The following is a 54,560-nucleotide window of genomic DNA, read 5'->3' as shown; positions in this document are numbered from 1 at the left end:
GGATTTCGGGACGCCCGGAGAGTCGGGAAGGCCCAGAGTTGCGACGCCGGAACCGGCTTTTACCAAGAACATATCGGCGTGCCCGTGATAGCAGCCTTCAAATTTAATCAGTTTATCGCGTCCGGTGAAAGCTCGCATCAGCCGCAAAACGGCCATACAGGCTTCGGTGCCAGAGTTGACAAATCGCACCATTTCAATGCTGGGAACGGCATCGATGACCATTTCGGCCAGTACGTTTTCCAACACCGATGGTGCGCCGAAACTCGTACCTTTTTCTAAAGATTCGTGCAGGGCTTTGATGACTTCCGGGTGGGCGTGGCCGCAGATGGCTGGGCCCCAAGTGCCTACATAGTCAATGTATTGGTTTTCGTCAACATCCCAAATGTAGGCTCCTTTTACCCTGTCAAAGACAATGGGCTGTCCGCCTACGGATTTGAAGGCGCGCACGGGGGAACTGACGCCACCTGGCATCAACTTCTGGGCGGCGGCGAAAATTTCTTCTGATTTGGTCGTTTTCAAGGTTGTGGAAACCAATGTTTTCTCCTTAGTGAACGTCTGTTGTTGGTAGAATAATTTTATAGCCAGTTCAACATAAAGGTTAGGTCGATTCAAGGAAACTATTCTAGTAGATTTTAGGGTACAAACCAATGAGTAGCAATACTAGCTTGGGTTTTTCAGGCTTTGTAGCACCCGCATCGATCGCCCTAAAGTGTAATTTTTTGTAAAAGAGTTCTTGACAATTTACCCCTCCCTTGCTCCATCTTCTCTCTTCCTTTGCGTCCTCTGCGTTCTCTGCGGTTAATTAAAAAAAATCTCCGACAGGAAAGCGTTAATCTATCTTACCAAGTTGAAATAAAATTATGTCTACTACTGATTTATCAAGTTTGAGCCGATCGATCCCAATTGAAAAGATTCGTTACGACGATCGCGGTTTAGTACCTGCGATCGTCCAAGATTATTTGGACGGTACGGTGTTAATGATGGCCTGGATGAATCGGGAGTCGCTGCAAAAAACGCTCTCTACCGGGCAAACTTGGTTCTGGAGTCGTTCTCGTTGCGAATTGTGGCCAAAAGGCGCGACTTCGGGACACATTCAAAATGTCAAAGGGCTGCGTTACGACTGCGATAGCGATGCTTTGCTGGTGACTGTCGAACAAGTCGGAGATATTGCTTGTCACACGGGAGAAAGAAGTTGTTTTCACCAAGTTGATGGGGAAATTTCACCGCCGCCAGGGGATATGTTATCTCAATTATTTGCGGTAATTTGCGATCGCCGGGACAATCCTAACGAAAGTTCTTATACTTGCAAATTGTTCGAGGGCGGCGACAACAAGATTCTCAAGAAAATTGGCGAAGAGTCGGCGGAAGTTGTGATGGCTTGCAAAGATGACGACAAAGAGGGGATTGCTGGGGAAGTTGCGGATTTATTTTATCACGCTTTGGTTGCTTTGGCTCACCATCAAGTTGATTTAAGAGCAGTTTACCGCAAATTGGGCGATCGACGAAAATAAATTAGTTAGTTGACGGTTAACTGTTGACTGTTGACTGTTGACTGTTGACTGTTGACTGTTGACTGTTGACTGTTAATCCTAACAACTACAGTCTTGGACGCACGCGGGGTCACAAACCCGGTTTCTCGGAAAAATCGTGGTATCGAACCGAGAGATATTGACGCAGAAACCGGGTTTTTTTGGTCTTAGTCCTAAACGAACAACTGAATATTAGATTCTACTTTTCAACATTCGATCGAGCTTTTGCAAAATAACCACAGCCGCAATCACACTAAGAGCCAAACCCAACCAAAAATTATCCGCCGCCCATTTACCTCTATCCAAAGCCAAACCGCCCAGCGGCGGCCCGATTAAATAGCCGATCGCCCAACACTGAGAATTAACCGCCAAATACACGCCGCGTAAAGACTCTGGCGCTAAATCCACCACCAAAGCAGAAGCAAAAGGCGTATAAGCAACAGTCGCAACCGACAAAAAACTCAAGCCTAAAACAGCTAACAATAGATTGCCAGTTGCAGCCATTCCCGTCAAGCCGATCGCAATAAATCCCATTCCCCACAGCAGCGCAGAAATCATCAAAGCTTTTGGATGGGAAAATGGCCTCAAAGCTTTAACAACTGGCAGTTGCAAAGCCACAGTTAAAAACGTACTAAAAGCAAACAAAACGGTAATTGTACCTGTTGAAAAACCTTTTTCCGTCCCCACCGCGACAAACTTGCTAAAGTAGAGCGGCATTGTGGTTTGGATTTGGGAAATATATAATGTGAACAGGGTATTTACTAAAGCATAAACTAGAAGACTGCGATCGCTCAGCGCCACCATCCAACCATTTTCCCGATTTTTTTTGCCTCTATCCCCTGGATTAGCTGGTTTGTAGGTTTCGGCGATCGCGATCGCCACCACCGCAAACAGCACTAAAAACGAGATACCATCAATAATAAAGAGCGATCGATAGTTTCCCGTTAACTCAATCAACAAACCGCCCAAAATAATCCCAACTTGCAAACCCAAATTATCAGCAAGTCGCGTCAAAGCAAAAGCCTCCTGTCGCTGTTCACCCTCCGTTAAATCCGCCACCATCGTCTCGGTTGGAGGCCAATACAAACCCACCCCAAAACCCATCAGTAAATTGCCCGCAATTAAGCCAACGAAATCATTAGTCGCCGCCAGTACAAAAGAAGCCACAGCACAAATAACTGCCGCCAGCAATAAAGTTCGCCGCCTTCCCCAAAATTTTGAATCGCAAAAAGAACCGCCCAAAATTCTGCCGAATATTCCCGAAACTGAACCGCTACCCAAACCAATCCCAACAGCAGTAGCAGATAAACCCACGCGATCGACAAAAAATATCGGCGCGTAAAATAAAGTAAAACCGGTGCCACTTTGGGAGAGGAATCTGCCGGCAGCAAGAATCCAGACTTGAGGGGGGAGACGGGGCAACCAAGAGGATAATTGAAATTTAGGCATATACAGTTGAATTAGGAGTTATTTCTGGACGCAGAAACCGGGTTTTTTATAAAAAAAATACGTTACGGTGTTTAATCAGGGTCAACAAGAGATGTCTTTGGCCGCAGTGCATAAGTCCTGTGAGTAATTATTAATTTATTCCGTACTTTTTCCGAATTAGTATTAGTTAACCGAAGTGATGACAAATATAAGTGAGCTTAACAATTCTTCAGGGTATGTTACACAAAAGTTACCATTAATTTAAAAATACTTAACAGAATTTTAGAAAAAAGTTAGTTAAACTCTAGAAAAGGCAGAAGAAAATTTTAGAGGGTCCAATTATATGACAGCTATTACAACATCAAGAGTGGAATCAATCAAACCGCGCTGGCAAGCAATTGTCATGGTGGCCCTAATTTTTTGGCTCAGCGTTAGCCTGATTTTGGATCTAGTCATTATGCCCAGTCTCTACGTATCTGGCATGATGACATCTCCCGAGTTTACAACGGCTGGGAATTTAATGTTCTGGGGATTCAACCGGGTTGAGTTAATCTGTTCGGGCCTGGTGGCAACGGGTTTGATGGTTTTGAGCAATTTAGTCGGTGACTTCGGCAAGCGCAGCCGCACAGCAATCTTATTATCATTGGTACTTCTGGCGATCGCCCTGATTGACACCTACGGCCTGACACCCCAAATGAGTGCCCTAGGAATCCAGCTAAATCTGTTCGGTGAGGCAGCAGAAGTGCCCGCCGGGATGAATCTACTGCACCAAGGCTATTTTGCATTGGAAGCGCTGAAGTTGGGTGTCGCCGGTACGCTGCTGGGCTGGTGCTACCAAAACCAAGTTTAATCGACACAATGCTGAGATGTTGAGTGCAGAAAAAAAACTCAACCAGCAGCGGGGGGCGTGAATTCACGCCCCCCGCTAATTTTTTAAATTTTAACGCGATCGTAAACTAGGCTTGAAATGCACCTGCGTTGCATCTGCGGTTTCCCTATCAATCAAACATTTATCCAATAATATGAAATCTGTTAGCATCGTCAGGCGTAAAATCCCGTCAACAGTCAAAAATCACTGACGGTGCAACCGGAATTGATAGAAGTCATCTGCGTTAATCTGTGTAAATCTGTCCTCATCGGCGGTTAAAAAAAGAGAATGTATTAACCGCAGATGACAATGGATTGACGCTAATTCACGCAGAGGTCGAGAAGAGAGATAGGAATCATTCCGATGCTAACAGATTTGATATAACTATACTGTCAAGCTTCCTGACCCGCCCAAAAACGGATACTTGCGAACGACTCCTGTTGTGGAGAACTCAAAATTTTAGACTCTTGTTCAAACTCCCAGATTCATCTGTGGAGTAAATCTAAAATCTAAAATCTAAAATCTAAAATCGACTGACGCCCCGCCCTACTCGGATGCTTCCGGTAAATCTGCTTTTGGCCACAGTAAGCGCAAGCCCATCACCGCAAATCCGATCGCTGCGAGCCCCTTTACCAGTCGTTCCGGCAACACCTCTGCAGTGCTGAAGCCGATCGCCACGCCGATTAAACTCGCCAGCAGCAGCGCCGACGCCGTACCGAAAAATACAGCCCGCGGCGAGTTACAACTGCTGCCCAGGGCGATAACAGCTAATTGACTTTTGTCTCCCAATTCTGACAAAAACACTGTAATAAAACTGATTCCCAAAAGTTGCCAGTCCATGTTTTTTTAGTTCTTAGTTAGCTATTGTAGAAATCTACGACTTACCGACAGGCAGACAATTAACCCAGCACTTCCCACAGCAGAATCGCCGAAATCCCCAGCAAAATCACTCCGGCTGCTCTCTCCAAAGTTCTCGGAGCAATCCGACTAGCCAGCCACCTTCCCAGCAACACCCCCAGCAAACTGGTTGCTATCAAAGCCGAACCCGCACCCGCAAAAACGATCCAAGGATTTCGAGATTCAGCCGTCATTAGCAAAATCGCAAGCTGAGTTTTGTCTCCTATTTCAGCTAAAAAAATAGTTGCAAAAGTCGAAGCAAAAACTGCCCAGTGCTTCGACTTCAGTTTCTTTTGTTCCTGACAAATATCGGGATTTACAGTCCCTGAGAGTTCAGCGGGCTCCGGGGTTAAAGCAGCACAAATATCAGTAACCTCTTTTATTTGTAGTTGTACCTGTTGTGGCAAATCATAATTGAGGTTTACTGAGTCAGAAGCAGACAAGCTTGGCGGAACAGAATCAAGTTTCACGGGCAATGAGTGCTAAAAGCTATTTATTTTTGACTTGTACTTTTGATTCTAACTCTCTCTGTGCCTGCTTTTACCAAACCAGGGTCATCTTTTTCCCCCGAGCTTTCAGCAACTGATTCCTGGAACCACTCACCGCACCCACAAAGGGATACAAGCCCCCAGATTTATCTGTCGAGTCAATCTAAAATCTAAAATCTAAAATCTAAAATTGACTGACTGACTTGTTCATGTGCCGTAAGTTCGATCGCCCGCATCTCCCAAACCAGGTACAATAAAGCCTTGTTCGTTGACTATTTCGTCGATCGTTGCCGTGTAAATCATCAAACTCGGGTACTCTGCACTCAGCCTCTTCAAAGCCGGAGGAGCAGCCACCACAGAGATAATCCGAATCAAGCTCGGGTCAATTCCCCGCTTCGTCAATTCCTGCATTGTCGCTATAATCGTGCCGCCAGTCGCCAGCATCGGCTCGCTAATTATCACCCGCGTTTCCGGGTTAAACTGTGCCGGCAATTTGTTCAAATAACAAGTCGGTTGTAGCGTCTCCTCATTTCTTGCCATGCCGAGGTGGTAAACCGAAGCCAGCGGCACAACCGTCTGAATTCCTTCGAGCAGTGCCAAACCCGCCCGCAAAATCGGTACCACAACTAACGGAGCTTCCGGGTTGATAAAAGTCGCCGGACATTCGCCCACAGGGGTCTGCACCGTCGTTTCCACTGTCGGCAGCCATTCTCGAATTGCCTCGTAAGCCAGCCACCTTCCCAATTCTGTCATTGCAGAACGAAAAAGTACCGAGGGGGTGGCGGCGTCGCGGGCGACAGCCAGCCAGTGTTTAATTAACGGATGCGGGGGAACGTAAACGCGCAGTTGCAGGGACATTAGAAAATTGGGGAGATTGCTAGGTTGGAGAAATTTTATGCGGTGCGGTCGATCTTCTTCGAGGGCTTCGCCAACGGGCGATCGATCGCTCTGTGCAACTTATCACATCCTTGAGGGCGCATACAAGCCAGAGATTGAGTTAGAACCCATTCGCCGATCGACCTCCATCAGCTTATTGAAATATTTTTCCAATAGTATTGACATTAATTAGCAACAAGGCTATAGTGATTTTTAGTGTTCTCCTCTCAAAGGATCGGCAGACGGGGGCAGTCGGCAATGGTAGACTGTTCCCGCATTTTTTTTGAGGAAAGAAGAAGGAAGAAGTCCGATGCAAGTCGGAAGAAGTCAAGGGTGAAGAGGGGAGAGGGAAAAAGGCAGAAGGCTAGATATGCAAAGGGAAAATAGCAGAGGCAACAGTTCAGGGAGGGCGATCGACTGTAAAATCATAGAAATATTAAGATTTTTAACCTAATGTCAGCTCCTACCCAATCCCAGTTATTTTCTCCCAACTCCCGCCCTATACAGCAAGAGTTTGATGTAATTGTCATCGGTTCCGGCATTGGCGGACTCGTGACAGCCACCCAGCTAGCCGCTAAGAAAGCCAAAGTTTTAGTGCTTGAAAGCTATACAATTCCCGGGGGTAGCGCTGGATATTTCGATCGAGAAGGCTACAGATTCGATGTCGGCGCCTCCATGATTTTTGGTTTCGGACAGCGGGGCACCACCAACCTCCTCACCCGCGCCCTGAAAGCAGTCAACGTCACCTTAGAAACGATTCCCGACCCCGTACAGCTTCACTATCACTTACCCAGCGGCTTGGAACTTGAAGTTCCCCAGGCTTATGATAAATACTTGCAAGAATTAACAGACAGGTTCCCTCACGAACGCGAAGGAATCCACAAATTTTACGGCGAATGCTGGAACGTCTTCAACTGCCTCAACGGGATGGAATTGCTATCCCTAGAAGAACCCGGCTATCTGGTTCGAGTCTTTTTTCAGAATCCTTTAGCCTGTTTGGGATTAGTAAAATATCTGCCTCAAAATACTGGCGACATTGCGCGGCGCTACATAAAAGACCCTACTTTGCTGAAATTTATCGACATGGAATGCTACTACTGGTCTGTAGTACCCGCCGACTTGACGCCAATGATCAATGCCGGAATGGTATTTTCCGACAGACATTACGGTGGCATAAATTATCCCAAAGGCGGAGTCGGTCAAATCGCCCAGAAATTAGTCGAAGGATTAGAAAAATGCGGCGGGAAAATTCAATACAAAGCTAAGGCGAAAAAAATTATTACACAAAAGGGTCGCGCTGTCGGAGTCGAGCTAGCAACCGGCGAAGTTTACCGGGCAAAGCGGATAGTTTCTAACGCCACGCGATGGGATACTTTCGAGAAATTGCTGCCTGCAGAAGAGATGCCCGCTAGCGAGAAGAAATGGCAGCAGCGCTATCAAAAAGCCCCCAGTTTCTTGAGTTTGCATTTGGGAGTGGAAGCAAGCGTAATCCCTGCGGGTAGCGCCTGCCACCACATTTTGTTAGAAGATTGGGACAAAATGGAAGCGCCGGAGGGAACTGTTTTGGTGTCTATTCCGACGGTGCTCGACCCGGATTTAGCTCCCGCAGGATATCACATCGTTCACGCTTTTACTTCGAGTTGGATGGAAGAGTGGGAAGGACTTTCGCAGCAGGAATACGAGGATAAAAAGGAAGAGGCGGCAGGGAGAATTATTGAAAGATTAGAAAAAATTTTTCCCGGTTTAGATGCCGGTTTGGATTATATGGAAGTTGGGACAGCGCGCTCTCACCGCCGCTTTTTGGGACGCGAAGACGGAACTTACGGGCCGATTCCGCGACAGAAGCTAATGGGTTTGCTGGGAATGCCGTTTAACCGAACTTCTATGCCTGGTTTGTATTGTGTCGGTGACAGTACGTTTCCCGGACAGGGTTTAAATGCGGTGGCATTTTCTGGGTTTGCTTGCGCGCACCGAATTGCGGTTGATTTGGGTTTTTAGCGGTAGTAGTAGGGTGCGTCAGATTGTCCGCTTGAAATACGACCTAAAAGGTGAGGCTCCGGGGCAGCCTACAAAAAGACTAAAAACCCGGTTTCTGGAGAGAAACCGGGTTTTAACCTCAAAATTGGTGTTTTCCATTCTTTTAATGAGTTTACTGGTCGTAGCTGCCGCCGACGCCGATTTGGGTATTGTAGATTTTGGCCTCAGTGATGGTCATATCTTCCATTGATGCGCCGGATACGTCAGTGGTGTTAATGATGGCGGCGGTCAGATTTGCCCGATCGAGGTCTGCGTCATTTAAACTGGCATTAGTCAGGAAAACTTGGGTTAAGTTAGCACTCGTCAAGTTAGCACCCGTCAAGTCAGCACCTTCGAGGTTGGCACTAGATAGGTTTGCTCCTCGTAAATTTGCTTCTCTCAAATCAGCACCAATTAAATGAGCTCCCGTTAAATCAGCTCCTGACAAGTCGCACTTAAAACATTCCCCGGTTGACAATAACTGTTTGACGTGAGCGGGATTTTCAGCGCGAGCCGGACCGGCCAACAGTAGGGGAGTAATTAAAAAAGTAGCGGCTAATAGATTGCGTTTCATAATCCCTTTTCCTCACCTGACTCTGTATTTAACTTCTTGTCTTGATATCTACAATCTTACCACGGTTGTTTTCGGAAGCTGCGATCTAATTCACAGATGGGCTGTGATATCGATTCCCCTCAACAACGCATAGATGGTCTCGACAAGCTCGCAAAACATAATTTCGCAAAACTTAACACTGCCGAACTTAATACAGTGCCTTTTTGTAGTAACCTTTTCTAGGTTACCTAGGATAGGCAACAGATGCGTCTTTCTGAAGATGGAGATGATTCGCAATACGAGGGATGATTTTAGGGATGATCCTATCGCAAAAACTTTACATAAAATACTTTGTTTTTAATAAAAGTGTCACGAGACTGAAAAATTAATTTAAAATAAAGATAAGCTTATACCTTTATAGGTAGAGGAAAAGCAGTCACTGGCTTGATCCCCAGTCCAATCTCGGCTGCATTTTTAACAATAAATTTTAATTAGGTCTCAGCAGCGCCGTAAAAATCCACCTAGTGCTTGGAAAGCAGCACTTTTTTGGAATGTCGCAGAGTCCACGCGATCGCAAAACTCAATTAAATATGCTCAAAAACGATTCATCCAAGTATCTGCCAACCTTAGCTCAAGTAATTGACCGCTACCCCTTGACAGTTGCACCCGATACCCCACTAGCCGAAGTAATTACCCTGATGGGTCAACGGCGCGGAACTTGCTCTCTAAACCCAGACATTCCACCAACCGATATCTATCAGCCACTAACAGAAATAGCAAATCCCCCCACCTCAAGCGCATTTAGAGACGCGACAGGTATCTGCGTCTTTGTCGTGGAAGAATCCCTAGAAAAATTATCCTCGCACTCTGCTTCACATTCTCAATTGCAAGGAATCTTCACAGAAAGGGATCTTGTCGATTTGATTGCCTCGGGCAAAAACTTAAAAGGTATCACCATTGCAGAAGTAATGAGGCAGCCTGCTGCAACTCTGACAAAATCCGAGACTCAAGACATTTTCAGCGCCCTAATTCTGCTGGGGCAACGAAGAACTAAGCATTTACCAATATTGGATAGTGAGGGTCAACTCTTAGGAGTAATTACCCCGGAAAGCATTCGCCAAGCCATGCTGAAACCGGCAAATATTTTAAAAATGCGTCGCGTGAAAGAAGTAATGACCGCACAAGTCATTCAAGCACCTCGCTTTGCGTCAGTTAGGAGTTTAGCCGAGTTGATGGCGCAGCACCGCGTTAGCTGCGTAGTAATTACCGAATCAACAGAATTATCGAGAAATTTACCGTTCCCCATTCCAGTAGGTATAGTCACAGAACGGGATATTGTCGAATTTCAAGCTTTAGATATAGATTTGTCGAAAACGATCGCCCAAACTGTGATGAGTACCCCTTTATTTAGCCTCAAGCAAGAAGACTCGCTGTGGGTAGCTCATCAGGAAATGCACCAGCGTTTAGTCCGCAGGTTAGTAGTAACGGGGGAACAGGGAGAACTCCGGGGAATAGTTACTCAAACCAACATACTTCGCGTACTTGACCCGATGGAAATGTCCGGGGCGATCGATGTTCTGCACGATGCAGTGGCAGAAAGGACTAGGGAATTGCAAAAAGCGATCGCATCCCTCAGCTTGACTAACGCCAGACTAGAAAGGGAAATTACTACCCGCGTGCGGGCTGAGGCCAGGCTCCACCTTTTAGAATCTGCTGTAGTGAACGCTAACGACGCAATCGTGATTATGGATGCGGGAGACAGCGATATCTCCGACCCCACAATCATCTATGCCAACGAAGCTTTTACCCAAATGACGGGCTACCTACCCGAAGAAATCATCGGGAAAACCCCCAGTTGCTTGCGCGGCCCAGAAAGCGACCCAACCCAAGTCGCTAAAATTCGCCGTACTTTCTCTCGCCGAGAACCCCTACGCTTGGAATTGATTAACTACCGCAAAGACGGTTCAACTTATTGGGTGGAACTCAACAGCGTACCCATTGCCGACACCTCCGGGAACGTTACCCACTGGGTGTCGGTGCAGCGAGATATTACCGATCGCAAGCGCATGGAACAAGCATTTTTTGAAGAAAAAGAACTTGCTCAGGTTACTCTACAATCGATCGGCGATGGCGTCATCACTACTGACGCCGACGGCTGCATTTCCACCCTGAATCCAGTTGCCGAAACACTCACGGGTTGGTCTACATTGGAAGCTAAAGGTTTGCCCCTCGCCAGCGTGCTGAGAATAGTTGACGAAACTACCAGGCGCCCCACCGAAAATATCGCCGAAATCGCTTTGTGCGAAGGTCGGATTGTTGACCAAGGACACAACAGCTTGCTGATTGACCGCAACAACACCGAATTTGCGATCGACCACTGCGTCGCCCCCATCCACGCCAGCAGCGGCGAAATTGTCGGGGCCGTCGTTGTGTTTCGAGATGTCACGCAAGTGCGAACTCAAGCGCGGCAACTCACCTGGCAGGCAACTCATGACCCCCTGACGCAATTAGTCAACCGCCGGGAATTTGAGTACCAGCTAGAGCACGCCCTACACGGCGCTCAAGGTTACGGGCAAGAACACGTGATGCTTTACCTGGATCTCGATCGCTTCAAAATAGTTAACGACACCTGCGGTCATGCTGCAGGGGACGAACTGCTGCGCCAAGTCAGCCAGCTATTTAAAAGCAATATCCGCAAAACCGATATTTTGGCGCGTCTGGGCGGCGATGAATTTGCTGTACTCCTGTATAGTTGTCCCGTCGAACGAGGATTGAATGTTGCTGAAACGCTGCTGCGAACCATTCAGGGATTCCGGTTTGGGTGGCAGGACAAAACTTTTTCGATCGGCGTCAGTATCGGTTTGGTAGCAATCAATCCCAAAACAGCATCAACATCTGCGATTTTGAGCGCGGCCGATATGGCGTGCTACGCTGCTAAAAATAAAGGTCGCAACCGGGTGCAGGTTTATCAAGCCGGCGATCGAGAATTAATCAAACAGCACGGCGAAACCGAGTGGGTGGTGCAAATTCATCAAGCTTTAGAAGAGAATCGCTTTTGCTTGTATTCTCAGCCGATCGTACCTTTGCTCAACTCTCCAAACACCGGAACCCACTGCGAAATCCTCCTGCGCCTCCAGCTTGAAACTGGTGAGTTGGTGTCGCCGATGGCGTTTATTCCGGCGGCCGAACGCTACAACTTGATGCACGCGATCGACCGCTGGGTAATTCGCACTTTATTTAGCAATTTATCTAAAATTTTCACGGCCAATTTATTAGTCCAAAACCCCGCGGTAGACAGCGATAAAATAGTTACCTTCCCTGCTTGCTCTCTTTTGTCTAATCCGCAATCCTCATTTGGCAAATATCCCAGCCTTTATTCAATCAACCTTTCTGGGGACAGCCTCAACGAAGAAAACTTTATCCAGTTTATTCAGGAACAGTTTTCCATCCATCAAATACCGCCGCAAATAATTTGTTTTGAAATTACAGAAACCGTGGCGATCGGTAATCTCAGTAAGGCAGCCAGCTTGATTTGGCAACTCAAGGAACTAGGATGCCAGTTTGCCTTGGACGACTTCGGCAGCGGGATGTCTTCCTTTGCTTACCTGAAAAGCTTGCCGGTTGATTATCTCAAAATAGACGGCAATTTTATTAAGCATATTGTCGATAATCCTATTGATATCGCCATGGTGGAAGCTATTACCAAAATCGCTCACGTCATGGGAATTAAAACTATTGCCGAGTATGTTGAAAATCAAACAATTATGGATAAAATCAATGAACTAGGGGTAGATTACGCTCAAGGCTATCATTTGGGAAAACCTCAGCCTTGTAACTTCACATCTCCTATTTTAGAAGAAGTTTTGGGGGAGTTTTCTGTTAATTCTTTGGCTTTTGAGGCTAAGCTGGCTTGTTGAAGAAGGAAGTTGGGCAACGAGCAAGCAATGGCATTTAACGGATTTAACGGAGGGATGTTGAGGCAAGAAGGACAAGGGAGATTTTAAGTTCTCACATCGTTTACTGTTGTTTCGGAATGATTTAACCGCAGATACCGCAGAGGGCGCTGAGTCTCCAGAAGAGAGAGATGAATAATTCTGATACCAACGAATTTGATATCAGATCAATTCCCCATTCGCCACTACCCATTACCTTCTACATTACTTTCCGCCGCTTCAATGTACTGACTGTCTAACAAAAAAGCACCTTTTTCAAAGCGAATTCCCCAATAATTGCCGGGACGCCGATCGATCACAACGCCTTCAGCGCCGATCGCAATTAAATTCGCAGGCCGCAGCATCGGCATCGGTTCGGCAGTTTTGACGTAAGGTGGCATCGCCACAACTCGGACTTTTTGACCGATTGTAAATTCTTTTTCCATGAGTTTTATTCCTTTTGGCGATCTGTTTAATCTAGTAAAACGTTCTTCTTTTAGAGCCCAGACTTCTTCAATAAGTCGCGGATGTGAGTAGGTGTTTTTTTTGAGGTAGGCTTACTTATCTTTCAAGTGTTTGACCAGCAGACAATTATCCAAGCAAAAGGATTCTTCATCTAAAAACCTGGATATTGCCATTTCTATCGCGTAGGAGAGAGAACATTCAAGTTCATTGGACTTGGACAATAGGGCAGCTTTTTCTAGTCTGGTCAATAATCGACCAACTGATGAATAGCTTCTGGAGAAAGGTGTTGCGTGGCGATAGTTTGAGTCATGATTCTCTGATTTCAAGTTCCGATTCTTTAGTTGCCTCGCCCCGGTTTGCAATCGGCAAAACCAAGTGCTTCGCTATCGAGGAAATTAGCAATTGCCATTTCCACAACAATTTCGATCGGATATTCAATTTCCGCAGCACGGGCGATGAGGGCGGCACGAATTCGTTCTGGAAGGTATTTTAGGATGGCTTCGGCATCAGCAGCAGATAGTTGTTCCAGAGTTGTTGATTGCATGAGTCTAGTTTTCCGGTGGGATTTGAACGTTGTAGGGCGGCTCAGTTGCTCTCAGAATAATTGCTTCTAGCTCTAATAATAACGCAGGGTTGCTCCACGCCGAGAGCTGGTGAATGGCGATCCGAACATCTTCCCAGTTGTATTTGTCGAGCCATGCCTAGAGAAATGCTTTGTGTCCGCCACTAAATCTACCGCGCAAGCTTTTGGTTTTACCGATGTAAAGCAGGCCATCCACACGATGTCTGACAGCATAAAGTCCAGGGCGAGAGGGGATGGTATTAAAGTTGTGGCCCAGGGGTTGGCATTGCTCGAATGGGGTGAAGGCAAGGGTGTCAAGAATTTGGCGGGCTTCTTGTTGGATAGAATCGGGCATGATGATAGGAGATCGTATTTGACGGATGATTTTATATTGAGCGATCGCAAAAGTAGCAAATTGGGCAAGTTTATGTCATTATTGGCTGCGCGCTGCAATCTCAAACCCTAATTTCCCCCCCGATCGCACATAACACCCGATACCGATCGCGCTACAATTGTCAATCGGGATGAAAATGGCTGATCTAAAAGTAGGGGATAGTTTCTATGGCTACAAATCGTCGCATTGAGCGTGTAGCTTCACTGATTAAACGGGAAGTCAGCCTGATGTTGCTGAATGGAATCAAGGACGACCGTGTAGGTGCTGGTATGGTTAGCGTTACCGACGTAATTGTTTCGGGAGACCTTCAGCATACAAAAATTTTTGTCAGCATCTACGGTACTGATGAGGCAAAGGCCGAGACTATGGAGGGCTTGAAATCTGCTACTAGCTACGTCCGCAACCAGTTGGGTCAACGGGTGCAACTGCGCCGGACGCCGGAAGTGATTTTTCTCGAAGACCATTCTTTGGAACGGGGCGATAAAATGTTGATACTGCTGAATCAGCTTTCTGCCGATCGCAAACCGGGTATGTTTGATGACGAAGAATTGGCGGATGGCAATGAAAATGATGATGATGATGATGATGATTTAGAAGCAGACGAGGATTAGTGTCTGAAGCTAGTCAACAGTCAACAGTCAACAGTCAACAGTCAACAGTCAACAGTCAACAGTCCACAATTTCCCATTACCCATGATTGACAATCTTTCCTTACCAGAACTGGTGGCCCAGATGTTCGTGGTGCGCGCTTCTGGCTGCTTGTTCGACCACCAAATTCGCTATCCCGAATGGGAACCAACTGCCAGCAAACTCCGCTATTATCTGGAAAATTTGGGCGTCGGTGGGGTGATTTTGGTCGGGGGAAGTGCTGCGGAGTTGGCGGTTCGATCGCACCAATTGCAGTCTTGGGCAAAGTTTCCGCTGCTGCTGGCGGCTGATATTGAAGAAGGTGTCGGTCAGCGGTTCGGCGGGGCGACTTGGTTCGGGCCGCCGATGGCAATTGCCGAAGTGGCGGGACACGATGCAGGTAAAGCCGATCGATATGCTGAACAAATGGGCGCTGTCACTGCGATCGAAGCTAGGGCGATCGGTCTAAATTGGATTTTCGCACCAGTGGTTGATGTTAACAACAATCCCGACAATCCTGTGATTAACGTCCGCGCTTTTGGCGAGACACCGGAAATTGTCGGGAAATTAGCCGCTGCTTTTATTCGCGGCGCAGGTCAACACCCGGTTTTGACTACAGCTAAGCATTTTCCCGGCCACGGAGACACGGCGGTTGATTCTCACTTGGAATTGCCGGTTTTGCCGCATTCGCCAGCGAGATTGGCCCAGGTTGAGTTGCCTCCTTTTGTTGAGGCGATCGCCGCTGGGGCCGATGCTGTGATGAGTGCTCACTTGCTGATTCCGGCTTGGGATGCCGAGTTTCCTGCTACTCTTTCTCGCAAGATTTTGATCGGGAAGCTGCGAGAAGAGTTGGGATTTGAAGGTTTGATCGTGACGGATGCTTTGGTGATGGGTGCGATCGCCAATAAGTACGGCACTAATGAAGCTGCTGTTTTGGCGGCTGAGGCTGGTGCTGATGTTTTGCTGATGCCGCTTGACCCGGAAGGGGCGATTCTGGCTGTCTGCGAAGCTGTCACTCAAGGGCGACTTTCTGTATCACAAATCAAGGAATCAGTCAAGCGAATTTGGAAAGCGAAAATAAAGGTGGGTATGTCGATTTCTGACCCCCCCCAACCCCCCCTTGCTAAGGGGGGGAGCAAGAATTTACAATCCCTGGAGTCGATCGACTTAAGTTTGCTGGCAAATCCACAGGCAAGGTCAACTGCTGCCGATATTTTGCGAGATTCTTTGAAATTTGGAGGTTCTCTGCCTTTAGTGGCGAAAAAGCCCTCAGAAAACCAGCTTTTGCGGAATTTGATTGTTGTAGATGATGTTTTGGGGTGCGAGTTTTTGGGCAACCACACTCCGGCGATCGCCATTCCCGCTAAGTATGGTTACGAATTGCAACTAATTGACGATCGCACAGGCGCGATCGCTGAAAATACAGATCCAGAGCATTTTTCTCCGACGCTGCTGCAAATTTTCATTCGCGGCAATTGCTTCCGAGGCAGTGCTGGTTTGACCGAAGCAGCTCAAGATTGGTTTAAGAAATTATTAAAGACGGGTGAACTGCAAGCTGTATTAATTTACGGAAGCCCCTACGTTTTAGAGCAATTTTTGCCACACTTGCCTCCGAGTATTCCTTATGTATTCTGTTTTGGGCAGATGCCGGCCGCGCAATCTCTCGCTCTAGAATTGCTGTTCGGCATTAACGAAACTGGTAATGCTTGAGTTGCCGGACTCCTGAATCTTTCCTTTGCTGCTTGCTACCTCAAGATTTAAATTCATCAACCCGGTTTCTCGCGATAAATTCTGCCTTTGGGGGGAGAAGCATCCAGAAACCGGGAATCGGGCTTTAGTGCCTAAGTCCCGAAGTGATACCAATTTCAAAAAAGAATGCAACTGTAGGCAAGCTACAAACCCATATCCAGTCATTCATTCCCAATTCTAAAATCTAAAATCGCTCGACTGAGGTCTGAAATATAGAAGGGTATGAGCTTTGCAACAGATCCACCTGTTAGCCGGAAAAATGTGCCACGTCTCTACCTCCCAAGACTGATTCGATCACTTATTCCTCATTGCTAGAATTTTTTTCACTTAACCGTAGTGAATTGTATACCTCTATACTGACAAAATTTAACTTACATATCCGGAATTTTGGATTATATTATTACAAAGGTCATAATTTTTTTTTTACTAAAACCTTGAGGGCGCATTATGATTCAGTCCACTATCAAAATCAAATACTCTTTAGATGTCATCCAGGATGAAGCCCGTCAGCTCGTGCACGAGGGCGTGCTGAGCCGCCAACAGCCTATCTACACGCTCTGCCAATTCATTCCGCCCCGGGAATGGGCTTGCGTGGAGTGCGAGCTAGAGAAATGCGACTTCTTGCTGCGCGATCGCATCGCCGACCTGATCGGTTCTGAAAACTGGGACAATGACTAAAGTTTGGTTCTTTTAAATAAGTTGGTAAATCACTTTGCAAGTAAACTCCGGCTGTATTAAAGACTCTTGATTCTTTAATGCTGGGAATTTTTGACACGCAAATTTTCCAACTCGGTCCTCAGCGCTGCCATGTGTGCAGTTAATTCTTGAATCTCTAGCTTTACGTTAGGCTGTACAACCGACTCGGGAGGAGCATCCGATTGCTTGGGCGAGACAGATTCGCTCTCTGCATTCTCCCGATCGTCCGGTTGAGAGAAAATTGTATCTACAAAATTCCGGGCTTCTCGATCGGTCATTTCTCCTTTTTCCAGCAGCTCATCGGCTAGCTGGCCCAAATCTGACTTCAGTTTGTCAAGATTTTCTTCTCGCTTCACGGGATCTTGCAATGTCTCAATTAAAAAGGAAGTTGCACCTAAAGTTAGGTGAAATCCTGTTTGCAGCATTTGAGGCAGGTTGTCGGGGTTCATCTAAAAATGCCGCTAGAACGTTTTTCTGAGTTTTTGGTTCGCTAGTTGCTCCCAAGTGAGGGCGTAAAGCCGCTTCTTAGCGGGAATATCCTTGCGTTGTGAGTCGCGCTCGCCCTGAGTCAGGAAAGATGAGCTTTTGGGGGGAGGTTTTTCCGTTGTGCCAATACTAAGTGTATCATTACTTCGTAAATTAATAAATGTCAAGTGTAAAGTTTTGTAACTAGAAATCGAGACTTTCCCACTAGAAGGCTCAGTCTATTTGAGATTTGAGATTGGAGATTGCACAGGACTTACCCACTGCGACTAAAAAAACCTGGTTGCTGGCCAACCGTGCGTAAGCCCTGTTCAAGCCCGTTAAGGATACAGCGCTTCACCGGTGGAAGGGTCAAATATAAATAGTCGATCGAAGTCAAGCTGTACCGTCAGCCGATCGCCCGATCGCAAGCGAACACTCGCAGGTATTTGTAACTGTACAGTAGTTTCAGCGCTCACCAAAGGCAAACTCGCCCGAATTAAAGTTTCTCGCCCCAGAGGTTCCACTACTTTTACCTCTACATCGAGGGGGACTTTTTCTAATGCCCAAACATCGGTTTTCAAATCATCTTCTACTGCGTTTGGTGGCGTAAACATTTCTATATTTTCAGGACGGATGCCCAAATCAAATCCTTGTCCTTCTCTCGCCTGCAATTTTTTCTGAATCGAGGGCGGACAGGCTAAATGTTGATTTCCCACTTGAAAGGATTCGTTAGTATAAATTGCCGGCAAAATGTTCATGGCGGGATTGCCTAAAAATGTGGCAACCATGCGGTTAGCTGGTTTGGCATAAATGCTTTGCGGGTCTCCAATTTGTTGAATTTTTCCCCCATTTAAGACTACAATCTTATCAGCTAAAGTCATCGCTTCCACTTGGTCGTGAGTGACGTAAACTGTGGTAATTCCCAGCCGTTGATGCAGTTGTTTGAGCTCGGCTCTAGTGTCGTCTCGCAGTTGAGCATCGAGGTTAGAAAGCGGTTCATCTAAAAGGAATACTTTCGGTTCGCGGGCGATCGCCCTTCCCAGTGCTACCCGCTGCTGCTGCCCGCCTGATAGCTGTTTGGGCTTACGCTTGAGGAGGTGGTCGATCGAGAGCGATCGGGCGACTGTTTCGACTCGTTCTTGAATTTTACTCGGGTCAACATTCCGCATCCGCAATCCAAATGCCAAGTTTTCGCCGACAGTCATGTGCGGGTAAAGCGCGTAATTTTGAAACACCATTGCTACATCCCGCTGTCTCGCCGGAATGTTGTTAACTAAATTATCTCCGATGTAAAGATTGCCGGAAGTGGCGGTTTCTAAACCTGCAATTGTCCGCATAATTGTCGATTTACCGCAGCCGGACGGGCCGACTAATACCCAAAATTCTCCGTCCGGGATTTTGAAGCTGATATTTTCGATCGCGGTGACGTTTTGGTAGCGTCGGGTAATATTTTCTAAGCGAACATTTGCCATTTTTTAATTGTAATTGGTAATTGATAATTAGTGCTTTTTACCTTCAGCCTTCAGCCTTCAGAAAACTGTTCCAGTTCTAAAACTGTGCGGTCTAATTCTTCAACTATAGGCGTTAACTCAGCTTTGCGGAAGGCTTCTACTAAAGAACGATAATACCAGAGAGAACCGTCTTTGCCCCCTTTGAAGCGTTCCCAAACCAAGTCGCCCAATTGACGGTAATCTTTCAAGATCGATCGAACATTATAAAGTTTATCAGCAGCCGAGACTAATCTTACTGAGGCAGAAGCTGTAGAAATGCGATCGATATAAGCTTGTTTTCGTTGCTGCCAAGGGGGTTTCGGCGTCGCGTCACTGTCGGTACACCCGTCTACAATCGCTGTGACGGTATCGCCAAAGCGGCGGCGGATGGCTTCGCGGGTGGTGGCGCCACCTTGATCTTCGATCGCATCGTGAAGCAAAGCTGCGATCGCCTCATCTTCATTTGCCCCATATTCTAAAGCTATACTAGCCGTGCCCAACAAATGGGCAATGTAGGGAACGCCGGAACCTTTGCGAAGTTGGGTAGCGTGCAATTCGGCGGCATAGGTGAGGGCTTCAGAAAAACGGTTTGAGAGAATCATGAAAGTCACCTTTGTCAATTGCTATGATATATAAATTGTAGGGCTAAGTTGCAAAGACAAAATCTACCCAGTTCCATAAGATCATAAAGATGCGATCGAGAGCGATCGCTTGTAAACTTATAATCGTTAAGCAGAGGTTGCGAGCATGACAGCTACTATAATTATACCAAAAAATGCCGACCAAAACTTAGACACAGAATTACCGCCCAAATTAGAAAATACAGCAGAAATTCCGCCACAATCTGAGCCTAAAAAAGTCATATCTCTCGAAGAGTTTTTAGTCAAGCCTCCTGATAGAATGGAGTGGGTTGACGGCAACTTATTGGAGAAAACAGGCATGACATTCAAGCACGGTCTCGCTCAATCTAAATTATCTACATCCTGGAGAAATTACAAAAATTCCAGCGGACAGGGAGGAGAAGTTGTTACAGAAGTCGTTTGCCGCACTAACAAGCAAGGTCGCCGTCCCGACGTTGCTTACATTACTCCTGAATTGTTGCCACAATCGGGCAATTTTACAGCATTTTCCCAAAGTTTTCCTTTGATAGCGGAAGTTGCTTCCCCCGAAGACAGTGGCGAAGAGTTATTTGCCAAAGCTCAGGAATATTTGGAATCGGGATGTTTAGAAGTTTGGTTGCTGTTTCCTGAAGCTAGATTAATATTTGTCAATGCAGGGCAACGCTGGCGGTTGTTTAATGGCGATGAAGTTGTTAACAGTCAAAGTGTGCTTGCAGGTTTTAGCGTAGCCGTCAGTGAATTGTTGGCTTGAGGAATTTGTTAAACTAATTTATTAAACTCCTAAAAAGAGAAACTCACGGTGAGAAACTTTAGCTTAAGGCTGGTTTAATGAAAATGTGGGAATGATTAAATCGAGTTTAAGATAGAGCTAAAGGTAACTTTGAAGTATTGATACAGTTAACATCTGATTAGGGGACTGCGGCGTAGACTGAAAAGGACTGACTCTAGAGGGTAAGCAGATTCATCCCACGACTAAAAGCCCAGGGCTTTCTTTGGGATTTTCTATAAGCGGTAGTCTTCGATTGGAATGGGGTTGAGAGATTGTTGGTGGAGTGCGATCGCCTTTAAATTTGAGCCAGAACGATCGCCCGATCTACTAAAAAAAACAGTCGGCTAACAGATCAAAGCTGATAACCGCCTGCCACCGACTGCACCAAGCAACGGCACATCAAGCAACTCAGCCATTGTTGCTCTCCATGAAAAAGAGAAAGCAACTCGCAACTTGCTAATGCGACTGGTCGTTGGAGGTACGACATTAATTGTTAGCGTCGGTGTCTAGCCAGGACTTGAAGCCCCTTGAAAAACTTTACCAAGGTGGATTGAACATTGAGCTAGCAATTCCTCAAAGTCTATTTTTTATAGAAGCCACTGCCATGTCTATCCCAGACTCATCCCTGATATCTAAACCTAAGCACAAACTTTCCCTGCGATCGCTCCTGATCGTTCCATTTGTCCTCCAAATCTTCGCCGCCGTTGGACTAACCGGATATATTTCCTTGCGGAATGGGCAGCAGGCAATTAATGATTTGGCAACTCGCTTACGCAGCGAAGTGAGCTTACGCATCGATCAGCATCTCGCAACTCAACTCGATACGGCTCGTAATCTTGCCCAAACAAACGCAGATGCCATTGAGCTAGGGTTACTTGACCCAAAAGACCCTGCAGAATTAGGTCAATTTTTCTGGAAACAATTAAAACTACATGACATCGGCTACATTAGCTTTGCCTACACCACAGGAGATTTTGCAGGTGCGGGGCGTTTCTTTGAAGATGGTCGGGTCACAGTGGATGAAGTTTCTCGGCAGCGCAACGGCAACTTAGACTGGTATATCTATAACACCAACACTCAGGGACAACGCACCACACTGGCGATCAATAACGGCCCCTACATCCCCAAAGAAGAAGGTTGGTACAGAGAACCCGCCCGCGCAGGACAGCCGTTATGGACGGTGTATCAATGGCAATCTCCCCCCTATACTCTGTCCATTTCTGCCAACAGTCCGGTTTATGACCAAAACAAAAAATTAATCGGAGTGGTTGGCGTTGACCAACGGTTAAGTCAAATCAGCAACTTTCTGAGAGAGTTGAAGGTGAGTCCTTCCGGGAAAACCTTCATTTTGGAACGCACCGGACTCATCATTGCTAGTTCTGCTAAAGAAAATCCTTACAAGCTTGTTAATGGCAAGGCAACACGGCTCAATGCCTCTAATAGCCAAGATGCTTTGATTCGGGCAACGACCCAAGAGCTCACTAAGCAGTTTAATAATCTCAACCAAATTCAACAAAGTCAAACCTTTGAGTATGTGCTTGACGGTCAACGTGAGTTCGTTCGAGTTGCCCCCTGGAAAGATGAGTGGGGGCTAGATTGGCTCGTAGTTGTTGTTGTTCCTGAGTCTGACTTTATGGCACAAATCAATGCCAACACGCGCACAACAATTTTGCTGTGTTTGGGTGCATTGGCTATAGCAACTGTTCTGGGATTTTTCACCTCTCGCTGGATTACCAAACCTGTTTTGAAATTGCAAAAGGCGAGTGAGGCAATTAGCTCCGGTCAACTCGATCAAACAGTTCAGGTGCGAGGCATCAAGGAATTAGAATCGCTGGCAGATTCCTTTAATCAGATGGCGGGTCAACTCAAAACCTCCTTTATCGAACTAGAAAGCCGAGTTGAGGAACGCACCGCAGAACTGAAAGAAGCGAAACGGCTAGCCGATGCCGCAAACCAAGCAAAAAGCGAGTTTCTCGCCAACATGAGCCACGAACTCCGCACTCCCCTCAACGGCATTCTGGGCTATGCTCAAATCCTTAGCCGCTCCAAAGCCTTACCAGCAAAAGAACGTCATGGGGTAGAAATCATTCACCAGTGCGGTTCTCATTTGCTGATGCTGATCAACGATGTGTTGGACTTGTCCAAAATTGAAGCCGGTAAATTAGAACTCGCACCTCAAGCGATTCACTTTCCCTCATTCCTTCAAGGTGTCGCTGAAATCTGCCGCATTCGTGCCGACCAAAAAAACATTGACTTCGTTTACGATCCCGATCCACAGTTGCCTGAAGGGATTTTTGCCGATGAAAAACGGCTGCGTCAGGTGTTACTCAACTTGCTGGGAAATGCGATTAAATTCACCGATAAAGGTTCGGTCACGCTCAAGGTTACTGTAGTTGAGAATAATGCCACTCCGTCCACTCACCGAATCAAATTTCAAGTTGAGGATACGGGCGTTGGAATTGCGCGCGATCAGTTGGATAAAATCTTCCAGGCTTTTGAACAAGTGGGCGATCGCCAACGCCAAGCCGAGGGTACGGGTTTAGGACTGGCAATCAGTCAAAAGATTGTCCAACTGATGAACGCACAAATCCAAGTTAAGAGCCAACCCGAAGTTGGGAGTGACTTCTTCTTTGAGGTGGAAATGGCTTGTGCCACCGATTGGGCGCAGCAAAACTCGATTACAACTGGCAAACAAATTATCGGTTATGAAGGACAACGACGCAGCATCCTTGTGGTAGACGATCGTTGGGAAAACCGAGCTATTATCGTCAACTTGTTAGAACCATTGGGATTTCAACTGACTGAAGCCGAAAACGGACAAGTAGGATTAGAAAAAATCCGACAATTATCCCCTGATTTAGTAATCACAGACTTAGCGATGCCAGTCATGGACGGCTTGGAACTGCTCAAACAGGTTCGCAGTGCCAATGATTTGCAACACCATAAGATCATCGTCTCTTCCGCATCAGTATCACAAGCCGATCGCCGGATGAGTTTAGATGCAGGAGGAAATGATTTCCTGGCAAAACCCGTAGAAGTCAGCGAATTATTTAATCTCTTAGCAACTTATTTAGAATTGAAGTGGAACTATGAAACGACATCAAACGATCGGCCATCCACTCTAACAACTGGATTGCAGATATCAGAGAGGATTATTCCTACCAGGGAGGAGTTAAAAACTTTATTAGCACTGGCACAGCAAGGCAACTTAAAACGGCTACGAGAACACACAGAGCATATTGCTCACTCTAACCCTCGCTACGCTGATTTTGCTTCACAAATTCTTCAGCTTGCAAAGCAATTTAAAGACGAAGAGATTGAAGACTTACTGAAACAACACCTCACAGAGGAGAAAACCGATGTATAGTCCAGGATTAATTCTGGTGGTGGATGATACCCCTGCGAACTTAGAAGTGGTTTGTGAAACCTTAAGTGATGCGGGGTACGAAGTAGCAACCGCAATCAACGGCGATCGCGCTCTTAAGCGAGTCCAAGCTTATCCTCCCGATCTGATCTTGCTCGATGTTCAAATGCCAGGAATTGACGGCTTTGAAACCTGCCAACGTCTGAAGGCAGATCCCACCACAGCCAGTATTCCCATCATTTTTATGACCGCTCTCTCCGATGCCGACAGTAAGGAGAAAGGATTTGTCCTGGGTGCTGTGGACTACATCACCAAACCCTTTCAAGAAAAGGAGATGCTAGCACGGGTGAAAACTCATTTGCAGCTACGGGAGTTAACTAAAAATCTCGAACAGCGTGTAGCTGAGCAAACGGCTGATTTAGAAGCAGCACTCACACAAGTGCAACAGTCTCAGCTTCATTTAGTCCAAACCGAAAAGATGTCTGCGTTGGGCAATTTAGTGGCGGGTGTCGCCCACGAGATTAATAACCCGCTGGGCTTTATTGCTGGCAATCTGAAACCCGCTCAAGACTATATTCAAGACCTCTTTAATTTGATTGAACTCTACCAAAAAGAACTCCCTTATCCAAGTGCCTCACTACAGGAATTTGTGGAGGAAATAGATTTGGAATATTTACAAGAGGATTTACCCAAGTTGATCGATTCGATGCAAGAAGGAGTCGATCGCATTCACACAATCAGCACCAGTTTAAGAACCTTCTCGCGTTCGGATTGCGATCGCCCCATTCCTTACAATATCCACGACGGCATTGACAGCACGATCTTGATTCTCAAGCATCGCCTCAAAGCCAACGAATGTCGCCCGGAAATTCAAGTCATCACAGACTATGGCGATCTGCCACAGGTAGAATGCTTTGCGGGACAGTTGAATCAGGTATTTATGAATCTGCTGGCCAATGCGATCGATGCCCTTGAGGAATCAAATCAAGGACGCAATTTTGCTCAGATCAAAGCTAACCCCAACCAGATTACTGTCAAGACGCAATTGTCGGAATCTCAGGCCGTGATCCGAATTCAGGATAATGGGATTGGCATTACGGATGCGGTGAAGCCAAAAATCTTTGAGCATCTGTTTACCACCAAAGGCGTGGGGCAAGGAACAGGACTAGGATTGGCGATCGCTCGTCAAATCGTAGTCCAGAAACACTCTGGAACTCTAGAAGTCAACTCAACTTTAGGTGAAGGTACAGAGTTTGTGATTTCAATTCCGGTGAAGGAGCTCGCTGTAAAAGACATTCAGGCAACGATCTGCGTTGACGCAGCATAACAAATCGTTGCAGCGGCGGCATAAAGATGATTGATATCGCCCCTTCAAACCATCCACACTATTGATATAGTAGTACGCGGTGCAAAAAACGATAAACCATGACAGCCACAAATCTCGTCAATAAATTTGAGTACAAACCCCTATACAAACCCAATCAATTAATTTGTGGAACGGGGCAAACAGCCATTGTCAGCGGCTGGACAGTAAAAAGTGCGATCGGCAAACATTTACAACCTCAAGAATATGCTGCGATCGGACAACTGTACTCTCCTACTCGCGGCATCAACTTCTTAATTAGAAACTTGCTGTGCAATCCCCACGTCCGCTTTTTAGTAATTCTCAACGCTACCAAAGAAGACCGCAATTCGGGTGCGGCAGCGTGCTTGCTCGACTTTTTTCGCAACGGCTTTGAAGCAGGCAAAAGCGATACTGGTAGAGATTGCTGGCTAATTAAATCTTCAATATTTGGCTACATTGATATTGAAATAGCAGCAGAAGCCTTAGAACTATTGCGTCATTCAATAGAATGGAAAGACGCCAAAAATATAGCAGAGACAGTGACCTTTGTCAAGTCTTATTCCCAAAAAGAATCTGTTGAACCTTGGGGAGAACCCGTAACTTTTCCGCTAGTCGAAATCGTCCCGACTGTACTCCCCGGTCAGAAATACGGACACAGAATCGAAGGCAAAACTATCGCCGAAACTTGGGTAAAAATCATCCACCGAATTAAGACCACCGGCACCTTGCGACCGACTGGTTACGACGGACAATGGCAAGAATTAATTGACTTAATGGCAGTGATTACAGATGAACCTGCCGAGTTCTATTTTCCCGAACCGAATTACTTACCAATCGACCGCGATTTCCTCGAACAGTACAAACCGCAAATGCTGGAAGATGCCCCGTATAACGAAGGCATTAAATATACCTACGCACAGCGGATGCGGTCGTGGTTTGGTCGCGATCAAATTGAAGAAGTGATTGCGAAACTAATTAAAGAAATTGATGCTGCAAGTGCTGTAATTAGTTTGTGGGATGCCGGCGGAAATATCAACAGAAGACCTGACGGTTCCTCCGACCACCAGCACAGCGGCAGTCCTTGTTTAAATCACATTTGGGTGCGAGTGGTGGATGGTGAAATATCGCTAACTGCAACTCTCCGCAGTAACGATATGTTTGCGGCTTGGCCGGCCAATGCAATGGGTTTGCGGGCTTTGCAGCAGCACATTCGAGATGAAATTGCGAGGCGTTCCGATTATAATTTGACAATGGGCCCGTTGGTAACGCTGAGTCAATCGGCTCACTTGTATGACGATACCTTTGAAAATGCCGATCGACTAATTCAAACCCAATATGCTAAAATCTGCGAAGATCGAGACTTTTTCGATGCAGCAGGCAATTTTTTAGTGGAAGTAGCCGACAATCAGATAGTAGTCACGCAAACCACCCCGGGCAGCGGCGAAGTTGTCACCTGTTATTCGGGAAAAAACCCTCTCAAGTTAGTGCGAGAAATTTGTGCGGCTTCCCCTGCCATCAAAGGCGAGCATATTGGTTATTTAGGAATAGAATTGCAGAAAGCGGCCGAGTGTCTGAAAACGAGCGAGCAATACATTCAGGATCGAAGATGAATTTAGAAGAAGAAAGACCGACCTGGGACGAATACTTTTTAATGTTAGCAAAATTGGCTGCCACTCGATCGACTTGTCTGGCTTTTCCCGTAGGCGCAGTGATAACTAAAAACAGGCAAGTTTTAGCAACGGGTTACAACGGTTCGCCGTCAGGTTCGGCACACTGTACTACTCAAGGCTTCTGCTATCCTGGTTTGAGTAGTTGCGACGCCAGTAAAACTTTGCCATCAAGGGCGGTTCACGCGGAAGCAAATGCGATCGCCAAAGCTGCCAAACACGGTATATCTACTGCTGGGGCTAGTATTTACGTCACTTTAGAACCCTGCATCTATTGTTTGAAATTAGTCATTGCCGCTGGAATTAGAGAAGTGTTTTACGAAACGAGTTTTAACAGTGGAGAAAAAGCTGCTTTGAGAGATACTTTTATCAGTGAAGGTATTGTTGAGTTAAAACAAATTCAGCTATCTGAAGATACAGCAAAAAAGGCGGCTTTGTTTTTGTTGAATCCTACATCTGTGTCCAAAAATTTAGTATAGGATAAATCCTCCCCGTGGTGGTCGCAGCCACAGGAAATAACTGTGCTGTGTTCCTATAAATGATATTTATTTGCTGGCAATTTGTAGGGATACGGCACTGCCCTATCCTAAATTCCGCGTGATACAAATGATATTTATTGTACGTCTTGTAAAGACACGGCACTGCCGTGCCTTTACAACAAATAGAGATGGCAGTTAACCAAAAAACTCCTTACAAATTGTGAATACCGTGTAGTTCAATCAATCAAACTCATTCACAGCTTGCAAATAGTCGATCGCCGCATCTATCCTCGAAGAATACCTAAAAGCAAACTGATCGAACCAATATCCCTCATCGGAATTTTTATCCAACTTTTTCAGCCAAACCTGAGCTTGCCTAACTTTCTGTCTGTGCGTTTGTACGTCCAACTGCGGCCCCGCGACTTTTTCTGCTGTTCGCGGTTGCAGTGAAGCCACTTCCTGAGCTTTATTTTGCGCTTCGTGCTCAGCCTTAAGCGGTTGCAGTGAAGCGACTTCCTGAGCTTTATTTTGCGATTCGTACTCAGCCTTAATTTGAGCTAAATCCCGATCCAAAGGACTAGCATACAAATTTATATCTGATGTTTTAAATGTTGCATTTGACGGCGCTTGTGCTTGCGCCGGCGCCTGACTTTTCAACTCAGCAATTTTTTGAGATGCTTGATACTCTGCCTTAAGTTCACCTAACAGGCGCTCGATCGATTCCATAACTTAAACCCCCTAAAAAATCCTGCTGGGTCAACTGCCCCCAATATAATCACGGGAAATTCGCCCGCCTCCTCAATCAGTTATTGCATTCAGCAATACCTCCGTCAGGGTCATTCCTTCAATATCATCCATCGTGACAGTATCAACGATATCGAATTTAGCCCCAGCGCTTTGCAGTTCGTCATCCAATATCTTGAGAAACTTAGTAGCTTCCGGCGCATTCCCTACTTGAATGAAAGAAATCGCCAGCTCTTCATCTCGATCGAGCTTCCGCGAAGCCTCTATAATCGTTTTCATCACTTCTTTGCGATCGTCCGGTTCCCCGTCGGTCACCACTAATATTGTTTCCCCATTTTGCTTGGTCTTACCGGATGCTTTGCGCTCAAAAAAACTGTTCAGAGCATCTTGCAGCACTGCACCTAAATTCGTAGTTCCCGAAGGTTCGTTTTCTTGGAAAATTTGCACGACTTTAGCGGATGTTACGTTGTCGTAGCGCTTGAAGCGACCGGAAAACAAATAAACTGTTATGCCATCAGGATCGAGTTCTTCACATTTATTCGCCAATGCGATCGTCGATTCTTGCATGAGCGCCCAGCGACTTTTACCGCCCATCTGGTCTTTCGTGTACATACTGCCGCTTTTGTCAATGATTATGGTATAATCGCGGTTCTGAAGCATAAGATTTTTCCTGTTAATTAAGTTTTTCCCAAATATATCAAAACCAGCGAGCAGAAGCTGTTGAGCTTTTGTTGCTCGCTGCGTTTTTTTAGTTGATTTGCGATCGCAAATAGCGGAATTTAAGCTGCAACTAAAGCGTCTTTAAGTGGCTTCCAGCTAAAAGCTCGATCGCCTCCCATCTCCACTGCTATTTTAACTCGCGGTTCTAACGTCGGCAAAACAGTCAAATACTCAATCTCCTGATTCGACAAAATGTGCCCTTCAATAATCCACAGCACCAGTCCTTTTGCTTTCGGCGGCAAATTGTCTAATTGAGTTTGCAAAATCGGCGGCACGAACCACGTATAACCCACGGCCGCTTCGTTGCCAGTAGTTTTCTTGCCCAAATGCGGCGGCCGCACCCCGTGAACCCCCGTCAAATACATCGCCAAATCACCCAAACCCCGCGCCGAGATCGTGTGCGCCCCGTAACCCGCAGCCCTCAGCCGCCGCAGGTAGCGCCCCTCAAATCCTCCCTCTAAAGGAACGTACAGGGCCAGCGACCCCGACTTTTCCAAATCCCGAATCACATCAGATCCCGTCGTAATCAGTCCCATAAATTTGTGTTTCCTGCTGTATCAAAATTTGGTCGATCGCTGCTTGCGAGCTGGAAATATTATAAATCCTAAAGTTGAGCCGAAAAATTCTCATCCCGGCCTTGACAAACGGCAAACACTTCATGTACTATTGTGAATTGTCGCCGTAAAGGATACTGAGTAGTTTGCTGCTCAAGTCCTGGCACAAACAAGCAAGACCGAGACAAAACTCGGAGATAGAGTCGGTAAAAAGCCGCGAATCTCAACCCTTGCAAGACTTCCACAAGCTCGCTCCCAAATTTAAAACTCAAATTTTAAACACAGAGGAAGGCTGTTGGTTGATAACAGTTAATTGCAGGAACACTGAAATAAATGTTTCTGCACAAGAGCAAGCGGATTGACGTAACTTTCGCAATCCGAAACCTCTTGCGTAAATAAAAGGAAAAAAATCCGTGTCTGTAGGCATTCTTGGCACTAAACTAGGCATGACTCAAGTGTTTGACGCCGAAGGGAGAGCAATCCCTGTCACCGTCATACAAGCAGGGCCTTGTACAGTAACTCAAATCAAAACAAAACAAACTGACGGCTACGGTGCCGTTCAAGTTGGATACAACGAAGTCAAACCAAAGGCTCTCAACAAGCCAGAACTAGGACACCTTGCCAAGTCGGGGGCGAATCCACTGCGCCACTTGCAGGAATACCGATTGGAAGACACCAGTTCATTTGAATTAGGTCAACAACTAAAAGCAGATACCTTTACACCGGGACAAATAGTAGATGTCATCGGTACAAGCATCGGTAAAGGTTTTGCAGGTTTTCAAAAGCGCCACAACTTTAAACGAGGCCCCATGTCTCACGGTTCCAAGAACCACCGCGAGCCTGGATCGATCGGACCTGGAACTACTCCGGGTCGCGTTTATCCCGGGAAAAGAATGGCGGGACGTATGGGCAACGTTCAAGTCACCGTCCGCAAACTAACAATTGTCCGGGTGGATACAGAGCAGAATTTGCTGCTAATTAAGGGAGCAGTTCCCGGCAAAGCTGGCGCCTTAGTCAATGTTGTGCCTGAGAAAAAAGTAGGACGTTAGTCAGTAGTCATTAGTCAGTAGTCAGCAGTCAGTAGATAGTGGTTGGCCATTAGTAGCAAGCAATAACTAAGAACTAAAAGCTGAAAACTAAGAGCTGAAAACTAAGACCTGAGAACAGACAACAGACGACAGACAACAGACAACAGACAACTAACAACTAACAACAGACAAAGGACAAAAGATATGGTTAATTGTGTAGTCCGAAATTGGCAAGGCGAAGAAGTTGGGGAAACAACTTTAGAACTGCGCGTAGCCAAAGAAGAAAATGCTTCTCACATCGTTCACAGAGCATTGACGCGGCAACTGAATAACGCCCGTCAAGGAAATGCTTGCACCAAAACTCGATCGGAAGTCAGAGGCGGTGGCCGCAAACCCTGGCGTCAAAAAGGCACGGGTCGAGCCAGAGCAGGTTCAATCCGTTCTCCGCTGTGGCGGGGTGGCGGTGTCATCTTCGGGCCAAAACCGAGAGACTTTGAAGTCAAAATGAACAAAAAGGAACGCCGTCTCGCTTTGCGGACAGCATTCCAAAGTCGCACCGAAGACATCATTGTGGTTGAAGAATTTGCAGAGCAATTTCCGAGACCGAAAAGCAAAGAATTGCTGAGTGCGATATCCCGCTGGGGCATCGAACCCGATACAAAAGTTCTGTTAATCTTGCCAGAACCGCAACCAAACGTCTACTTATCAGGACGCAACATCGAATTAGTAAACGTCATCTTGGCAACTTCCCTGAATGTTTACGACGTTCTCGCGGCTGACAAAATTATCGTCACATCTACAGCCATAGCTAAAATTCAGGAGATTTACGGTGAGTAAAATCGACCCCCGCGACTACGCAGATTTGATCCAGCGTCCGATTCTCACCGAGAAAGCTACCCGAATGATGGAATTAAATCAATTCACATTCGACGTAGCCCCCAAAGCGACAAAGCCTCAAATCAAAGCTGCAATCGAAGAACTATTTAAGGTTAAAGTCATCGGCGTCAACACCCAAAACCCGCCGCGCAAAAAGCGTCGAGTTGGCAAATTCGTCGGCTTTAAACCTTGTTACAAGCGAGCAACCGTAACTCTGACCGACGGAGACTCGATCCGCAAACTCCTATTCCCAGAAGTTTAGCCAATTTTGGATTTTAGATTTTAGATTTTAGATTGCGGTTAACTGGTGAAAATACCAAACCCAGAAAGTTACCAAGTTAACTGAATAATCCCAAATCTAAAATCCAAAACCGCCAAGTCCTTGCATCCCAAATCTAAAATCTAAAATCTAAAATCGATTATGGGCATCCGTTCTTACCGACCTTATACCTCCAGCACCCGAGAACAAACCGTCTCGGACTTCGCTGAAATTACCAAATCAGAACCAGAAAAGTCTCTAACCAACAACAAGCACACCAAACAAGGCCGCAACAACCGAGGCGTCATCACCTGTCGCCACCGGGGAGGCGGTCACAAACGGCTTTATAGAGACATCGACTTCCGCCGCGACAAACACAGCATTCCCGCTACCGTCAAGGCGATCGAATACGACCCCAATCGCAACGCACGCATCGCCCTCCTGTTCTACAAAGACGGCGAAAAACGGTACATCCTGCACCCGCTCAACTTAAACGTCGGTACCGTAATTGTCTCAGGCCCAGACGCGCCGATCGAGATCGGTAACGCCCTGCCCCTGAAGAACATTCCCCTCGGTACCAGCATCCACAACGTCGAGCTAGTACCCGGAAAAGGCGGACAAATCGTTCGCTCCGCCGGCTCCAGCGCTCAGCTAATGGCAAAAGAAGGTAGCTACGTTACCCTTAAACTGCCATCTGGCGAACAGCGCAAAGTCCGCGCCGACTGCTACGCCACCATCGGTCAAGTGGGCAACACAGACGCCAGAAACATCAGCCTCGGCAAAGCAGGTCGCACCCGCTGGAAAGGCCGCAGACCCACCGTTCGCGGTAGTGTCATGAACCCGGTAGACCACCCGCACGGCGGTGGCGAAGGCAGAGCTCCTATCGGACGTCCGGGGCCTGTCACTCCTTGGGGTAAACCAGCATTGGGTGCAAAAACTCGACGCAAAAACAAGCGCAGCGACGCTTTAATCGTCCGCCGCCGCCGCAAATCTTCCAAGCGCGGCAAGGGCGGTAGACAAAGCTAGTAATCAGTCAGCAGTCTTCAGTGCTTAGTTGTTAACGGCTAACTAATGGCTGAGGACTGATGACCAATGACGGCTGAAAGCTGACTAATAACTCCTGAATCACTAAAAAATCATGTCTCGATCGCTAAAAAAAGGCCCCTTTGTCGCAGATGCTCTGATGACAAAAATCGAAAAACTCAACGCCGCCGGCCAAAAACAAGTAATTAAAACTTGGTCGCGATCTTCCACAATCCTGCCCCAAATGGTAGGTCACACGATCGCCGTTCACAACGGCAGACAGCACGTACCCGTCTACCTCACAGACCAAATGGTAGGTCACAAACTCGGAGAATTTTCCCCCACTCGTACCTTTAGAGGTCACGCTAAAAGTGGTGATAGAAAGACAAGTAAAAAATAGCCTAATTAGGTGACAGGTAATACGTCGTCGGAAAAAGTTTTTCCGAATTATTAATTACCTTTTCCCCAATTACCAACTACCAATTACCCAAATCGAAATGGCTATAGATACCACATCCGAAATTAAGGCGATCGCCCGTTACATCCGGACATCCCCCTTCAAAGTGCGCCGAGTCCTTGACCAAATTCGCGGCAAAAGCTACCAAGAAGCGCTGATTTTACTCGAATTCATGCCCTACCGCGCCTGCGAACCAATCGTCAAAGTTTTGCGATCGGCAGTAGCCAACGCCGAACACAACGCAGGATTGGATAAATCCAAGCTGGTAGTTTCTCAAGCTTACGCAGACCAAGGCCCAGTCCTCAAACGCTTTAGACCCCGCGCTCAAGGTCGCGCCTACCAAATCCGCAAGCCAACCTGTCACATTACCGTAGTAGTAGCTCCCCTCGTAGAAAACTAAACCAGGGAAAAACGTAATAGGTAATAAACAGCTTAAAGTTGAAAAAAATTGGTAATCACCAATTACCAATTACCAGTTACCAATTACCAAATACCAATTAACTCATCAACTATTATGGGCCAAAAAATACATCCAATTGGTTTTCGTCTCGGCATTACCCAAGAGCACCGCTCTCGCTGGTTTGCTGACCCCAAAAACTATCCAGAACTCTTGCAAGAAGACTATAAAATTCGCAAGTACGTTCGTAAAACGCTCAACAATGCGGGCATTTCCTCGGTCAAAATTGAGCGGAAAGCCGATCAAATCGACCTAGAAGTGTTCACCGCCAGACCAGGCGTTGTCGTAGGTCGCGGCGGAGCAGGCATCGAAACCTTGCGCGTCGGTTTGCAGCAGCAACTCGGTAGCAACCGCCAAATCCGCATCAACGTCGTCGAAGTTCAGCGAGTAGACGCCGATGCCACACTGATCGCGGAATACATCGCTCAGCAACTAGAACGGCGCGTATCCTTCCGCCGAGTCGTCCGCCAAGCAATCACCCGCGCTCAAAAAGTCGGCATCCAAGGCATCAAAATACAAGTCAGCGGACGCCTCAACGGCGCAGAAATCGCTCGTACCGAATGGACGCGCGAAGGAAGAGTCCCGTTGCACACCCTGCGGGCCGACATCGACTACTCCTACTGCACTGCTCAAACCATCTACGGTATTCTCGGCATTAAAGTTTGGGTTTTCAAAGGCGAAATTATTCCCGGACAAGAACAAGAAGCTGCACCAAATGCAGCAGTGCCCCGCACCAAACAAAGGCGCCGCCGCCAGAACTTTGAAGATCGATCGAACGAAGGCTAGCTAATTGTTAACTGTTAGTTGTCATTTGTTAAGTGTGAGTTGTTCCAAACCAATTAGCAATTAGCAATCACCAATTAGCAATTACCAATTACCAATTACCCAACTCCCAAAGCCATGTTAAGCCCTAAAAGAACCAAATTCCGCAAACAACAGCGCGGGCGAATGAGCGGTATTGCCACCCGCGGCAATACAGTTAGCTTTGGCGACTTCGCGCTCCAAGCTGTCGAACCCGCCTGGATCACTTCCCGCCAAATAGAAGCCGGACGCCGCGCCATGACCCGCTATATCCGCCGGGGCGGCAAAATCTGGATTCGTATTTTTCCCGACAAACCAGTCACCCAGCGCGCCGCAGAAACCCGGATGGGTTCTGGTAAAGGTGCACCAGAGTTTTGGGTTGCCGTGGTCAAACCGGGCCGGGTAATGTTTGAAATTGGCGGTGTAAGTGAAGAAACTGCCCGCGAAGCCATGCGTTTGGCATCTTTCAAGTTACCAATTAAAACCAAGTTCATCACTCGCGAAGAAGACCAGTCATAGCGATAATCGAAGGTAGAAGTAGGTCGGCATTGGTCAAAATTTTAAACGGCTACAGCAATTTAAAATAGGTCATTCATAACTTTTCTTTCCTTCGACATTCACCATCTAGACAATTCTGTCTTCTGTCATACCGAGATCGCTAACGAGAAAGCACACAATTATGTCTTTGACCAAGATTAAAGAAGCTAGAGAATTAAGCGATGCTGAAGTAGCAGAGCAAATTTTAGCCGTCAAGCGCCAACTAATGGAATTGCGGCTCCAGCAAGCTACTGGTCGCATGGAAAAGCCTCACCTGTTCAAGCACGCCAAACACCGGCTAGCTCAATTGATGACAGTTGAACGCGAGCGCCAAATCGTTGCTGAGAAAGAAGCGACAGAAAAATTAGCCGCATCTAAACAGGTAGCACAGCCTGCTCCAACCCCAGCAGTCAGCCAAGAGTCAGAAGCAGCCGAGCCGACCATCGCACAGTAGCTAAAAAAAAGTCAATTGCACAACAAAAATAGGTAGCTATGGCAATTAAAGAACGAGTTGGCGTAGTAGTCAGCGACAAGATGGATAAAACCGTCGTGGTAGCAATCGAAAACCGCTCCTCCCACACCAAATACGGCAAAATCGTAGTCCGCACCAAGCGGTACAAAGCTCACGACGAAGAAAATCAGTGCAAATCGGGCGATCGCGTCCGCATCACTGAAACTCGCCCTTTGAGCAAAACCAAACGCTGGACGGTTGCTGAGATTTTCGGTGCAAAAAATGGCTAACAGTTAATTCTTAATTGCTTTTAAGTGTGCGATCCTCTACTCAATCGATCGACCCTGTGATTAACCATCAATTAGCAATTAGCAGTTATCAGTTAGCAAGCATCAAATTACCTTTTCCCCAATCACCATGATTCAACCCCAGACATACCTCAATGTCGCCGACAATAGCGGAGCCCGCAAACTGATGTGCATCCGCGTATTGGGAGGCGGCAACCGCCGCTACGGCGGAGTCGGCGATGTCATCATTGCCGTCGTCAAAGACGCCATCCCCAATATGGCCGTCAAAAAATCAGATGTCGTCCGGGCCGTCATTGTCAGAACCCGCAAAGGCCTGCGCCGCGACAGCGGCATGAGCATTCGTTTTGACGATAACGCCGCCGTTATTATCAACGTAGACGGCAACCCCAAAGGCACTCGCGTCTTCGGCCCCGTCGCCCGCGAACTGCGCGACAAAAACTTTACTAAAATCGTTTCCTTAGCCCCGGAGGTACTTTAAAATGTACGGAAAAAAGGGTAAACCAACTAGCGAATCGCAGCGCTACAGAATGCACGTCAAAGCAGGCGACACCGTGCAAATAATTACTGGCAAAGAGAAAGGAAAAGTCGGAGAAATCTTAAAGACATATCCTAAAGTCAGCAAAGTAATTGTTAAAGGTGTAAACATCAGAACAAAGCACGTCAAGCCCCAGCAAGAGGGAGAGTCCGGGAAAATACTCACGTTTGAGGCTCCCATTCACAGCTCAAATGTCATGCACTATTCCGAAAAAGAAAAAATAGCTAGCCGCGTTTGCTATACATTTAGCGAAGACGGCCGGAAACTGCGACAGCTCAAAAAAACTGGAGAAATCATCGATCAATAGTGATTGGTTATCAGTCCTCAGTCATTAGTCCGCCTTCTGGCAAGTGACTTCTCAACTAATAACTAACATCGGTGAGACTGACAAGCGACAAATTCCCTGACCAAGCCCAGGGACAGTTAACGAAACACAAAAACTATGCCGGACAAACTCAAGGTTGTTTATCAAGAAAAAATCGTTCCCACACTGATGGATCAGTTTAAATATACTAATATCCATCAGGTTCCCAAACTCGTCAAAGTCACAGTGAACCGCGGTTTGGGAGAAGCATCTCAAAACGCTAAGGCACTGGATTCGTCGATCAACGAAATTGGCATCATCACCGGGCAAAAACCAGTAGTGACGCGGGCGAAAAAAGCCATCGCAGGCTTCAAAATCCGCAAAGGAGTACCAGTCGGCGTTATGGTGACGCTGCGCGCCGATCGGATGTACGATTTTCTCGATCGGCTGATCAACCTCGCACTCCCCCGAATCCGCGACTTCCGCGGCATCAGCCCCAAAAGCTTCGACGGGCGCGGCAACTACAGCTTGGGTCTGAGAGAACAGCTAATTTTTCCAGAAATAGAATATGACCGCATCGATCAAATTCGAGGCATGGACATTTCAATTATCACCACAGCAAACACCGACGAAGAAGGACGCGCCTTGCTTAAAGAAATGGGAATGCCGTTCCGGGACAACTAAGCACTAGAGTAAGAAGCAAAAGATGGCAGCTAACGATACCATAGCAGATATGTTGACGCGCATTCGCAATTCTTGCATGGCGCGCCACCAAACAACGCAAATTCCAGCTACAAAAATGACCCGCAGCATCGCCCAAGTCCTCAAAAGTGAAGGCTTCATCGGCGAATTTGAAGAAGCAGAAGCAGAAGGGGTCAAGCGACATTTAGTGCTTTCTCTAAAGTACAAAGGTAAAACTCGCAAGCCCATTATCACGGCACTTAAGCGAGTCAGCAAACCAGGACTGCGCGTTTACTCGAACCGTAAAGAATTGCCCAGAGTGTTAGGCGGAATTGGCATAGCCATTATTTCCACCTCCAGCGGCATTATGACGGATAGAGAAGCTCGACGCCAAGGTTTGGGCGGTGAAGTGCTTTGTTATGTTTGGTAGTCATTAGTCATTAGTCATTAGTCGCTGGTCGTTGGCAACAGACTCCAAAATCAATCACTAAGGACTAATAACTAAAGACTAATAATCAAGGACTAATAACTAAAAACAAAGGACAAAAAACTATGTCGCGAATTGGCAAGCGTCCGATTAGCATTCCCAATAAAGTCACCATCACCCTAGACGGTCAAAAAGTAGCCGTCAAAGGCCCTAAAGGTGAACTTTCCCGAGTTATCCCAGCCGAAATCGTCATGGGACTCGAAGGCGAGACTTTACTCGTTACCCGGCGAGACGAATCTCGCGTCGCCAGACAACTGCACGGCTTGTGCCGCACCCTAGTCGCCAACATGGTCGAAGGTGTATCCCAAGGTTTTCAGCGGCGCCTCGAAATTATCGGCACAGGTTATCGGGCACAGGTTCAAGGACGGAACCTGATTTTAAACGTCGGTTACAGCAAACCCGTTGAAATGCCCCCTCCAGAAGGCATCACAATGGCAGTTGAAGGCAACACCAACGTCATTGTCTCCGGCATTGACAAAGAACTCGTAGGCAATACAGCAGCCCGCATCCGCGCGGTGCGTCCGCCCGAAGTCTATAAGGGCAAAGGCATTCGCTACAGCGGCGAAGTCGTCCGGCGCAAAGCTGGTAAAACAGGCAAAACAGGTAAGAAGTAACAATGAAGCTTACTCGCAAAGAATCAGTCCAGCGCAGACACCGCCGTGTTCGGCGCAAGGTGTTCGGCACCTCCGAACGTCCCAGACTAGCGGTATTTCGATCGGAGCAGCACATCTACGCTCAAGTAATCGACGACACCGCCCAGCACACTTTGGTCGCCGCGTCAACCCTCGATCCCGAATTGAAGTCAACTCTCAGTTCTGGCGGCAACTGCTCCGCCAGCGTGCAAGTCGGTCAGTTGATTGCCAAACGCTGTTCCAGCGCTGGCATAGTCAAAGTCGTATTCGATAGGGGGGGCAACCTCTATCACGGTCGTGTCAAAGCCCTCGCAGAAGCAGCTCGCGAAGCGGGGTTAGACTTCTAGAGGGGGTAATGGGTAGCGGGTAATGAGTAATTAAAAAGTAAAAAGTCAAAAGTTGAAAGTTAAAAGGCAATATCCAGATTTCTTCTATTTTTACTTTTTACTCAAACAATTACCACTTGCCGATCGCCTTTCACCAATTACTAATTCCCACAGGACAAAACTATGGCAGAACAAAAAGAACAGCGCAACAAGAAAAAAAGCAGCAATAATAAAACGCGCGAAAAAGAATCCGAATGGCAAGAGCGGGTCGTTCAGATTCGGCGCGTTACTAAAGTAGTCAAAGGCGGTAAAAAACTTAGCTTCCGCGCCATAGTCATTATCGGCAACGAACGCGGTCAAGTTGGAGTAGGAGTCGGCAAAGCTAGCGACGTAATCGGTGCCGTTAAAAAAGGCGTCGCTGACGGCAAAAAGCACCTAATTGAAGTCCCCCTCACCAAATCTAACTCCATCCCTCACCCCATCAACGGTGACGGTGGCGGAGCTAAAGTGATGATGCGGCCGGCCGCTCCGGGAACCGGGGTAATTGCAGGGGGAGCAGTGCGAACTGTTCTCGAACTAGCAGGAGTCCGCAATATCTTAGCCAAACAGCTAGGTTCCGGAAATCCCTTAAACAACGCCCGAGCCGCAGTCAATGCCCTTTCCACCCTCCGCACCTTGTCCGAAGTTGCTCAAGAGCGCGGAATTCCAGTAGAAAACCTATACGGTTAGGGCTCGCGAGAATGGGAAACTGTAAGTTTTGAGTGTTAAGTGCTTGCGTAGAAAATAAAAAAATTCGCCACTCAAAACTCACGCACTCAAAACTACTGCGTACCCGCTCTCTAAATACCAATTACCAATCACCAATTACTAAAACTATGAGATTGCAAGACGCCCGACCCAAAGCAGGCTCCCAAAAGCGCCCCCGACGCTTGGGCAGAGGTATTTCTGCCGGTCAAGGCGCGAGCTCCGGCAAAGGGATGCGCGGTCAAAAATCTAGAGCCGGTAGTGGCACTAGACCCGGTTTTGAAGGTGGTCAAAATCCTCTTTACCGCCGCCTGCCCAAGCTCAAAAGCTTCCCCTTAGTGAACCGGAAACAGTACACTACCATTAATGTAAGTAAATTAGCATCGCTGCCAGCAAACACAGAAGTTACTCTCACCTCTTTGATCCAAGCAAAAATTGTCACCACAGACGACGGACCGCTGAAAATCTTAGGAGATGGCGAACTGAATGTACCTTTGCAAGTGCGCGCCTCCGCTTTTACCGCAGGTGCTCGCACCAAAATTGAAGCTGCCGGCGGAAGTTGCGAATTAGTTGCGTGAAGATTTGAGGTTTGAGAGTATGTCCAAATCTCAAATCCTCAAGCTTGTTATCAGAAAATGATTTAGTCGAAAATCGCAAATCTAAAATCCAACATCGTAACTATGGACGTTAGTAGAGAGAAAGCGCCAACTGCACAAGAGACGTTCATGCAGATGGCTCAAGCTGCTGGTTTGCGAGGCCGCATCCTCGTAACCATTGGCTTACTGATTTTAGTACGCCTGGGTGTCCACTTGCCAGTCCCCGGCATCGATCGAGTCGCCTTTGCCCAAAACGTCCAAAATAGCCCTTTAATTGGCTTTCTGGATTTGTTCTCAGGAGGCGGCTTGTCAGCTTTGGGGATTTTCGCGTTGGGGATTTTGCCCTACATTAATGCTTCAATTATTGTGCAACTTCTAACTGCGGCTCTGCCAAGTTTAGAAGACTTGCAGAAAAATGAAGGAGAAGCAGGGCGGCGCAAGATTTCTCAAATTACTCGCTACGTTTCTTTGGGCTGGGCAATTCTGCAAAGTATTGGCATTGCGATTTGGGTCAGCCCTTTTGCTCAATCTCCAGCGCCTTTATTCATAGCACAAACTGCTTTGGCTCTGACAGCCGGGTCAATGTTTGTGATGTGGATATCGGAAGTGGTGACCGAGCGAGGTATCGGGAACGGAGCGTCGCTGCTGATTTTTATCAATATTGTGTCGGTATTGCCGCGCTCTTTGGGACAAACTTTTGAATTGGCTCAAAGCGGGGACACGCAAGTTGTCGGCCGTGTAGTCGTTCTGCTACTGGTCTTTTTGGTAACGATTGTCGGGATTGTTTTTGTTCAGGAAGGTACTCGCCGCATTCCGATTATTTCGGCCCGTCGCCAAGTCGGCCGCAAAGTTTATCGGGAGAGCCGGAGCTATCTGCCCCTGCGCTTGAATCAAGGCGGAGTGATGCCGATTATTTTTGCATCTTCCGTGTTGATTGTGCCTTCTTTCCTAGCTCAGTCTCTCAATAACCCGTTTTTGGTTCAAGTTGCTAATGTTTTGAGTCCGAACGGCCCAGCGCCTTGGGCTTACGCGCTGTTTTATCTGACTTTGATTCTGTTCTTCAGCTATTTCTACGCTTCGTTGATTGTCAACCCCGTAGATATGTCTCAGAACTTGAAGAAAATGGGCGCCAGCATTCCTGGAATTCGTCCGGGTCAGAAAACCAGCGATTATGTGGAGAAGGTTTTGAACCGTTTGACTTTCTTGGGAGCGATATTTCTCGGTCTGGTGGCTATTGTACCAACTGCTGTAGAAAGCGCGATCGGAGTGCAAACTTTTAGAGGTTTTGGCGCAACTTCCCTACTGATTTTAGTAGGTGTCGCGATCGAAACTGCTAAGCAAATTCAAACTTACGTCATCTCCCAACGATATGAAGGAATGGTGAAGTAATCGCAATGCACTTGATTTTTATGGGTCCTCCAGGGGCAGGAAAGGGAACTCAGGCTCAGCTTTTAGCAGCTCTCTGGAAAATACCCCACATTTCTACCGGTGACATCCTGCGCGCCTGCGTAGTTGCCAAAACTGACTTGGGTCAAAAAGCACAATCTTACATGGATAAGGGAGAGTTGGTTCCTGACGAGTTATTGATGGATATCGTGCAAGAACGCATGAATCAACCAGATGCTACTGCTGGCTGGATTCTGGATGGCTTTCCCCGCACAGTCCCACAGGCAGCGTTTTTTGACAAACTGCTCTGCGATGTTGGCGGTGGGGGAAGTTCGTCGGGAAAGGACTGCGATCTCAGAGCTGTCAATTTGGACGTTCCTGACAATATTTTGGTGGCTCGCCTGTTGTCGCGAGGTCGCCAGGATGACAATGAGGAAACCATCCGCCGCCGATTGCAAGTTTATCGGGAGCAAACTCAACCTTTGATTGAGTTTTACAGAAACCGCGAACAGTTAGTTGTGGTTGATGGCGATCGAGCGATGGAATTAGTCACCGCAGAACTGCAGCAAGCTCTCTCTGGCGATTCTTGAACTCTCTCAATACACCTTGTTACTCACCAGCTTTTGCTAAGATATGTTAACTAGGAGCTTTTTGTGCTATCAGGTTTTGTGAGGGTTGCTAGTTCCCGGATTGAACTCGATACTAATGGCCACAACTTTACTCAAGTAAAGCTAAAGCAAGCGGTTGGTTGAGTCAAGAAGTCGATAAAGTCGCCCGAATTCTTCCCCGCTTTCCCGTTTCACTCCTACCAGTAAATAGGTTTTGAGGCAAATAGCGGGACACTCCTAGTTAATCAAATGTAGAGTTGAGGTAAATACCAAATTGTCTAAGCAAGATTTAATTGAAATGGAAGGGACAGTGACGGAATCCCTGCCCAATGCGATGTTTCGCGTTGACCTAGATAATGGGTTTAACGTGCTAGCTCACATTTCCGGCAAGATCCGCCGCAACTACATCAAAATTCTGCCTGGCGATCGCGTCAAAGTCGAATTGACTCCCTACGACTTGACCAAAGGCAGGATTACTTATCGCCTTCGGAAAAAATAGGCTTAGATAAAACTTTCTAAAAACTAATTCTAAGTTTAATTTAGAGAGAATTTGGTAAAAAGCTTCAAATTTATGCTATAATGCTACGTTTGTAGTGTTGCCGAGAAGGACCTCAACAACCCAGCGGTGTACCGGGTTAAGTCATTGTTACACCGTAAAAGTATCGCTCGCCCACACTCGGGCGCAGGCGAACTTTACCCAGCAATGGGAGTGGGTACAAGCGGGCTCCTTCATGAAACAACCCGCACTTTATACAATTTAATCGAGGAGAGGCCTACACCTTGCCCAGCCTCTCCTCCCACCGCTCTACGGGCAGTCCCAGCGTGCCTGCTCTCCGGTAGAGCGGGGTTCTCCAGGCAGGAAGAAAGATGAAAGTTCGAGCATCTGTCAAAAAAATTTGTGAGAAATGTCGCGTCATCCGCCGTCGCGGTCGAGTGATGGTGATATGCACTAACCCGAAACACAAACAGCGCCAAGGTTAGAAAAAAAGAAGATTGGGCACTGCACGCAGGTGCATCCTAATTGAACATTGTAGCCAAACAGGAAAACTAGGGAGAGAAAAAGTGTGGCACGGATTGCCGGGGTAGACCTTCCACGCGATAAGCGCGTCGAAATAGGTCTGACATACATTTACGGAATAGGCTTGTCGCGAGCCCAAAAAATTATCGCTGCAACAGGCGTAAATCCTGACACTCGCGTCAAGGATTTAACAGAGGCCGACGTGACAGCTCTGCGGGCTCATGTAGAAACCACATACCAAATCGAAGGAGACCTCCGGCGCTGGGAGTCAATGAACATCAAGCGCCTGATGGACATCGGAACTTATCGCGGTCGGCGTCACCGTTTGGGTCTGCCGGTGCGGGGACAACGAACCCGTACCAACGCCAGAACCCGTCGTGGCGTCCGCCGAACAGTTGCGGGCAAGAAAAAGGCACCTTCCAAGAAGTAACATCTTTTTTGGAAAAATACGCTGGGGGCTGCTGGCTCCTAGCGCTTCGGAACATTAGTTGAGAGAAACGTTAAAGAGACTAATATGGCGCGACAACAAACAGGCAAGAAATCTGGTGCAAAAAAGCAGAAACGGAATGTACCCAATGGGGTAGGCTACATCCAGTCTACCTTTAACAACACGATAGTAACTATTACCGATCTCAACGGCGAAGTGATATCCTGGGCATCGGCAGGTTCCAGCGGTTTTAAAGGAGCTAAGAAGGGAACTCCCTTTGCAGCTCAAACAGCAGCAGAAAGTGCTGCCCGCAGAGCCAACGACCAAGGAATGCGCCAAATAGAAGTAATGGTAAGCGGGCCAGGAGCAGGTAGAGAAACTGCAATCCGGGCGCTGCAAGGGGCGGGACTGGAAATCACCCTGATTAGAGATGTTACCCCAATTCCTCACAACGGCTGTCGCCCTCCCAAGCGGCGTAGAGTCTAAAACGATTTGAGATTTTAGATTTTAGATTTTGGATAATGGCTAACTGCTTAAAGTCAAAAACTAATGGTTCTAACTGTTGCCCCGTCCATCCAAAATCCGAAATCCGTTCAGGGGTATGCTCTGCAATCTAAAATCCAAAATCAAAAATCCAAAGTGGAAAAGGGAGGTCACTCCGTGGCGCAGTTTCAAATTGAATGTATAGAGTCTAACACTGACAAAGACCGCAGTCAGTACGGAAAATTTGTCCTGGAACCGCTCGATCGCGGTCAGGGAACAACTGTTGGGAATGCGCTTCGGCGAGTTCTGCTTTCTAATTTGGAAGGAACGGCAGTAACTTCAGTCCGCATCGCGGGCGTCAATCACGAGTTTGCCACGATCGAAGGGGTACGTGAGGATGTTCTAGAAATTCTCCTGAACATGAAAGAGGTTGTCCTCAAAACTCATTCTCAGCAGCCGCAAATCGGCAGGTTGCGGATTGAGGGGCCTGTAACAGTTACGGCCGATCGATTCGATTTGCCCTCAGAGGTGGAATTGATCGATCGCTCCCAGTACATTGCAACTCTCTCGCCCGGCTCAGTTCTGGAAATGGAATTCAGAATTGAAAAAGGCATCGGATACCGAGCAGTAGACCGCAGTCGCGATGATGGATCGGCTTTGGATTTTCTCCAAATTGACGCCATCTTTATGCCGATTCGCAGAGTCAACTATAGCGTTGAAGATGCTAGGGTAGGCGGCACGGTCGAGAAAGACCGGCTGATTATGGAAATCTGGACTGATGGCAGCGTGACTCCTCAAGAAGCTTTGAGTCAATCTGCCCACATCCTGGTAGATTTATTTGCACCTCTCAAAGACATCACCCAAGATTCTCTCAAACCAGAGTATCCAGGTGAAGCCGATCCTACCAGCCAAATTCCGATCGAAGAATTGCAGTTGTCCGTCCGGGCTTACAACTGTCTCAAGCGGGCTCAGATCAACTCAGTCGCAGACTTATTGGATTATACCCAAGAAGACTTGCTCGAGATAAAGAACTTCGGGCAGAAGTCTGCAGAAGAAGTGATTGAAGCTTTACAAAAACGCTTGGGCATTACCTTGCCACAGGAAAAATCAGCTAAAAGTTAATCAACGGGTAACGGGTAAAAAAGTTCTGAATTTTAAGTAGGTGAGTTTTTAAGTTAAAGAATTCACCGCTCAAAACTCGCGGACTATCCCGGCGCCCAATTACCAATTACCAATTACCAACTGCTATGCGTCACCGCTGTCGCGTTCCCCAACTCAGCAAACCGGCTGACCAGCGCCGCGCCCTACTGCGCTCGCTGACCACCGAATTAATCCGCCACGGTAAAATCACTACCACTCTCGCCCGCGCCAAAGCGCTGCGCTCAGAGGCGGACAGGATGATTACCCTGGCCAAAGAAGGCTCCTTGGCTGCTCGCCGCCAAGCTATGGGCTATATCTACGATAAACAGTTAGTGCACGCCTTGTTTGAGGCGGCACAAGAACGGTACGGAGCGCGCAACGGCGGCTACACCCGCGTCGTGCGAACAGTCCCCCGTCAAGGAGACAATTCCGAAATGGCGATCGTTGAACTGGTGTAATTCAATTTTGGGTTGGAGATTTGTGATTTATGACTGACAATCCAAAATCCCCAATCGAAAATCCCCAATCGATACAGCGCGTTGCTCTGGTGATCCAATACCTTGGCACTAACTTTCACGGTTGGCAGCGACAGCCGAACCAGCGTACAGTACAAGAAGAAATTGAAACAGCAATATCGACTGTTCTGGAACGCCCGGTAACGCTGCACGCTGCCGGGAGAACGGATGCGGGAGTTCACGCCGCTGCTCAAGTAGCCCATTTTGATGCCCACGGCCCAATTCCGGCTCACCGCTGGGCAAGCGTTCTCAACTCTCGACTGGCAAAAGATATTTTAATTCGAGCTTCGGCAAAGGTGGAACCTACCTGGCACGCTCGGTTCTCAGCCAGTTGGCGGCGCTATCGCTACACCCTTTATACAGACCCGACCCCTAATTTGTTTGTGCGTCCTTTTGCTTGGCACTGCTATCACGCTCCTGTGGATGAATCTTTGATTCAGACAGCTTTGACACCGCTAATCGGGCGCCATCACCTGGCTGCTTTCCACCGCGCGGGTTCTGCCCGCCCCCATTCCTGGGTGGACGTGCAAGCGGCCGAGTGTCAGCGTTCTGGGCCTCTTATCTATATTGAGGTTCAGGCGAGCGGGTTTCTGTACGGGATGATGCGGCTGCTGGTGGGGTTGCTGGTGCAGGTGGGTCGCGGGGAAAGGCCGATCGACAATTTCACAGATATCTGGGTCAACGAACGCCGAGAAATGGTAAAATATGCCGCTCCCGCTCAAGGTTTGTGCCTGCTGCGGGTTGGCTATTCAGAATTTCCCTTTCCCCCAGATGTCTGGTACGACACTCAGCCAAAATTAGTCATTAGTCATTAGTCATTAGTCATTAGTCATTAGTCATTAGGTAACTACTAATAAAAAACTAAGGACAACTAACAATTAAAAACTGACAACTGACAACTGACAACTGACAACTAACAACAGTTAACAGTTAATAGACAACTAACAACAAACAATGAACAAAACTTACGTCCCTACTCAAGACTCCCTAGAGCACAAGTGGTACGTGGTCGATGCCGCCGACCAGCGGCTGGGCCGTCTGGCAACTGAAGTTGCCATGTACCTCCGGGGGAAACACAAACCGACTTACACTCCTTCTATGGATACCGGCGACTTCGTAATAGTCATCAATGCTGACAAAATCGCTGTTACTGGCAAAAAACGCACCCAGAAAATCTACCGCCGCCATTCTGGAAGACCGGGCGGCATGAAAACAGAAACTTTTGCCAAATTGCAAGCACGTTTGCCCGAAAGAATTGTCGAAGAAGCTATACGGGGAATGCTGCCTCACACTTCTCTGGGCAGACAACTGTTTACTAAACTGAAGGTGTACGCTGGCCCCAACCACCCGCACCAAGCTCAAAAACCAGAAGAATTAATTGTTCACACGATTCCGGGAGGAAATGAGTAATGCAAGCAACAGATACATCCGGTCGCGCTGTGTACTGGGGTACCGGCCGCCGCAAGCGTTCCGTAGCGCGGGTGCGCTTGGTTCCCGGCACTGGCATACTGACTGTCAATGGTAAAGAGGGGGATTTGTACCTGCAATTCAACCCTACTTATTTGGCTCTCGCTAAGGCCCCTCTGGAAACTTTGGGTCTGGAAAATGAGTATGACATTTTGGTAAAAGTCGAAGGCGGTGGCTTGACAGGTCAGGCTGACTCGATTCGCTTGGGTGTCGCTAGAGCACTTTGTCAATTAGACCCGGACAACCGCAAGCCTCTGAAGACTGAGGGCTATTTGACTCGCGACCCGCGGGCAAAAGAACGGAAAAAGTACGGTTTGCGGAAAGCTCGCAAAGCTCCTCAATACTCGAAGCGGTAATCGAGGGAAGAAGGAAGAAGGAAGAAGGAACCAGGAAAAGGCAAAAATTATCTATCCAGATTTTAGCTGCCTTTTTTTGAAGTTTATTTCCGATTCCTGATTCCTGGTTCCAACAGATATAAGGCAAAATTGGTGCTGTTGTTGGTGTACAAGTCCTGCAGCAGCTAAAATGGTTGTAAAGTCAAAAATTAGAGAGTAAAAAACAATGGCAAAAGATGGCATTCACCCTGAGTGGTATCCCGAATCTCAGGTTTATTGCAACGGGGAACTTGTGATGACTGTGGGTTCAACTAGACCAAAGCTTCAAGTTGATGTCTGGTCGGGAAATCATCCTTTTTATACTGGCACTCAGAAGATTATTGATACTGAAGGTCGTGTGGAGCGCTTTATGCGGAAATACGGCATGACGGAGGTAGAAATGCCGAAGGCAGATGCTTCCTCAGGACCGCTGAAAATGGAAGAGCCGAAAGCAGATGCTTCTAAGGCTGCTGGTAAAGGCAAAAAGAAGAAGTAGCCGGATTGTCATTTGTCCGCAGTTTGTTGAGAGTAGTTCTTTCTACTGGCAACTTACCGCCCTCGGATTTTAGATTTTAGATTGAAGACTTGCTACGGCTGGCAGTAGAGTTCGATCGAGTAGAGTTCGATCGACATTCTATCCTAACTGCTCTTGAGTTCTAAAATCTAAAATCTAAAATCTAAAATCTCAAATCGATCCGCCCTCGGATTGGAGAGTTTAGATTGAAGAATTGCTATGCAGGCAGTTGAGTTCGATCGAGTAGAGTTCGATCGAGATTCTATCCCAACTGTTCTTCAAATCTAAAATCTAAAATCTAAAATCTAAAATCTAAAATCGATTGACAAAGGACAACTGACAATGGCTGAATCTTATTTGCTGGATAAATTGAAGTCGGTAGAGCAAACTTTTAATGAGTTGACTCGCCGCATGGCTGACCCGGATGTCGCTAGGGACAATCAAGAGTTTCAACGGGTAGCAAAAGCTCGATCGTCCTTGGAGGAAGTGGTCGATACTTTTGCTCTGTGGAAAACCACTCAGGAAGATTTGGTGGGCACGCGACAGGTTCTCAAGGAAGCTGCGGGCGATCGAGATATGCAAGAAATGGCTGCGCTCGAAGTTCAGGAACTTGAGTCGAAGCTGGAGAGTTTGGAAAGTCGTTTGAAGGTTTTGCTGCTCCCCCGCGACCCGAACGATGACAAGAATATTATGCTGGAAATTCGGGCCGGTACTGGCGGTGATGAGGCTAGTATTTGGGCGGGAGATTTGCTGCGGCTCTATTCGCGCTACGCTCAAACTCAAGGCTGGCAGGTGAAGTTGGTGAGCGAGTCGCTGGCGGAAATGGGCGGCTTTAAAGAGGTGATTCTGGAAATTACAGGCGACAGCGTTTACAGCAAGCTGAAGTTTGAGGCTGGGGTACACCGGGTGCAGCGGGTGCCTGTGACTGAGGCTGGCGGCCGGGTGCATACTTCGACGGCGACGGTGGCTGTGATGCCCGAGGTGGATGATGTGGAGATTCACATCGATCCGAAGGATATTGAGATGAGCACGGCTCGATCGGGCGGCGCTGGCGGTCAAAACGTGAACAAGGTGGAAACTGCTGCGGATTTGTTTCACAAGCCGACGGGAATTCGGATTTTCTGTACTGAGGAGCGCAGTCAGTTGCAGAATAAGGAGCGGGCGATGCAGATTTTGCGGGCTAAGCTCTATGAGATGAAGTTGCGGGAGCAGCAGGATGAGGTGAAGTCGCGGCGTTTGGCTCAGGTTGGTACTGGTTCGCGATCGGAGAAGATTCGCACTTACAACTATAAGGACAATCGGGCTACCGACCACCGTTTGGGGGAAAATTTCTCGCTCAATAGTGTTTTGGAAGGGGATATTGAGGGGATTATTCAAACTTGCATTTCCCAGGATCAGCAGGAACGTTTGGCTGAGTTGGCTGCTTCTACTAATTGATGGAGTGATGGGGGGCTAGGCGCATTGTTTGCTCAGCCTCAGTTCCCTTGTTACGCGGGAGATATGCTTGAGTAGGGCTTCCCAAATTGCATCGGCGATCGCCACTGGATATTTGAAATGTTCGAGGTCGTATTGTACAATGACTTCTAGGGGTGCTAGGATTTGCTGGTTTCGACAACTGGCAATTGCTGCGATCGCCTCTTGTTGCCATCTGGCAAATAGTCTGTAGCTGAAAAAGGAACTGCATTTTTGTCCTTTCTGGTTCAGGTAAACAACTATTACTTGATGTTGTTTGGGGTAGACTTTGACTATGCGGTTGACGGGCATTCTCAGGGCTTCGGCAGCTTCTTTTTTGGAGATTTGCCAGCACTGGGGTTTTAGCCAACCCGAGGCTGTAAGGCTCTGACGGGTGTGGCTAGGTTTATGAGTTTTTTGATTGCGTCTCTTTGTCATTGGTATTTCTCCCAAACCTGCTTTCATTAAAATTAAAGCTTTCAATCTATTTAAGAAGATCTGTTAAAGGTTCCTCTGTCAAGCTAGACAGACAATTTTTTGGGTACACAAGTAAACTAGGAATTGTGGTTATCTGGTGGCTGATACCGTGGACGCAGAAGCTAAGAAAAAACTGAGTGAGGTTGTTAAATTAGCGCGGGGTTCGATGAGCTTGAGCGCTTTTGGCAGAATGTTGGGAGTTTCTGCTGCTTCTGTCTTGTATTGGGAAAAGGGGCAGGTACTTCCAGATACGAAAAATTTGACTCAGATTGCGACAAGAGCAGGCTTTACGATGGAAGAGCTCATGGCTCATCTTGAAGGCAAGCCGGTGCAGGAACCCGTAGATACTAACGATCTGCTTAAAAAAATTCAATGTATGCCGATTAGTGAGTTGGCAGTGATTGGTAGAGCTGTGATGGATAGGCTCGCTGCTGCTGCTGAGTCTTCTGGGTAAGTAGAGTTGATGTAGAGCTATTTAAAGTGCTATTAAAATCATAGTTGTTACTGATTGGTATACTTTTAAGAGTACCAGCGAGAAGTTTTATTGTCAATAACAAGTGGAAAATTCATAAATTGAGAAGTAAACTTGTTAAATGTGGTTAAGTGGTCACTGCGATTGTGGATGCTGAAGGTAAGAGAAAACTGATCGAGATTGTTAAGTTAGCGCGTGGCGACCTCAGCCAGCGAGCTTTTGGCAAGCTTTTGGGTGTGTCATCGACTGCTGTACAGTTGTGGGAAAAAGGCCAGAGTATCCCGGATACGGAAAATTTGACTCAGATTGCGATTAGAGCTGGTTTCACGCTAGAAGAACTCATAAGTCATCTCGACGGGAAGCCGATGCGGGAACCGATGGATACGAACGATATGCTTAAAAAAATTCAATGTATGCCGATCGCAGATTTGGCGGTAATTGTCCGAGCGGGCGTGGAGCGGCTGGCTAATGCTGCTGAGTCTTCAGGGAAATATAGCTGAGCGGTGTTTGCCCGATCGCCCTTAAAAAATTCCCCCCACTCTAATATCACAAATCGAGTATTTTGTCAAGTCAAAATCTACTTTGTTATGGAGTACGATCGCCCTTATAGACTTACGCACTCCCACAAAGAAACCGGGTTTTTTACCTGACGGGGTGACAATCCCGTCAAAACCCGTAGTGGTGGCGGATTTACCCAACTTGAGCTAAAAAAAGATGGGGTCGAAATTATTAAGTGGCCCCATCTGTTAATTATGTTTCCTCAATTTTACCAGAACCATTTAGAAAAACAACTCAAACCAGCAGAATACCTGACTCTCAAAATTCTGGTATATTTGTTGCAGAGCCACAGACAGGTTAGTATTGAATTGCTCGCTTCTTTCTGGCCCTATCCAATTCAATTTGAGAGCCGGAGGCGTAGTCTGCAAAGATTTCTCAAATTAGACTGCCTCCACATAGAAAGTCTGTGGTTTCCGCTTGTCAAAGAAATTTGAAAAGCCAAATTTAAGAAATCGAAACCTTTGAAGCTTGCGATTGATCGCACTCAATGGCGATCGCACAACGTATTTATGCTCAGTCTGGTCTGGGAAAAACGAAGTATCCCCTTATACTGGCGACTACTAGACAAGAGAGGATGTAGTAATATCTGCGAACAACAAGCTTTAATTACTCCTGTTTTAGAGTTACTTTCAGATTATGAAGTGATCGTGTTGGGAGATCGGGAATTTGGTAGTGTCAAGTTGGCATCCTGGCTCTGTCACAAGCAAGTGAAGTTTATTCTTAGAGTCAAACAAGGGCGATATATTCAAGAAGAAAACTCGGATTATATCCTGTTGTCAGACCTGGGTTTACTGCCAGGAACAAGCTTTTATTTGTCAGATGTAAAGTTTACCAAACAAAAAGGATTTGGGAGTTTTGATATTGCTGGTTATTGGCGACGTAAATATCGAGTCAAACAGGAGGATGAAGGTTGGTATCTTTTGACTAATGTCGGCACTTTCAAGCAGTCAATTGATACTTTCAAGTGTCGCAGTGGCATTGAAGCGATGTTTAAAGATTGTAAAACTGGTGGCTACAATTTAGAAAGAAGCCATGCTAACAATCAGCGTTTAAGCAGTTTGATATTACTGATAGCTCTTGCTTATAGTTGTGCGGTGATTCAAGGTCAAAAAATCAAGACGATGGGAGGAGAAAAATATGTGGGCCGGTTAACTGAATACGGGCGCTCAATACGTCGTCATAGTAGTTTTTGGAGAGGATTATATGGTCAATGTTAGGTAATTGGTATGGATTTTTGTCAAGACATTATTACGCTCATTAATGAAAATCAGGCGAAACAAACTACCATTTTTTCAGAGGGGAATGAGGGCTATGTCCTTGATTACATCAGTGTTCTGACGGGGTTGTCACCCCGTCAGGTCGTTGAGTTGAGGAGGTTGCCCACGATTGGACGAACGTCTATCGCTTAAGGCGCCAGCCCCCAATTGGTTGTAGCGTCGCAGCAGTTGGTAAATCCAAATCCGGCTGTAACCGGTAACTTGAGACACCGCTAGTGGGGTGTGGCCCGAGGCGAGTAACCAGATGATCTGGTAGTGGCTGCGTTCGACTAACCCTGAACTTGTCCGGTAGCGAGTGTAGAGTTCCTGGACACTTAAGTGCGGTTCTAACTGGACTTTTTTTGGCATAGGGGGTTTGGCGTCCCTGTGAATCGGCTGCCCTTAATTATAACTAATTATCCGAACCTGATATTATACAGCACATTTCAGGTTTATGAGGTACAGTAGCAGCAGTTGGCAAACCAATTTCTTAGATGCTGAGGATTGAACAAGTCAAGGGCAGTTGCAATTAACGTATCAACCATTTTTGTTGTCGTAGGGGAAAACTGACGTAAAAAATCTTTCAATTGTGACCACCAATGTTCAATTGGATTAAAGTCAGGAGAGTAAGGAGACAAATTAAGAACACTTGCACCAACTGATTGAATTAAAGTTTCAATTGAAGCTATTTTGTGGGCAGGAACATTATCCATAACAACAACTGCACCCGACCATAACTTCGGGACTAAACATTCTTTTATAAAAACTTCAAAGGCATTTCCGTCCATCGAACCATTTAAAGTCATTACTGCTAAAACTTGTTTTAGGCTTACTGCCCCAATAATACCAATTTAATATGAAGCTGCATAGAATAAAGCTTCAAGAATGAAATTGTAAGCAGATAGCGAACAGATTTGTTCAGGTGTGATTTCTTGCAGAACCTGATTAAGTCGTTCACGCAATTCTCCAAGTGTCAGAAACACTTCTCCCTTCAATTGTTGTTTGATAAATTGCCAAACTCGTTCAATTGGATTGAGTTCGGGGCTATGAGCTGGTTGACAAACGGGAATCAAGTTGTCGGGCCACCGAGCGTGCGCTGGTCACATGAGCCCCCGCCTGGTCAAGTTGAATTAGTGCGATGTCATCTCCCAATTGATCTGAGAGGGCATCAATAAACTGCTGAAATCTTTGAGTATTGAGGTGATCGTATTCTTGACAAAAATGCCAACCACTCACAGGTTCTACCCCCCCGTAGAGCCAAAAATTATCACGCTTCCAGAGTACCGGTGCTATGGGTTTCACCCCAAACGCCATAATTACTCTCCCCGTTTCGGTTTTGAGTCCCAAGCGAGTCTCGTCTTGACATAGATAACGCAAGCGTTGCCCTGTTCCAAACAAGCGTTGATAGGTCAACAGGGCTGGGGCAATGTTTTTTTAAAACGCCTCACCGCATCGGGTTCTTGCTTCGCACTTTGGGGACGTGGCACTTTTAACTTAGCTTTGAGTCGATAGTGTACCCACTTATAGACTGTGGGATACGTCAGGTTCAGTTGATAAGTCTGATTCAGCCAGTCCACAATCTCCTTATAACTTTTGAATCCCGGTGGCTGTTCGAGTCTTTCTTGTAATCCGGCTAGGGCCTCTGAGTTCAAGTGCGGCGATTTTCCGGGTGCACTCTTGATGGTCAACAATTGGGACAATCCTCCTTGACGATACTTTTGCAGCCACCTAGTTACTGTTGAACCATCGCGTCCGAGACGTTCGGCCAGGGTTTTATGCTGAGTGATTTGTCCAGTTTTCAGCCACCACAACATTTGCAACCGTTCTTTCTGACTGGCAGTGCGACTGTTTTTTAGTTGTTTTTCCAAACTCTCTGCACTTTCTGCGATCACCAGAATCAGTTGGCGTGCCATACTAATTACCTCTAAACAGTATCTTTATTCTATGCAACTTCATGTAAAATTGGTATAAGTATTTTTGTTTGTTGTATATTGTCGGATTAACCCCCAACCGCGAATCGTAAAAAATCCTGAAGCAATGCGGATGTCCTGACGCGCCTCTTCCAAATAATACGTAATATATTCCAGAGCTTTGTGGCTGCTAAACCAACTCTGTCTCTCAAATGCCGGGTTGTTAGATTGATTGGGAGGAATATTCATTGGCAAAACTAAAGTAATTATGAAGCTTTTTGCTACAAAATCAGTTTCTAAAGAATATAATTCTTCTCTAGTGGCACTTATTTCAGTTTACTGCCTACTCAAGTTGCTCTGCTGGTTTATGGCGATCGCACCACTTCTCCCCAACGCGGACAGGTTCGCCACAAGCGGGGCAATGGTTCGGGAGTTCGGCGGAGTCTGGAAGCTCTCCAGTGCCACCGCAAACGGGGCATTCCACATCATATTGCTGGTGGACACCCGGAACAGCGCGGACGTGAATGATTGTGAGTCCCTTGCATCGTGGACATTCCATGTCAATCTCCTTGACCTTGATAGCTTTAATAAATTGAATCGAAGCAAAAATATTACACCGACAGGAGCTATAGCACTTCCGGATGTTATGAGGTACAGTAGCAGCAATTAGTAAACCAGTTTTTAAGATGTTTCGGATTAATTAA

The 54,560-nt window shown here is 47.0% G+C and carries 70 protein-coding genes (1 of these 70 running past the window's edge); 47 read left to right on the top strand and 23 right to left on the bottom strand.

The window, feature by feature from the left end; all coding sequences use genetic code 11:
* Nucleotides 1–534, bottom strand: partial view of a glutamate-1-semialdehyde 2,1-aminomutase gene (gene hemL / locus QUA47_RS17370; RefSeq protein WP_333431642.1) — the beginning only. The gene continues 765 nt to the left of window position 1, outside the view; the window shows 534 of its 1,299 coding nt (coding positions 1–534); it begins with the start codon at nt 532–534; the stop codon falls past the left edge of the window.
* Between the two features lie 326 nt (nt 535–860).
* On the opposite strand from hemL, the gene hisIE reads away from it, so the two are divergent.
* The gene (gene hisIE, locus QUA47_RS17365) at nt 861–1,511 is read left to right on the top strand and encodes a bifunctional phosphoribosyl-AMP cyclohydrolase/phosphoribosyl-ATP diphosphatase HisIE (protein WP_333431641.1); all 651 of its coding nucleotides are present in this window, start codon (nt 861–863) and stop codon (nt 1,509–1,511) included.
* 210 nt (nt 1,512–1,721) lie between these two features.
* Here the strand turns inward: hisIE and QUA47_RS17360 are convergent, their stop codons facing one another.
* The gene (locus tag QUA47_RS17360) at nt 1,722–2,978 is read right to left on the bottom strand and encodes an MFS transporter (RefSeq protein ID WP_333431640.1); all 1,257 of its coding nucleotides are present in this window, start codon (nt 2,976–2,978) and stop codon (nt 1,722–1,724) included.
* A 322-nt stretch (nt 2,979–3,300) separates the two neighbouring features.
* Here QUA47_RS17360 and QUA47_RS17355 point away from each other — a divergent pair, with 322 nt between their 5' ends.
* The gene (locus QUA47_RS17355) at nt 3,301–3,807 is read left to right on the top strand and encodes a hypothetical protein (protein WP_333431639.1); all 507 of its coding nucleotides are present in this window, start codon (nt 3,301–3,303) and stop codon (nt 3,805–3,807) included.
* Nucleotides 3,808–4,371: 564 nt separating this feature from the next.
* Here the strand turns inward: QUA47_RS17355 and QUA47_RS17350 are convergent.
* From QUA47_RS17350 to upp, 3 genes are all read right to left on the bottom strand, one after another.
* Nucleotides 4,372–4,665, bottom strand: coding sequence for a TMEM165/GDT1 family protein (locus tag QUA47_RS17350; RefSeq protein WP_006635027.1), 294 nt, complete (start codon nt 4,663–4,665; stop codon nt 4,372–4,374).
* A gap of 59 nt (nt 4,666–4,724) precedes the next feature.
* A complete protein-coding gene (locus tag QUA47_RS17345; RefSeq protein WP_333215347.1) occupies nt 4,725–5,192 on the bottom strand; it encodes a TMEM165/GDT1 family protein in 468 nt (155 codons plus the stop codon).
* A gap of 225 nt (nt 5,193–5,417) precedes the next feature.
* Complete coding sequence (gene upp / locus QUA47_RS17340) at nt 5,418–6,068, bottom strand: uracil phosphoribosyltransferase (RefSeq protein ID WP_006635025.1); 651 nt, start codon at nt 6,066–6,068, stop codon at nt 5,418–5,420.
* A gap of 37 nt (nt 6,069–6,105) precedes the next feature.
* On the opposite strand from upp, the gene QUA47_RS17335 reads away from it, so the two are divergent.
* A complete protein-coding gene (locus QUA47_RS17335; RefSeq protein ID WP_333281762.1) occupies nt 6,106–6,279 on the top strand; it encodes a hypothetical protein in 174 nt (57 codons plus the stop codon).
* 260 nt (nt 6,280–6,539) lie between these two features.
* On the top strand, nt 6,540–8,084 hold the full coding sequence (crtH, locus tag QUA47_RS17330; protein ID WP_333431638.1) for a carotenoid isomerase: 1,545 nt from the start codon (nt 6,540–6,542) through the stop codon (nt 8,082–8,084).
* 151 nt (nt 8,085–8,235) lie between these two features.
* On the opposite strand, the gene QUA47_RS17325 is transcribed toward crtH, so the two are convergent.
* Nucleotides 8,236–8,676: a pentapeptide repeat-containing protein gene (locus QUA47_RS17325; RefSeq protein ID WP_333431637.1), complete on the bottom strand. Its 441-nt coding sequence runs from the start codon at nt 8,674–8,676 to the stop codon at nt 8,236–8,238.
* A 530-nt stretch (nt 8,677–9,206) separates the two neighbouring features.
* Here QUA47_RS17325 and QUA47_RS17320 point away from each other — a divergent pair.
* Entirely contained in the window at nt 9,207–12,572 is a 3,366-nt protein-coding gene (locus QUA47_RS17320; protein WP_333431636.1) for an EAL domain-containing protein, read from the top strand.
* A gap of 221 nt (nt 12,573–12,793) precedes the next feature.
* Here the strand turns inward: QUA47_RS17320 and sipA are convergent, their stop codons facing one another.
* From sipA to QUA47_RS17305, 3 genes are all read right to left on the bottom strand, one after another.
* The gene (gene sipA, locus QUA47_RS17315) at nt 12,794–13,033 is read right to left on the bottom strand and encodes a regulatory protein SipA (protein ID WP_006635020.1); all 240 of its coding nucleotides are present in this window, start codon (nt 13,031–13,033) and stop codon (nt 12,794–12,796) included.
* A gap of 356 nt (nt 13,034–13,389) precedes the next feature.
* Nucleotides 13,390–13,596, bottom strand: a complete 207-nt coding sequence (locus QUA47_RS17310) for a hypothetical protein (protein WP_333300623.1) — start codon at nt 13,594–13,596, stop codon at nt 13,390–13,392.
* Nucleotides 13,597–13,753: 157 nt separating this feature from the next.
* A complete protein-coding gene (locus QUA47_RS17305; RefSeq protein WP_333431635.1) occupies nt 13,754–13,969 on the bottom strand; it encodes a GIY-YIG nuclease family protein in 216 nt (71 codons plus the stop codon).
* Between the two features lie 206 nt (nt 13,970–14,175).
* Between QUA47_RS17305 and rbfA the strand changes: the two genes are divergently transcribed.
* The 3 genes from rbfA to QUA47_RS17290 all read left to right on the top strand — a co-directional run bounded on the left by rbfA (nt 14,176) and on the right by QUA47_RS17290 (nt 17,062).
* Nucleotides 14,176–14,619 (top strand): 30S ribosome-binding factor RbfA, encoded by a 444-nt coding sequence (gene rbfA, locus QUA47_RS17300; RefSeq protein ID WP_333403109.1) that lies wholly within the window; start codon nt 14,176–14,178, stop codon nt 14,617–14,619.
* 82 nt (nt 14,620–14,701) lie between these two features.
* Nucleotides 14,702–16,345 carry a glycoside hydrolase family 3 N-terminal domain-containing protein gene (locus tag QUA47_RS17295; RefSeq protein ID WP_333431634.1) on the top strand — a complete coding sequence of 548 codons (1,644 nt, stop codon included), beginning with the start codon at nt 14,702–14,704 and terminating at the stop codon, nt 16,343–16,345.
* A gap of 486 nt (nt 16,346–16,831) precedes the next feature.
* A complete protein-coding gene (locus QUA47_RS17290; RefSeq protein ID WP_333431633.1) occupies nt 16,832–17,062 on the top strand; it encodes a DUF4327 family protein in 231 nt (76 codons plus the stop codon).
* Nucleotides 17,063–17,136: 74 nt separating this feature from the next.
* Here QUA47_RS17290 and QUA47_RS17285 read toward each other — a convergent pair whose 3' ends face one another.
* The 3 genes from QUA47_RS17285 to QUA47_RS17275 form a co-directional block, all read right to left on the bottom strand.
* Nucleotides 17,137–17,529 (bottom strand): hypothetical protein, encoded by a 393-nt coding sequence (locus QUA47_RS17285; protein ID WP_333431632.1) that lies wholly within the window; start codon nt 17,527–17,529, stop codon nt 17,137–17,139.
* 354 nt (nt 17,530–17,883) lie between these two features.
* Nucleotides 17,884–19,017, bottom strand: coding sequence for an ABC transporter ATP-binding protein (locus QUA47_RS17280; RefSeq protein WP_333431631.1), 1,134 nt, complete (start codon nt 19,015–19,017; stop codon nt 17,884–17,886).
* Nucleotides 19,018–19,067: 50 nt separating this feature from the next.
* On the bottom strand, nt 19,068–19,637 hold the full coding sequence (locus QUA47_RS17275; RefSeq protein ID WP_333431630.1) for an HD domain-containing protein: 570 nt from the start codon (nt 19,635–19,637) through the stop codon (nt 19,068–19,070).
* Between the two features lie 145 nt (nt 19,638–19,782).
* Here QUA47_RS17275 and QUA47_RS17270 point away from each other — a divergent pair, with 145 nt between their 5' ends.
* From QUA47_RS17270 to QUA47_RS17250, 5 genes are all read left to right on the top strand, one after another.
* Nucleotides 19,783–20,406 carry a Uma2 family endonuclease gene (locus QUA47_RS17270; RefSeq protein WP_333431629.1) on the top strand — a complete coding sequence of 208 codons (624 nt, stop codon included), beginning with the start codon at nt 19,783–19,785 and terminating at the stop codon, nt 20,404–20,406.
* A gap of 622 nt (nt 20,407–21,028) precedes the next feature.
* Complete coding sequence (locus QUA47_RS17265; protein WP_445302522.1) at nt 21,029–23,791, top strand: ATP-binding protein; 2,763 nt, start codon at nt 21,029–21,031, stop codon at nt 23,789–23,791.
* Entirely contained in the window at nt 23,784–25,115 is a 1,332-nt protein-coding gene (locus QUA47_RS17260) for a response regulator (protein WP_333431627.1), read from the top strand. The genes QUA47_RS17265 and QUA47_RS17260 overlap by 8 nt, the downstream gene beginning before the upstream one ends.
* 98 nt (nt 25,116–25,213) lie before the next feature.
* On the top strand, nt 25,214–26,743 hold the full coding sequence (locus tag QUA47_RS17255) for a thymidylate synthase (protein ID WP_333431626.1): 1,530 nt from the start codon (nt 25,214–25,216) through the stop codon (nt 26,741–26,743).
* Nucleotides 26,740–27,279: a dCMP deaminase family protein gene (locus QUA47_RS17250; protein ID WP_190658002.1), complete on the top strand. Its 540-nt coding sequence runs from the start codon at nt 26,740–26,742 to the stop codon at nt 27,277–27,279. Before QUA47_RS17255 ends, QUA47_RS17250 begins: the two co-directional genes overlap by 4 nt.
* A 240-nt stretch (nt 27,280–27,519) precedes the next feature.
* Here QUA47_RS17250 and QUA47_RS17245 read toward each other — a convergent pair whose 3' ends face one another.
* The 3 genes from QUA47_RS17245 to QUA47_RS17235 all read right to left on the bottom strand — a co-directional run bounded on the left by QUA47_RS17245 (nt 27,520) and on the right by QUA47_RS17235 (nt 29,279).
* Nucleotides 27,520–28,005, bottom strand: a complete 486-nt coding sequence (locus QUA47_RS17245; protein ID WP_333431625.1) for a salt stress protein, Slr1339 family — start codon at nt 28,003–28,005, stop codon at nt 27,520–27,522.
* A 72-nt stretch (nt 28,006–28,077) separates the two neighbouring features.
* On the bottom strand, nt 28,078–28,683 hold the full coding sequence (locus QUA47_RS17240; RefSeq protein WP_333431624.1) for a VWA domain-containing protein: 606 nt from the start codon (nt 28,681–28,683) through the stop codon (nt 28,078–28,080).
* A gap of 119 nt (nt 28,684–28,802) precedes the next feature.
* Complete coding sequence (locus QUA47_RS17235; protein ID WP_006635002.1) at nt 28,803–29,279, bottom strand: NAD(P)H-quinone oxidoreductase subunit N; 477 nt, start codon at nt 29,277–29,279, stop codon at nt 28,803–28,805.
* 431 nt (nt 29,280–29,710) lie between these two features.
* Here QUA47_RS17235 and rplC point away from each other — a divergent pair, with 431 nt between their 5' ends.
* The 31 genes from rplC (at nt 29,711) to prfA (ending at nt 49,168) form a co-directional block, all read left to right on the top strand.
* Complete coding sequence (gene rplC, locus QUA47_RS17230; RefSeq protein ID WP_333039608.1) at nt 29,711–30,346, top strand: 50S ribosomal protein L3; 636 nt, start codon at nt 29,711–29,713, stop codon at nt 30,344–30,346.
* Between the two features lie 183 nt (nt 30,347–30,529).
* Complete coding sequence (gene rplD / locus QUA47_RS17225; RefSeq protein ID WP_006635000.1) at nt 30,530–31,162, top strand: 50S ribosomal protein L4; 633 nt, start codon at nt 30,530–30,532, stop codon at nt 31,160–31,162.
* Nucleotides 31,155–31,463 (top strand): 50S ribosomal protein L23, encoded by a 309-nt coding sequence (locus tag QUA47_RS17220; RefSeq protein ID WP_006634999.1) that lies wholly within the window; start codon nt 31,155–31,157, stop codon nt 31,461–31,463. Before rplD ends, QUA47_RS17220 begins: the two co-directional genes overlap by 8 nt.
* 159 nt (nt 31,464–31,622) lie before the next feature.
* A complete protein-coding gene (gene rplB, locus QUA47_RS17215; RefSeq protein WP_333281702.1) occupies nt 31,623–32,486 on the top strand; it encodes a 50S ribosomal protein L2 in 864 nt (287 codons plus the stop codon).
* Between the two features lie 112 nt (nt 32,487–32,598).
* Nucleotides 32,599–32,883 carry a 30S ribosomal protein S19 gene (gene rpsS / locus QUA47_RS17210; RefSeq protein WP_190657988.1) on the top strand — a complete coding sequence of 95 codons (285 nt, stop codon included), beginning with the start codon at nt 32,599–32,601 and terminating at the stop codon, nt 32,881–32,883.
* A 97-nt stretch (nt 32,884–32,980) separates the two neighbouring features.
* A complete protein-coding gene (gene rplV / locus QUA47_RS17205) occupies nt 32,981–33,340 on the top strand; it encodes a 50S ribosomal protein L22 (protein ID WP_190657986.1) in 360 nt (119 codons plus the stop codon).
* A 114-nt stretch (nt 33,341–33,454) separates the two neighbouring features.
* On the top strand, nt 33,455–34,183 hold the full coding sequence (rpsC, locus tag QUA47_RS17200; protein ID WP_190657984.1) for a 30S ribosomal protein S3: 729 nt from the start codon (nt 33,455–33,457) through the stop codon (nt 34,181–34,183).
* Between the two features lie 114 nt (nt 34,184–34,297).
* Complete coding sequence (rplP, locus tag QUA47_RS17195; RefSeq protein WP_190657982.1) at nt 34,298–34,717, top strand: 50S ribosomal protein L16; 420 nt, start codon at nt 34,298–34,300, stop codon at nt 34,715–34,717.
* A 160-nt stretch (nt 34,718–34,877) separates the two neighbouring features.
* Nucleotides 34,878–35,189 (top strand): 50S ribosomal protein L29, encoded by a 312-nt coding sequence (rpmC, locus tag QUA47_RS17190; RefSeq protein ID WP_190657980.1) that lies wholly within the window; start codon nt 34,878–34,880, stop codon nt 35,187–35,189.
* A gap of 38 nt (nt 35,190–35,227) precedes the next feature.
* On the top strand, nt 35,228–35,476 hold the full coding sequence (rpsQ, locus tag QUA47_RS17185) for a 30S ribosomal protein S17 (protein ID WP_015178711.1): 249 nt from the start codon (nt 35,228–35,230) through the stop codon (nt 35,474–35,476).
* Nucleotides 35,477–35,603: 127 nt separating this feature from the next.
* A complete protein-coding gene (gene rplN, locus QUA47_RS17180; protein ID WP_006634991.1) occupies nt 35,604–35,972 on the top strand; it encodes a 50S ribosomal protein L14 in 369 nt (122 codons plus the stop codon).
* A 1-nt stretch (nt 35,973) separates the two neighbouring features.
* Nucleotides 35,974–36,336 carry a 50S ribosomal protein L24 gene (rplX, locus tag QUA47_RS17175; protein ID WP_006634990.1) on the top strand — a complete coding sequence of 121 codons (363 nt, stop codon included), beginning with the start codon at nt 35,974–35,976 and terminating at the stop codon, nt 36,334–36,336.
* Between the two features lie 135 nt (nt 36,337–36,471).
* A complete protein-coding gene (gene rplE / locus QUA47_RS17170; protein WP_190657978.1) occupies nt 36,472–37,017 on the top strand; it encodes a 50S ribosomal protein L5 in 546 nt (181 codons plus the stop codon).
* Nucleotides 37,018–37,039: 22 nt separating this feature from the next.
* Complete coding sequence (rpsH, locus tag QUA47_RS17165) at nt 37,040–37,444, top strand: 30S ribosomal protein S8 (protein WP_190657976.1); 405 nt, start codon at nt 37,040–37,042, stop codon at nt 37,442–37,444.
* Between the two features lie 122 nt (nt 37,445–37,566).
* Complete coding sequence (gene rplF / locus QUA47_RS17160; protein WP_006634987.1) at nt 37,567–38,115, top strand: 50S ribosomal protein L6; 549 nt, start codon at nt 37,567–37,569, stop codon at nt 38,113–38,115.
* Between the two features lie 2 nt (nt 38,116–38,117).
* Nucleotides 38,118–38,480 (top strand): 50S ribosomal protein L18, encoded by a 363-nt coding sequence (gene rplR, locus QUA47_RS17155; RefSeq protein ID WP_190657974.1) that lies wholly within the window; start codon nt 38,118–38,120, stop codon nt 38,478–38,480.
* A gap of 162 nt (nt 38,481–38,642) precedes the next feature.
* Nucleotides 38,643–39,188 (top strand): 30S ribosomal protein S5, encoded by a 546-nt coding sequence (rpsE, locus tag QUA47_RS17150; RefSeq protein WP_006634985.1) that lies wholly within the window; start codon nt 38,643–38,645, stop codon nt 39,186–39,188.
* 146 nt (nt 39,189–39,334) lie between these two features.
* Nucleotides 39,335–39,781, top strand: a complete 447-nt coding sequence (gene rplO / locus QUA47_RS17145) for a 50S ribosomal protein L15 (protein WP_190657972.1) — start codon at nt 39,335–39,337, stop codon at nt 39,779–39,781.
* A 102-nt stretch (nt 39,782–39,883) separates the two neighbouring features.
* Nucleotides 39,884–41,188 carry a preprotein translocase subunit SecY gene (gene secY / locus QUA47_RS17140; protein WP_190657970.1) on the top strand — a complete coding sequence of 435 codons (1,305 nt, stop codon included), beginning with the start codon at nt 39,884–39,886 and terminating at the stop codon, nt 41,186–41,188.
* Between the two features lie 5 nt (nt 41,189–41,193).
* Entirely contained in the window at nt 41,194–41,775 is a 582-nt protein-coding gene (locus QUA47_RS17135; RefSeq protein ID WP_333431623.1) for an adenylate kinase, read from the top strand.
* A gap of 292 nt (nt 41,776–42,067) precedes the next feature.
* Nucleotides 42,068–42,292 carry a translation initiation factor IF-1 gene (gene infA, locus QUA47_RS17130; RefSeq protein WP_006276978.1) on the top strand — a complete coding sequence of 75 codons (225 nt, stop codon included), beginning with the start codon at nt 42,068–42,070 and terminating at the stop codon, nt 42,290–42,292.
* A gap of 368 nt (nt 42,293–42,660) precedes the next feature.
* A complete protein-coding gene (gene rpmJ / locus QUA47_RS17125; RefSeq protein ID WP_015178722.1) occupies nt 42,661–42,774 on the top strand; it encodes a 50S ribosomal protein L36 in 114 nt (37 codons plus the stop codon).
* Between the two features lie 83 nt (nt 42,775–42,857).
* Nucleotides 42,858–43,241, top strand: a complete 384-nt coding sequence (gene rpsM, locus QUA47_RS17120) for a 30S ribosomal protein S13 (protein WP_006634981.1) — start codon at nt 42,858–42,860, stop codon at nt 43,239–43,241.
* Nucleotides 43,242–43,325: 84 nt separating this feature from the next.
* Complete coding sequence (rpsK, locus tag QUA47_RS17115) at nt 43,326–43,724, top strand: 30S ribosomal protein S11 (protein ID WP_006634980.1); 399 nt, start codon at nt 43,326–43,328, stop codon at nt 43,722–43,724.
* A gap of 174 nt (nt 43,725–43,898) precedes the next feature.
* Nucleotides 43,899–44,843 (top strand): DNA-directed RNA polymerase subunit alpha, encoded by a 945-nt coding sequence (locus QUA47_RS17110; protein WP_332958426.1) that lies wholly within the window; start codon nt 43,899–43,901, stop codon nt 44,841–44,843.
* A 125-nt stretch (nt 44,844–44,968) separates the two neighbouring features.
* Nucleotides 44,969–45,319 (top strand): 50S ribosomal protein L17, encoded by a 351-nt coding sequence (rplQ, locus tag QUA47_RS17105; RefSeq protein WP_333431622.1) that lies wholly within the window; start codon nt 44,969–44,971, stop codon nt 45,317–45,319.
* Between the two features lie 29 nt (nt 45,320–45,348).
* Nucleotides 45,349–46,191: a tRNA pseudouridine(38-40) synthase TruA gene (truA, locus tag QUA47_RS17100; RefSeq protein ID WP_190745434.1), complete on the top strand. Its 843-nt coding sequence runs from the start codon at nt 45,349–45,351 to the stop codon at nt 46,189–46,191.
* A gap of 139 nt (nt 46,192–46,330) precedes the next feature.
* Nucleotides 46,331–46,786, top strand: coding sequence for a 50S ribosomal protein L13 (gene rplM, locus QUA47_RS17095; RefSeq protein ID WP_015178725.1), 456 nt, complete (start codon nt 46,331–46,333; stop codon nt 46,784–46,786).
* A complete protein-coding gene (rpsI, locus tag QUA47_RS17090; RefSeq protein ID WP_006634975.1) occupies nt 46,786–47,199 on the top strand; it encodes a 30S ribosomal protein S9 in 414 nt (137 codons plus the stop codon). Before rplM ends, rpsI begins: the two co-directional genes overlap by 1 nt.
* Nucleotides 47,200–47,404: 205 nt before the next feature.
* A complete protein-coding gene (gene rpmE, locus QUA47_RS17085; RefSeq protein WP_006634974.1) occupies nt 47,405–47,713 on the top strand; it encodes a 50S ribosomal protein L31 in 309 nt (102 codons plus the stop codon).
* Between the two features lie 360 nt (nt 47,714–48,073).
* Nucleotides 48,074–49,168, top strand: a complete 1,095-nt coding sequence (prfA, locus tag QUA47_RS17080) for a peptide chain release factor 1 (protein ID WP_333215396.1) — start codon at nt 48,074–48,076, stop codon at nt 49,166–49,168.
* Between the two features lie 15 nt (nt 49,169–49,183).
* Here the strand turns inward: prfA and QUA47_RS17075 are convergent, their stop codons facing one another.
* Nucleotides 49,184–49,621 carry a hypothetical protein gene (locus QUA47_RS17075; protein ID WP_333431621.1) on the bottom strand — a complete coding sequence of 146 codons (438 nt, stop codon included), beginning with the start codon at nt 49,619–49,621 and terminating at the stop codon, nt 49,184–49,186.
* 136 nt (nt 49,622–49,757) lie between these two features.
* On the opposite strand from QUA47_RS17075, the gene QUA47_RS17070 reads away from it, so the two are divergent.
* The 3 genes from QUA47_RS17070 (at nt 49,758) to QUA47_RS17060 (ending at nt 51,907) form a co-directional block, all read left to right on the top strand.
* The gene (locus QUA47_RS17070; protein ID WP_333431620.1) at nt 49,758–50,114 is read left to right on the top strand and encodes a helix-turn-helix domain-containing protein; all 357 of its coding nucleotides are present in this window, start codon (nt 49,758–49,760) and stop codon (nt 50,112–50,114) included.
* Between the two features lie 149 nt (nt 50,115–50,263).
* On the top strand, nt 50,264–50,632 hold the full coding sequence (locus tag QUA47_RS17065) for a helix-turn-helix transcriptional regulator (RefSeq protein ID WP_333403081.1): 369 nt from the start codon (nt 50,264–50,266) through the stop codon (nt 50,630–50,632).
* 567 nt (nt 50,633–51,199) lie between these two features.
* Entirely contained in the window at nt 51,200–51,907 is a 708-nt protein-coding gene (locus QUA47_RS17060) for an IS4 family transposase (RefSeq protein ID WP_333431619.1), read from the top strand.
* 129 nt (nt 51,908–52,036) lie between these two features.
* On the opposite strand, the gene QUA47_RS17055 is transcribed toward QUA47_RS17060, so the two are convergent.
* The 7 genes from QUA47_RS17055 to QUA47_RS17030 form a co-directional block, all read right to left on the bottom strand.
* The gene (locus QUA47_RS17055; protein WP_333431618.1) at nt 52,037–52,315 is read right to left on the bottom strand and encodes a helix-turn-helix domain-containing protein; all 279 of its coding nucleotides are present in this window, start codon (nt 52,313–52,315) and stop codon (nt 52,037–52,039) included.
* An 83-nt stretch (nt 52,316–52,398) separates the two neighbouring features.
* A complete protein-coding gene (locus QUA47_RS17050) occupies nt 52,399–52,788 on the bottom strand; it encodes a transposase (protein ID WP_333431648.1) in 390 nt (129 codons plus the stop codon).
* Between the two features lie 9 nt (nt 52,789–52,797).
* The gene (locus QUA47_RS31025) at nt 52,798–53,019 is read right to left on the bottom strand and encodes a transposase (protein ID WP_445302521.1); all 222 of its coding nucleotides are present in this window, start codon (nt 53,017–53,019) and stop codon (nt 52,798–52,800) included.
* Entirely contained in the window at nt 52,991–53,323 is a 333-nt protein-coding gene (locus tag QUA47_RS17045) for a transposase (protein ID WP_333431617.1), read from the bottom strand. Before QUA47_RS17045 ends, QUA47_RS31025 begins: the two co-directional genes overlap by 29 nt.
* 32 nt (nt 53,324–53,355) lie before the next feature.
* Nucleotides 53,356–53,859 carry a helix-turn-helix domain-containing protein gene (locus tag QUA47_RS17040; RefSeq protein ID WP_333431616.1) on the bottom strand — a complete coding sequence of 168 codons (504 nt, stop codon included), beginning with the start codon at nt 53,857–53,859 and terminating at the stop codon, nt 53,356–53,358.
* Nucleotides 53,860–53,898: 39 nt separating this feature from the next.
* Entirely contained in the window at nt 53,899–54,105 is a 207-nt protein-coding gene (locus QUA47_RS17035) for a hypothetical protein (RefSeq protein WP_333431615.1), read from the bottom strand.
* 94 nt (nt 54,106–54,199) lie between these two features.
* Nucleotides 54,200–54,415 carry a hypothetical protein gene (locus QUA47_RS17030; protein ID WP_333431614.1) on the bottom strand — a complete coding sequence of 72 codons (216 nt, stop codon included), beginning with the start codon at nt 54,413–54,415 and terminating at the stop codon, nt 54,200–54,202.
* Nucleotides 54,416–54,560 lie beyond the last annotated feature (145 nt).

Source organism: Microcoleus sp. MON2_D5 (assembly GCF_036701905.1).
Classification (GTDB): domain Bacteria; phylum Cyanobacteriota; class Cyanobacteriia; order Cyanobacteriales; family Microcoleaceae; genus Microcoleus.
The sequence above is the reverse complement of the archived record's forward strand: the minus strand, read 5'-3'. Positions and strand labels throughout refer to the sequence as shown.

Excerpts from the sequence above, each read along its gene's own strand:
- QUA47_RS17320 (WP_333431636.1), top strand. The coding sequence starts at position 9,207 with ATGTCGCAGAGTCCACGCGATCGCAAAACTCAATTAAATATGCTCAAA.
- QUA47_RS17280 (WP_333431631.1), bottom strand. The coding sequence starts at position 19,017 with ATGGCAAATGTTCGCTTAGAAAATATTACCCGACGCTACCAAAACGTC.
- rplD (WP_006635000.1), top strand. The coding sequence starts at position 30,530 with ATGGTTAATTGTGTAGTCCGAAATTGGCAAGGCGAAGAAGTTGGGGAA.
- rplV (WP_190657986.1), top strand. The coding sequence starts at position 32,981 with ATGGCTATAGATACCACATCCGAAATTAAGGCGATCGCCCGTTACATC.
- QUA47_RS17260 (WP_333431627.1), top strand. The coding sequence starts at position 23,784 with ATGTATAGTCCAGGATTAATTCTGGTGGTGGATGATACCCCTGCGAAC.
- QUA47_RS17350 (WP_006635027.1), bottom strand. The coding sequence starts at position 4,665 with ATGGACTGGCAACTTTTGGGAATCAGTTTTATTACAGTGTTTTTGTCA.
- rplQ (WP_333431622.1), top strand. The coding sequence starts at position 44,969 with ATGCGTCACCGCTGTCGCGTTCCCCAACTCAGCAAACCGGCTGACCAG.
- sipA (WP_006635020.1), bottom strand. The coding sequence starts at position 13,033 with ATGGAAAAAGAATTTACAATCGGTCAAAAAGTCCGAGTTGTGGCGATG.
- QUA47_RS17060 (WP_333431619.1), top strand. The coding sequence starts at position 51,200 with ATGCTCAGTCTGGTCTGGGAAAAACGAAGTATCCCCTTATACTGGCGA.
- upp (WP_006635025.1), bottom strand. The coding sequence starts at position 6,068 with ATGTCCCTGCAACTGCGCGTTTACGTTCCCCCGCATCCGTTAATTAAA.
- QUA47_RS17040 (WP_333431616.1), bottom strand. The coding sequence starts at position 53,859 with ATGGCACGCCAACTGATTCTGGTGATCGCAGAAAGTGCAGAGAGTTTG.
- rpmC (WP_190657980.1), top strand. The coding sequence starts at position 34,878 with ATGTCTTTGACCAAGATTAAAGAAGCTAGAGAATTAAGCGATGCTGAA.
- rpsE (WP_006634985.1), top strand. The coding sequence starts at position 38,643 with ATGGCAGAACAAAAAGAACAGCGCAACAAGAAAAAAAGCAGCAATAAT.
- QUA47_RS17055 (WP_333431618.1), bottom strand. The coding sequence starts at position 52,315 with ATGCCAAAAAAAGTCCAGTTAGAACCGCACTTAAGTGTCCAGGAACTC.
- rbfA (WP_333403109.1), top strand. The coding sequence starts at position 14,176 with ATGGCTACAAATCGTCGCATTGAGCGTGTAGCTTCACTGATTAAACGG.
- rplN (WP_006634991.1), top strand. The coding sequence starts at position 35,604 with ATGATTCAACCCCAGACATACCTCAATGTCGCCGACAATAGCGGAGCC.
- QUA47_RS17270 (WP_333431629.1), top strand. The coding sequence starts at position 19,783 with ATGACAGCTACTATAATTATACCAAAAAATGCCGACCAAAACTTAGAC.
- rpmE (WP_006634974.1), top strand. The coding sequence starts at position 47,405 with ATGGCAAAAGATGGCATTCACCCTGAGTGGTATCCCGAATCTCAGGTT.
- QUA47_RS17030 (WP_333431614.1), bottom strand. The coding sequence starts at position 54,415 with ATGGAATGTCCACGATGCAAGGGACTCACAATCATTCACGTCCGCGCT.
- rplR (WP_190657974.1), top strand. The coding sequence starts at position 38,118 with ATGAAGCTTACTCGCAAAGAATCAGTCCAGCGCAGACACCGCCGTGTT.
- rplX (WP_006634990.1), top strand. The coding sequence starts at position 35,974 with ATGTACGGAAAAAAGGGTAAACCAACTAGCGAATCGCAGCGCTACAGA.
- rpsQ (WP_015178711.1), top strand. The coding sequence starts at position 35,228 with ATGGCAATTAAAGAACGAGTTGGCGTAGTAGTCAGCGACAAGATGGAT.
- QUA47_RS17355 (WP_333431639.1), top strand. The coding sequence starts at position 3,301 with ATGACAGCTATTACAACATCAAGAGTGGAATCAATCAAACCGCGCTGG.
- QUA47_RS17285 (WP_333431632.1), bottom strand. The coding sequence starts at position 17,529 with ATGAACCCCGACAACCTGCCTCAAATGCTGCAAACAGGATTTCACCTA.
- prfA (WP_333215396.1), top strand. The coding sequence starts at position 48,074 with ATGGCTGAATCTTATTTGCTGGATAAATTGAAGTCGGTAGAGCAAACT.
- QUA47_RS17240 (WP_333431624.1), bottom strand. The coding sequence starts at position 28,683 with ATGCTTCAGAACCGCGATTATACCATAATCATTGACAAAAGCGGCAGT.
- rpmJ (WP_015178722.1), top strand. The coding sequence starts at position 42,661 with ATGAAAGTTCGAGCATCTGTCAAAAAAATTTGTGAGAAATGTCGCGTC.
- rpsK (WP_006634980.1), top strand. The coding sequence starts at position 43,326 with ATGGCGCGACAACAAACAGGCAAGAAATCTGGTGCAAAAAAGCAGAAA.
- QUA47_RS17360 (WP_333431640.1), bottom strand. The coding sequence starts at position 2,978 with ATGCCTAAATTTCAATTATCCTCTTGGTTGCCCCGTCTCCCCCCTCAA.
- rpsC (WP_190657984.1), top strand. The coding sequence starts at position 33,455 with ATGGGCCAAAAAATACATCCAATTGGTTTTCGTCTCGGCATTACCCAA.
- QUA47_RS17295 (WP_333431634.1), top strand. The coding sequence starts at position 14,702 with ATGATTGACAATCTTTCCTTACCAGAACTGGTGGCCCAGATGTTCGTG.
- rpsI (WP_006634975.1), top strand. The coding sequence starts at position 46,786 with ATGCAAGCAACAGATACATCCGGTCGCGCTGTGTACTGGGGTACCGGC.
- QUA47_RS17265 (WP_445302522.1), top strand. The coding sequence starts at position 21,029 with ATGTCTATCCCAGACTCATCCCTGATATCTAAACCTAAGCACAAACTT.
- QUA47_RS17245 (WP_333431625.1), bottom strand. The coding sequence starts at position 28,005 with ATGGAATCGATCGAGCGCCTGTTAGGTGAACTTAAGGCAGAGTATCAA.
- rplO (WP_190657972.1), top strand. The coding sequence starts at position 39,335 with ATGAGATTGCAAGACGCCCGACCCAAAGCAGGCTCCCAAAAGCGCCCC.
- QUA47_RS17335 (WP_333281762.1), top strand. The coding sequence starts at position 6,106 with ATGCGGTGCGGTCGATCTTCTTCGAGGGCTTCGCCAACGGGCGATCGA.
- QUA47_RS17305 (WP_333431635.1), bottom strand. The coding sequence starts at position 13,969 with ATGCCCGATTCTATCCAACAAGAAGCCCGCCAAATTCTTGACACCCTT.
- QUA47_RS17290 (WP_333431633.1), top strand. The coding sequence starts at position 16,832 with ATGATTCAGTCCACTATCAAAATCAAATACTCTTTAGATGTCATCCAG.
- QUA47_RS17250 (WP_190658002.1), top strand. The coding sequence starts at position 26,740 with ATGAATTTAGAAGAAGAAAGACCGACCTGGGACGAATACTTTTTAATG.
- QUA47_RS17075 (WP_333431621.1), bottom strand. The coding sequence starts at position 49,621 with ATGACAAAGAGACGCAATCAAAAAACTCATAAACCTAGCCACACCCGT.
- QUA47_RS17135 (WP_333431623.1), top strand. The coding sequence starts at position 41,194 with ATGCACTTGATTTTTATGGGTCCTCCAGGGGCAGGAAAGGGAACTCAG.
- QUA47_RS17035 (WP_333431615.1), bottom strand. The coding sequence starts at position 54,105 with ATGAATATTCCTCCCAATCAATCTAACAACCCGGCATTTGAGAGACAG.
- hisIE (WP_333431641.1), top strand. The coding sequence starts at position 861 with ATGTCTACTACTGATTTATCAAGTTTGAGCCGATCGATCCCAATTGAA.
- QUA47_RS17255 (WP_333431626.1), top strand. The coding sequence starts at position 25,214 with ATGACAGCCACAAATCTCGTCAATAAATTTGAGTACAAACCCCTATAC.
- rplB (WP_333281702.1), top strand. The coding sequence starts at position 31,623 with ATGGGCATCCGTTCTTACCGACCTTATACCTCCAGCACCCGAGAACAA.
- rpsH (WP_190657976.1), top strand. The coding sequence starts at position 37,040 with ATGGCAGCTAACGATACCATAGCAGATATGTTGACGCGCATTCGCAAT.
- crtH (WP_333431638.1), top strand. The coding sequence starts at position 6,540 with ATGTCAGCTCCTACCCAATCCCAGTTATTTTCTCCCAACTCCCGCCCT.
- rplP (WP_190657982.1), top strand. The coding sequence starts at position 34,298 with ATGTTAAGCCCTAAAAGAACCAAATTCCGCAAACAACAGCGCGGGCGA.
- QUA47_RS17235 (WP_006635002.1), bottom strand. The coding sequence starts at position 29,279 with ATGGGACTGATTACGACGGGATCTGATGTGATTCGGGATTTGGAAAAG.
- rplE (WP_190657978.1), top strand. The coding sequence starts at position 36,472 with ATGCCGGACAAACTCAAGGTTGTTTATCAAGAAAAAATCGTTCCCACA.
- QUA47_RS17275 (WP_333431630.1), bottom strand. The coding sequence starts at position 19,637 with ATGATTCTCTCAAACCGTTTTTCTGAAGCCCTCACCTATGCCGCCGAA.
- rpsS (WP_190657988.1), top strand. The coding sequence starts at position 32,599 with ATGTCTCGATCGCTAAAAAAAGGCCCCTTTGTCGCAGATGCTCTGATG.
- secY (WP_190657970.1), top strand. The coding sequence starts at position 39,884 with ATGGACGTTAGTAGAGAGAAAGCGCCAACTGCACAAGAGACGTTCATG.
- QUA47_RS17325 (WP_333431637.1), bottom strand. The coding sequence starts at position 8,676 with ATGAAACGCAATCTATTAGCCGCTACTTTTTTAATTACTCCCCTACTG.
- truA (WP_190745434.1), top strand. The coding sequence starts at position 45,349 with ATGACTGACAATCCAAAATCCCCAATCGAAAATCCCCAATCGATACAG.
- QUA47_RS17310 (WP_333300623.1), bottom strand. The coding sequence starts at position 13,596 with ATGCAATCAACAACTCTGGAACAACTATCTGCTGCTGATGCCGAAGCC.
- rplF (WP_006634987.1), top strand. The coding sequence starts at position 37,567 with ATGTCGCGAATTGGCAAGCGTCCGATTAGCATTCCCAATAAAGTCACC.
- rplM (WP_015178725.1), top strand. The coding sequence starts at position 46,331 with ATGAACAAAACTTACGTCCCTACTCAAGACTCCCTAGAGCACAAGTGG.